Source organism: Streptomyces sp. NPDC046887 (assembly GCF_040644755.1).
Classification (GTDB): Bacteria; Actinomycetota; Actinomycetes; order Streptomycetales; family Streptomycetaceae; genus Streptomyces; species Streptomyces lichenis.
This window is the reverse complement of the sequence record NZ_JBEYXH010000003.1, coordinates 115,344-172,507: the sequence shown is the minus strand read 5'-3', so window position 1 is coordinate 172,507 and position 57,164 is coordinate 115,344. Positions and strand designations below refer to the sequence as shown.

48 protein-coding genes and 1 tRNA gene (2 of these 49 cut by a window edge) are annotated in these 57,164 nt (G+C 73.4%); 27 read left to right on the top strand and 22 right to left on the bottom strand.

Annotated elements, in window-relative coordinates; all coding sequences use genetic code 11:
* Positions 1–1,070: the 5' portion of an MFS transporter gene (locus tag ABZ945_RS05480; protein WP_361264256.1), read on the bottom strand. Its footprint begins 232 nt before the window's first position; the window shows 1,070 of its 1,302 coding nt (coding positions 1–1,070); its start codon is at positions 1,068–1,070; its stop codon lies beyond the left edge, outside the window.
* Complete coding sequence (locus ABZ945_RS05475; RefSeq protein WP_361264252.1) at positions 1,067–1,759, bottom strand: GntR family transcriptional regulator; 693 nt, start codon at positions 1,757–1,759, stop codon at positions 1,067–1,069. Before ABZ945_RS05475 ends, ABZ945_RS05480 begins: the two co-directional genes overlap by 4 nt.
* A gap of 394 nt (positions 1,760–2,153) precedes the next feature.
* Between ABZ945_RS05475 and ABZ945_RS05470 the strand changes: the two genes are divergently transcribed.
* Both ABZ945_RS05470 and ABZ945_RS05465 read left to right on the top strand, forming a co-directional pair.
* Positions 2,154–3,071: a serine hydrolase gene (locus ABZ945_RS05470; protein WP_361264661.1), complete on the top strand. Its 918-nt coding sequence runs from the start codon at positions 2,154–2,156 to the stop codon at positions 3,069–3,071.
* A gap of 308 nt (positions 3,072–3,379) precedes the next feature.
* Positions 3,380–4,312 carry a serine hydrolase gene (locus ABZ945_RS05465; RefSeq protein WP_361264658.1) on the top strand — a complete coding sequence of 311 codons (933 nt, stop codon included), beginning with the start codon at positions 3,380–3,382 and terminating at the stop codon, positions 4,310–4,312.
* A 93-nt stretch (positions 4,313–4,405) separates the two neighbouring features.
* On the opposite strand, the gene ABZ945_RS05460 is transcribed toward ABZ945_RS05465, so the two are convergent.
* From ABZ945_RS05460 to pdhA (ABZ945_RS05450), 3 genes are read right to left on the bottom strand one after another with little or no spacing between them, the layout of a single operon-like run.
* On the bottom strand, positions 4,406–5,851 hold the full coding sequence (locus tag ABZ945_RS05460; protein ID WP_361264249.1) for a dihydrolipoamide acetyltransferase family protein: 1,446 nt from the start codon (positions 5,849–5,851) through the stop codon (positions 4,406–4,408).
* A 15-nt stretch (positions 5,852–5,866) separates the two neighbouring features.
* On the bottom strand, positions 5,867–6,847 hold the full coding sequence (locus ABZ945_RS05455) for an alpha-ketoacid dehydrogenase subunit beta (protein WP_361264246.1): 981 nt from the start codon (positions 6,845–6,847) through the stop codon (positions 5,867–5,869).
* Between the two features lies 1 nt (position 6,848).
* Positions 6,849–8,021 carry a pyruvate dehydrogenase (acetyl-transferring) E1 component subunit alpha gene (gene pdhA, locus ABZ945_RS05450; RefSeq protein ID WP_248631404.1) on the bottom strand — a complete coding sequence of 391 codons (1,173 nt, stop codon included), beginning with the start codon at positions 8,019–8,021 and terminating at the stop codon, positions 6,849–6,851.
* A 341-nt stretch (positions 8,022–8,362) separates the two neighbouring features.
* On the opposite strand from pdhA (ABZ945_RS05450), the gene ABZ945_RS05445 reads away from it, so the two are divergent.
* From ABZ945_RS05445 to ABZ945_RS05435, 3 genes are all read left to right on the top strand, one after another.
* A complete protein-coding gene (locus ABZ945_RS05445) occupies positions 8,363–9,040 on the top strand; it encodes a response regulator transcription factor (protein WP_361264242.1) in 678 nt (225 codons plus the stop codon).
* A 63-nt stretch (positions 9,041–9,103) separates the two neighbouring features.
* Complete coding sequence (locus ABZ945_RS05440; protein WP_361264239.1) at positions 9,104–9,547, top strand: pyridoxamine 5'-phosphate oxidase family protein; 444 nt, start codon at positions 9,104–9,106, stop codon at positions 9,545–9,547.
* A 142-nt stretch (positions 9,548–9,689) separates the two neighbouring features.
* Complete coding sequence (locus ABZ945_RS05435) at positions 9,690–11,003, top strand: phosphotransferase (RefSeq protein WP_361264236.1); 1,314 nt, start codon at positions 9,690–9,692, stop codon at positions 11,001–11,003.
* 17 nt (positions 11,004–11,020) lie between these two features.
* Here the strand turns inward: ABZ945_RS05435 and ABZ945_RS05430 are convergent, their stop codons facing one another.
* Positions 11,021–12,718, bottom strand: coding sequence for a protein kinase (locus ABZ945_RS05430; RefSeq protein ID WP_361264233.1), 1,698 nt, complete (start codon positions 12,716–12,718; stop codon positions 11,021–11,023).
* A 500-nt stretch (positions 12,719–13,218) separates the two neighbouring features.
* Between ABZ945_RS05430 and ABZ945_RS05425 the strand changes: the two genes are divergently transcribed.
* The 6 genes from ABZ945_RS05425 (at position 13,219) to ABZ945_RS05400 (ending at position 21,945) form a co-directional block, all read left to right on the top strand.
* Positions 13,219–14,886 (top strand): protein kinase, encoded by a 1,668-nt coding sequence (locus tag ABZ945_RS05425; protein ID WP_361264229.1) that lies wholly within the window; start codon positions 13,219–13,221, stop codon positions 14,884–14,886.
* Between the two features lie 902 nt (positions 14,887–15,788).
* Positions 15,789–16,703, top strand: coding sequence for a hypothetical protein (locus tag ABZ945_RS05420; RefSeq protein WP_361264226.1), 915 nt, complete (start codon positions 15,789–15,791; stop codon positions 16,701–16,703).
* 108 nt (positions 16,704–16,811) lie between these two features.
* A complete protein-coding gene (locus ABZ945_RS05415) occupies positions 16,812–17,456 on the top strand; it encodes a PadR family transcriptional regulator (protein ID WP_361264223.1) in 645 nt (214 codons plus the stop codon).
* Positions 17,457–17,635: 179 nt separating this feature from the next.
* Positions 17,636–18,397, top strand: a complete 762-nt coding sequence (locus tag ABZ945_RS05410) for an ABC transporter ATP-binding protein (RefSeq protein WP_361264220.1) — start codon at positions 17,636–17,638, stop codon at positions 18,395–18,397.
* Positions 18,394–21,261: an FtsX-like permease family protein gene (locus ABZ945_RS05405; RefSeq protein WP_361264217.1), complete on the top strand. Its 2,868-nt coding sequence runs from the start codon at positions 18,394–18,396 to the stop codon at positions 21,259–21,261. The genes ABZ945_RS05410 and ABZ945_RS05405 overlap by 4 nt, the downstream gene beginning before the upstream one ends.
* A 135-nt stretch (positions 21,262–21,396) precedes the next feature.
* A complete protein-coding gene (locus ABZ945_RS05400; protein ID WP_361264214.1) occupies positions 21,397–21,945 on the top strand; it encodes a bacterial proteasome activator family protein in 549 nt (182 codons plus the stop codon).
* A gap of 159 nt (positions 21,946–22,104) precedes the next feature.
* On the opposite strand, the gene ABZ945_RS05395 is transcribed toward ABZ945_RS05400, so the two are convergent.
* Genes ABZ945_RS05395 through ABZ945_RS05380 form a run of 4 tightly spaced genes read right to left on the bottom strand, consistent with a single transcriptional unit; the run spans position 22,105 to position 26,538 of the window.
* Positions 22,105–23,100, bottom strand: coding sequence for an NAD(P)H-quinone oxidoreductase (locus ABZ945_RS05395; RefSeq protein WP_361264211.1), 996 nt, complete (start codon positions 23,098–23,100; stop codon positions 22,105–22,107).
* A 53-nt stretch (positions 23,101–23,153) separates the two neighbouring features.
* Positions 23,154–24,248: a potassium channel family protein gene (locus tag ABZ945_RS05390; RefSeq protein WP_361264208.1), complete on the bottom strand. Its 1,095-nt coding sequence runs from the start codon at positions 24,246–24,248 to the stop codon at positions 23,154–23,156.
* Positions 24,236–25,582, bottom strand: coding sequence for a molybdopterin molybdotransferase MoeA (locus ABZ945_RS05385; protein ID WP_361264205.1), 1,347 nt, complete (start codon positions 25,580–25,582; stop codon positions 24,236–24,238). Before ABZ945_RS05385 ends, ABZ945_RS05390 begins: the two co-directional genes overlap by 13 nt.
* Positions 25,579–26,538 (bottom strand): NTP transferase domain-containing protein, encoded by a 960-nt coding sequence (locus tag ABZ945_RS05380; RefSeq protein WP_361264202.1) that lies wholly within the window; start codon positions 26,536–26,538, stop codon positions 25,579–25,581. Before ABZ945_RS05380 ends, ABZ945_RS05385 begins: the two co-directional genes overlap by 4 nt.
* A gap of 275 nt (positions 26,539–26,813) precedes the next feature.
* On the opposite strand from ABZ945_RS05380, the gene ABZ945_RS05375 reads away from it, so the two are divergent.
* Positions 26,814–27,227, top strand: a complete 414-nt coding sequence (locus ABZ945_RS05375) for an SMR family transporter (RefSeq protein ID WP_361264199.1) — start codon at positions 26,814–26,816, stop codon at positions 27,225–27,227.
* Positions 27,224–27,550 carry an SMR family transporter gene (locus tag ABZ945_RS05370; protein ID WP_361264196.1) on the top strand — a complete coding sequence of 109 codons (327 nt, stop codon included), beginning with the start codon at positions 27,224–27,226 and terminating at the stop codon, positions 27,548–27,550. Before ABZ945_RS05375 ends, ABZ945_RS05370 begins: the two co-directional genes overlap by 4 nt.
* 352 nt (positions 27,551–27,902) lie before the next feature.
* Here ABZ945_RS05370 and ABZ945_RS05365 read toward each other — a convergent pair whose 3' ends face one another.
* The 3 genes from ABZ945_RS05365 to pdhA (ABZ945_RS05355) all read right to left on the bottom strand — a co-directional run bounded on the left by ABZ945_RS05365 (position 27,903) and on the right by pdhA (ABZ945_RS05355) (position 31,551).
* Positions 27,903–29,363, bottom strand: coding sequence for a dihydrolipoamide acetyltransferase family protein (locus tag ABZ945_RS05365; protein ID WP_361264193.1), 1,461 nt, complete (start codon positions 29,361–29,363; stop codon positions 27,903–27,905).
* Entirely contained in the window at positions 29,363–30,337 is a 975-nt protein-coding gene (locus tag ABZ945_RS05360) for an alpha-ketoacid dehydrogenase subunit beta (protein ID WP_361264655.1), read from the bottom strand. Before ABZ945_RS05360 ends, ABZ945_RS05365 begins: the two co-directional genes overlap by 1 nt.
* 77 nt (positions 30,338–30,414) lie before the next feature.
* Positions 30,415–31,551, bottom strand: a complete 1,137-nt coding sequence (pdhA, locus tag ABZ945_RS05355) for a pyruvate dehydrogenase (acetyl-transferring) E1 component subunit alpha (protein WP_361264190.1) — start codon at positions 31,549–31,551, stop codon at positions 30,415–30,417.
* A gap of 439 nt (positions 31,552–31,990) precedes the next feature.
* Between pdhA (ABZ945_RS05355) and ABZ945_RS05350 the strand changes: the two genes are divergently transcribed.
* Positions 31,991–32,443, top strand: coding sequence for an Lrp/AsnC family transcriptional regulator (locus ABZ945_RS05350; protein ID WP_361264650.1), 453 nt, complete (start codon positions 31,991–31,993; stop codon positions 32,441–32,443).
* A 65-nt stretch (positions 32,444–32,508) separates the two neighbouring features.
* Positions 32,509–33,330: a hypothetical protein gene (locus ABZ945_RS05345; RefSeq protein ID WP_361264187.1), complete on the top strand. Its 822-nt coding sequence runs from the start codon at positions 32,509–32,511 to the stop codon at positions 33,328–33,330.
* Positions 33,331–33,410: 80 nt separating this feature from the next.
* On the opposite strand, the gene ABZ945_RS05340 is transcribed toward ABZ945_RS05345, so the two are convergent.
* Together ABZ945_RS05340 and ABZ945_RS05335 are read right to left on the bottom strand one after the other, a co-directional pair.
* The gene (locus tag ABZ945_RS05340; protein WP_361264184.1) at positions 33,411–34,004 is read right to left on the bottom strand and encodes a TetR/AcrR family transcriptional regulator; all 594 of its coding nucleotides are present in this window, start codon (positions 34,002–34,004) and stop codon (positions 33,411–33,413) included.
* Positions 34,001–35,716: a 3-hydroxyacyl-CoA dehydrogenase gene (locus ABZ945_RS05335; protein ID WP_361264181.1), complete on the bottom strand. Its 1,716-nt coding sequence runs from the start codon at positions 35,714–35,716 to the stop codon at positions 34,001–34,003. The genes ABZ945_RS05340 and ABZ945_RS05335 overlap by 4 nt, the downstream gene beginning before the upstream one ends.
* A 123-nt stretch (positions 35,717–35,839) precedes the next feature.
* Between ABZ945_RS05335 and paaN the strand changes: the two genes are divergently transcribed.
* Positions 35,840–37,534, top strand: a complete 1,695-nt coding sequence (gene paaN, locus ABZ945_RS05330; RefSeq protein ID WP_361264178.1) for a phenylacetic acid degradation protein PaaN — start codon at positions 35,840–35,842, stop codon at positions 37,532–37,534.
* A 248-nt stretch (positions 37,535–37,782) separates the two neighbouring features.
* Here paaN and ABZ945_RS05325 read toward each other — a convergent pair whose 3' ends face one another.
* Genes ABZ945_RS05325 through ABZ945_RS05315 form a run of 3 tightly spaced genes read right to left on the bottom strand, consistent with a single transcriptional unit; the run spans position 37,783 to position 40,468 of the window.
* Complete coding sequence (locus ABZ945_RS05325) at positions 37,783–38,469, bottom strand: TrmH family RNA methyltransferase (RefSeq protein WP_361264647.1); 687 nt, start codon at positions 38,467–38,469, stop codon at positions 37,783–37,785.
* An 11-nt stretch (positions 38,470–38,480) separates the two neighbouring features.
* A complete protein-coding gene (locus ABZ945_RS05320; protein WP_361264175.1) occupies positions 38,481–39,755 on the bottom strand; it encodes an HTTM domain-containing protein in 1,275 nt (424 codons plus the stop codon).
* Entirely contained in the window at positions 39,752–40,468 is a 717-nt protein-coding gene (locus tag ABZ945_RS05315) for a DUF5819 family protein (protein WP_361264172.1), read from the bottom strand. The genes ABZ945_RS05320 and ABZ945_RS05315 overlap by 4 nt, the downstream gene beginning before the upstream one ends.
* A 200-nt stretch (positions 40,469–40,668) precedes the next feature.
* Here ABZ945_RS05315 and paaA point away from each other — a divergent pair, with 200 nt between their 5' ends.
* Genes paaA through ABZ945_RS05290 form a run of 5 tightly spaced genes read left to right on the top strand, consistent with a single transcriptional unit; the run spans position 40,669 to position 44,253 of the window.
* Positions 40,669–41,631, top strand: coding sequence for a 1,2-phenylacetyl-CoA epoxidase subunit PaaA (gene paaA / locus ABZ945_RS05310; protein ID WP_361264169.1), 963 nt, complete (start codon positions 40,669–40,671; stop codon positions 41,629–41,631).
* Positions 41,628–41,915 (top strand): 1,2-phenylacetyl-CoA epoxidase subunit PaaB, encoded by a 288-nt coding sequence (paaB, locus tag ABZ945_RS05305; RefSeq protein WP_105868183.1) that lies wholly within the window; start codon positions 41,628–41,630, stop codon positions 41,913–41,915. The genes paaA and paaB overlap by 4 nt, the downstream gene beginning before the upstream one ends.
* Positions 41,912–42,688 (top strand): 1,2-phenylacetyl-CoA epoxidase subunit PaaC, encoded by a 777-nt coding sequence (gene paaC / locus ABZ945_RS05300; protein WP_361264164.1) that lies wholly within the window; start codon positions 41,912–41,914, stop codon positions 42,686–42,688. The genes paaB and paaC overlap by 4 nt, the downstream gene beginning before the upstream one ends.
* A complete protein-coding gene (gene paaD / locus ABZ945_RS05295; RefSeq protein ID WP_361264161.1) occupies positions 42,682–43,185 on the top strand; it encodes a 1,2-phenylacetyl-CoA epoxidase subunit PaaD in 504 nt (167 codons plus the stop codon). The genes paaC and paaD overlap by 7 nt, the downstream gene beginning before the upstream one ends.
* Positions 43,186–44,253 (top strand): 2Fe-2S iron-sulfur cluster-binding protein, encoded by a 1,068-nt coding sequence (locus ABZ945_RS05290; RefSeq protein ID WP_361264158.1) that lies wholly within the window; start codon positions 43,186–43,188, stop codon positions 44,251–44,253.
* Between the two features lie 1,051 nt (positions 44,254–45,304).
* Here ABZ945_RS05290 and ABZ945_RS05285 read toward each other — a convergent pair.
* The 4 genes from ABZ945_RS05285 to ABZ945_RS05270 all read right to left on the bottom strand — a co-directional run bounded on the left by ABZ945_RS05285 (position 45,305) and on the right by ABZ945_RS05270 (position 48,701).
* The gene (locus ABZ945_RS05285) at positions 45,305–45,649 is read right to left on the bottom strand and encodes a rhodanese-like domain-containing protein (RefSeq protein ID WP_361264155.1); all 345 of its coding nucleotides are present in this window, start codon (positions 45,647–45,649) and stop codon (positions 45,305–45,307) included.
* Positions 45,650–45,739: 90 nt separating this feature from the next.
* Positions 45,740–46,555 carry a hypothetical protein gene (locus ABZ945_RS05280; protein ID WP_361264644.1) on the bottom strand — a complete coding sequence of 272 codons (816 nt, stop codon included), beginning with the start codon at positions 46,553–46,555 and terminating at the stop codon, positions 45,740–45,742.
* A 269-nt stretch (positions 46,556–46,824) separates the two neighbouring features.
* On the bottom strand, positions 46,825–48,366 hold the full coding sequence (locus tag ABZ945_RS05275; RefSeq protein ID WP_361264152.1) for a DUF2252 domain-containing protein: 1,542 nt from the start codon (positions 48,364–48,366) through the stop codon (positions 46,825–46,827).
* Between the two features lie 251 nt (positions 48,367–48,617).
* Positions 48,618–48,701: transfer RNA gene (locus ABZ945_RS05270), tRNA-Leu, on the bottom strand.
* Positions 48,702–49,316: 615 nt separating this feature from the next.
* On the opposite strand from ABZ945_RS05270, the gene ABZ945_RS05265 reads away from it, so the two are divergent.
* From ABZ945_RS05265 to pknB, 6 genes are all read left to right on the top strand, one after another.
* Entirely contained in the window at positions 49,317–50,156 is an 840-nt protein-coding gene (locus ABZ945_RS05265) for a DUF3662 and FHA domain-containing protein (protein ID WP_361264149.1), read from the top strand.
* A gap of 10 nt (positions 50,157–50,166) precedes the next feature.
* Positions 50,167–50,691: an FHA domain-containing protein gene (locus ABZ945_RS05260; protein WP_361264145.1), complete on the top strand. Its 525-nt coding sequence runs from the start codon at positions 50,167–50,169 to the stop codon at positions 50,689–50,691.
* Positions 50,692–50,855: 164 nt separating this feature from the next.
* Positions 50,856–52,376, top strand: a complete 1,521-nt coding sequence (locus ABZ945_RS05255; RefSeq protein WP_361264142.1) for a Stp1/IreP family PP2C-type Ser/Thr phosphatase — start codon at positions 50,856–50,858, stop codon at positions 52,374–52,376.
* A 28-nt stretch (positions 52,377–52,404) separates the two neighbouring features.
* Entirely contained in the window at positions 52,405–53,829 is a 1,425-nt protein-coding gene (locus ABZ945_RS05250) for an FtsW/RodA/SpoVE family cell cycle protein (protein ID WP_361264139.1), read from the top strand.
* A complete protein-coding gene (locus ABZ945_RS05245; RefSeq protein ID WP_361264136.1) occupies positions 53,826–55,289 on the top strand; it encodes a penicillin-binding transpeptidase domain-containing protein in 1,464 nt (487 codons plus the stop codon). The genes ABZ945_RS05250 and ABZ945_RS05245 overlap by 4 nt, the downstream gene beginning before the upstream one ends.
* A 206-nt stretch (positions 55,290–55,495) precedes the next feature.
* On the top strand, positions 55,496–57,164 hold the 5' portion of the coding sequence (gene pknB / locus ABZ945_RS05240) for a Stk1 family PASTA domain-containing Ser/Thr kinase (RefSeq protein WP_361264133.1). Its footprint extends 398 nt past the window's final position; the window shows 1,669 of its 2,067 coding nt (coding positions 1–1,669); the start codon lies at positions 55,496–55,498; the stop codon falls past the right edge of the window.

The window sequence follows — 57,164 nt, the reverse complement described above, 5'->3', positions numbered from 1 at the left end:
GTGCCCTGCCGCTCCTGGGGGTTGGCCGGGCGGGCGAAGTCAAAGCCGATCATGGAGGCCGGGCCGCAGGCGCCCAGCACCAGGCAGAGCGCCACCAGCAGCCCCATCGGGGCATGGTCGCCGGGCCAGAGCAGCACCGCCGCCCAGAGCGCCGCCGTCGCCGCGACCGTGCCCAGCGCCAGTGGGGCCCGCGCCGCGTGGTGGCGGGCGATGATCTGCCCGTACGCCAGGCCCACCGCCATATTGGAGACCACCACCAGGGTCAGCAGCCCACCGGCCGCGCCCCGCTCCAGCCCCTGCGCCTCCACCAGGAACGGCATCCCCCACAGGAGGAGGAACACCATGGCGGGGAACTGGGTGGTGAAGTGCACCCACATCCCCAGCCGGGTGCCGGGCTCGGCCCAGGAGGCGCTGATCTGCCGCCGTACGAAAAGGGGTCCGGTGCCGGCGGGCGGCGGGGGCTCGAAGCCCTCGGGGTGGTCCTTGAGGAACAGCAGCAGGAGGACGAGGACCAGCACCCCCGCCAGCGCGCTCCCGGCGAACGCGTTCGTCCAGCCCACCCCGTCCAGCAGCCGGGACAGCACGAGGGTGGAGACCAGGTTGCCCGCCATCCCGAACAGCGCGGCGATCTGCGCGATCAGCGGCCCCCGCCGGGCCGGGAACCAGCGGGTGCCCAGCCGCAGCACCGAGATGAAGGTCATCGCGTCCCCGCAGCCGAGCAGCGCCCGCGCGGCCAGCGCCGTCCCGTACGAGGGGGAGAGCGCGAAGCCCAGCTGGCCGACGGTGAACAGCACCACCCCGTAGGTGAGCACCCGCTTGGTGCCGAGCCGGTCCACCATCAGGCCGACGGGTATCTGCATCCCCGCGTAGACCAGCAGTTGGAGGATGGAGAAGGTGGAGAGCGCCGAGGCGCCCACGTCGAAGCGCTCGGCCGCGTCCAGCCCGGCCACCCCGAGCGAGGTGCGGAAGATGACCGCCACGAAGTAGACGGCCACCCCGACGCCCCAGACCAGGGCGGCGCGCCGACCGCCGGGTGGGTCGCCGGCCACCGTCCCGGAGAGCTCGCTCATCGGTCCTCACCCCGCACCAGCACCCGCACCCGGCTGACATGGCGGTTGACCGAGCGCGCCGCGCCGTCGGCGTCCCCTCCGCGCAGGGCGGCCAGGATCTCGGCGTGCTCGGCGATGTTCTTGGCGACCCGGTCCGGATGGGCCTCCATCACGGCCACGCCCATCCGCAGTTGGCGGTCGCGTAGCTGGTCGTAGAGCCGGGAGAGGATCTCGTTCCCGGCGTGCCGCACGATCTCGGCATGGAACGCCCGGTCGGCGACCGCCACCGCCGCCAGGTCGCCGCCCTCGGCCTGCCGGCGCTGCTCGGCCAGCAGCTCCTCCAGCCGCTCCAGCAGCCGGGCGGGCGCGGGGACGGCCTTGCGGACGGCGAACTCCTCGACCAGCAGCCGGGTCTCGACCACGTCGGCGATCTCCTGCGCGGAGACCGCCAGCACCAGGGCGCCCTTCTTCGGGTAGAGCTTCAGCAGCCCTTCCATCTCCAGCTTCAGCAGCGCCTCGCGCACCGGCGTACGGGACACCCCGACGGCCTCGGCCAGCTCGCCCTCGGTGAGCAGGGTGCCGCCCTGGTAGCGCCGGTCCAGGACGGCCTGTTTGACATGCGAGTAGACCCGGGCGGCGGCGGGAGCGGGAGAGGCGGGAGAGCGGGGTGAAGAGGAAGAAGGGGGAGAGACGGGGGACGCTGAGGGCATGCACACAGCATAGATACAAGTAGGATGCACGCGCTTCGGCCGTCCACGATGCAGGACGGGCGCCACGGGGAGGGCGGGCGGAGCCCAGAGGCTGCCGGAGGCGCCGGGACGGAAAGGGGTGCCGGGGCGGGAAAGGGGCCGGGACGGGAAGGGGTGCCGGGACGGCGGGAAGGGGTGCCGGGGCGGGAAGGGGTGCCGGGGCGAAGCCGGGGAAGAAGGGGCCGGGGGTGGGGAAGGGGCCGGGGGGCTCAGCGAGGCGACTGCGATCATCTGCTGTCCCGTGCATCCATTCGCGCCTCCCGGGTGTCTTCTCCAAGACACCCGTGATCGACCCACGGGCCCCACGACCACACGGAGAATCTCCTTGACCACGACGACAGTCACCAAGAAGTCCGTGCGCCGCACCGCGGCCGCCGCTCTCACCGGTGGGCTGCTGCTGACCGTCTCCCCGATCGCCGCACCCGCCCAGGCCGCCGCCCCGCCCATACCGTCGATATCCGCCAAGGGCGGCTTCCTCGTCGACCAGGCCACCGGCGCCGCGGTGTACGGCAAGGCCAACACCACCCGGCGCCAGATGGCCAGCACCACCAAGGTGGCCACCGCCATCACGGTCCTCACCACGCCCGGCGTCGACCTGAACCGCAAGGTGACGATCAAGCAGGAGTACCGCGACTACGTGGTGCGCGAGGGTGCCAGCACCGCGGACCTGCGCACCGGCGACAAGCTGACCGTCCGCCAGCTGCTGTCCGCCCTGATGCTGCCCTCCGGCTGCGACGCGGCCTACGCGCTCGCCGACACCTTCGGTACCGGCACCACCACCGCCGCCCGCACCGCCTCGTTCATCGGGAAGATGAACGCCAAGGCCAAGCAGCTGTCCATGGTGAACTCCAGCTTCGACTCCTTCGACGGCATCTCGGCCGCCGGGAACAACTTCACCACCCCGCAGGACCTGGCCAAGCTGGCCCGGCACGCGTTCAGCAGCCCGGTCCTGCGCGAGGTGGTCGGCGCCACCACGTACCTGGCCCCCGCGACCACCTCCACCGGCGGCACCCGCACCTACACCTGGTACAACACCAACAAGCTGCTCGGCTCCTACCAGGGCGCCGTCGGCATCAAGACCGGCACCGGCACCGCCGCCGGACCCTGCCTGGTGTTCGCCGCCACCCGCGGCTCCAAGACCTACACCGGCGTCGTGCTCAACGGCACCGACCGCTACAACGACGCCGCCAAGCTGCTCGACTTCGGCTTCGGCTCCAGCACCGCGAAGACCATGAAGCTGCGCTCCCTGCCCAAGGGCGCCCAGCGCGACTGACGGCGCCGGCCGTCCCCTACGGAGCACACGGCGGCCCGGACGGCCCGGACACCACGTCAGGTGTCCGGGCCTGCTCGCCGCCGGCCCGCCGGGGCGGCCCGCTCCCGCGCCTCCGCACCCCGCGCGTGCGTTCCCGCGGCCGTTCACCCGTCCGGGCGAACGATGTCGGCCCGCGCATCCCATCGGGCCCCAGAGGCGTCTACTTCCCATGGCATCCCGTGACTGACCACGGATCACCCCCACTCCTCGGAGCACCACCCGTGACATCAAGGACCTCGAAGACCACGACGATAGTGACCACGAAGGCCGTGCGCCGCGCGGCCACCGTGGCACTCGCCGGCGGACTGCTGCTGACCGCCTCGCCGTTGGCCGCGCCCGCCTCGGCCGCGCCGAAGCCGGCGCCCAGGCCCGCGCCGGCCGTCTCGGCCAAGGGCGCCTACCTGGCCGACCAGGCCACCGGCACGGCCCTCTACGGCAAGGCCGCGACGACCCCGCGGCAGATGGCGAGCACCACCAAGATCGCCACCGCCATCGTGGTCCTCACCACGCCCAAGGTCGACCTCAACCGCAAGGTGACCGTCAAGCAGGCGTACCGCGACTACGTCACCCGCGAGGGCGCCAGCACCGCGGACCTGCGCACCGGCGACAAGCTGACGGTCCGCCAGCTGCTCTCCGGGCTGATGCTGCCCTCCGGTTGCGACGCCGCGTACGCGCTCGCCGACACCTTCGGCAAGGGCAAGACCAGCGCCGAGCGCACCAAGCAGTTCATCGGCCAGATGAACGCCAAGGCCAAGTCGCTGAAGATGGCGAAGACGAAGTTCGACTCCTTCGACGGCATCTCCGGTGGCGGCAACAACGTCACCACCCCCGAGGACCTGGCGAAGCTGGCCCGGCACTCCTTCGACAACAAGACCTTCCGCGACGTCGTGAAGGCCACCTCGTACAAGGCCGCGGCGACCGCCTCCACCGGCAAGACCCGCACCTACACCTGGTACAACACCAACAAGCTGCTCGGCTCCTACCCGGGCGCCGTCGGCATGAAGACCGGCACCGGAACCGCCGCCGGGCCGTGCCTGGTGTTCGCCGCCACCCGCGGCTCCAAGACCTATGTCGGCGTGGTGCTCAACGGCTCGGACCGCTACAACGACGCGGCCAAGCTGCTCGACTACGGCTTCGGGGCCAAGCCCACCGCCAAGAAGATCAAGCTGCGCCCGCTGCCGGCCGGCGCCCAGCGCGACTGATCCACCCGGCAGGACCGCCCCGCCGGCAGGCGGTGGTACGCCGAGGGCCCGGACACCAGCGGGTGTCCGGGCCCTCGGCCGTTCCGGCAGTCGCTACGACCAGGTGAACAGCCGCTTGGGCTGCTCCAGCACGGCCGCGGTGTCCGCCAGCACCTTGGAGCCCAGCTCGCCGTCGACCAGCCGGTGGTCGAAGGAGAGCGCCAGGGTGGTGACCTGACGGGGCTTCACCTTGCCCTTGTGCACCCAGGGCTGGAGCTTGATCGCGCCGACCGCCAGGATCGCGGACTCGCCCGGGTTGAGGATCGGCGTACCGGTGTCCACGCCGAAGACGCCGACGTTGGTGATGGTCACCGTGCCGCCCTGCATCGCCGCCGGGGTGGTCTTGCCCTCCCGGGCGGTGGCGACCAGCTCGGCCAGCGAACCGGCCAGCTCCGGCAGCGTCTGGGCGTGCGCGTCCTTGATGTTCGGCACGATCAGCCCGCGCGGGGTGGCGGCGGCGATGCCCAGGTTGACGTAGTGCTTGACCACGATCTCCTGCGCGGCCTCGTCCCAGGAGGCGTTGACCTCCGGGTTGCGGCGGATCGCGACCAGCAGCGCCTTGGCGATGAGCAGCAGCGGGTTGACCCGCAGCCCGGCCATCGCCTTGTCGCCCTTGAGCTCCTCCACCAGCCGCATGGTGCGGGTGACGTCCACCGTGACGAACTCGGTGACATGCGGGGCGGTGAAGGCCGAGCCGACCATGGCGGCGGCGGTGGCCTTCCGTACGCCCTTGATCGGCACCCGGGTCTCCCGGGCACCGGCCACGACCGGAACGGCCACCGGGGTCGGTGCGGACACCGGAGCCGGTACGGCGGACGGTACGGCGACGGGCTCGGGTGCGGCCACCGGCGCCGCCGCCGCGGCGTGCACGTCCTCGCGGGTGACGATGCCGTCGGGTCCGGTCGGGACCACGGTGGCCAGGTCGATGCCCAGGTCCTTGGCGAGCTTGCGCACCGGCGGCTTGGCCAGCGGCCGGGAACCGGTCGCCGGAGTCGCCGGGGCCGCCACCGCGCCCCCGTGGCCGTTCAGTTCGCGCTGCACGGCGGCCGCGGCGGGCGATCCACCGGCGGGACCACCACCGGCACCGCCCGGGGTCTTGCGGGGGCGCCGCTTGGTGGAGGACTCGGCGACGCCGTAGCCGACCAGCACGGGCTGGCGGCCCTTGGGCGCGGCCTCCTCCTCGACCGGCGCGGAGGGCTCCGCGGCGGCCGGCTGGGCGGTCTGCGGCTGCTCCTCGGCGGTGCCGGGGGCGACGTCCACGGTGATGATCACCTGGCCGACGTCCACCGTGGTCCCCTCGGCGAAGCGCAGCTCGTGCACCACCCCGTCGTAGGGGATGGGGAGTTCGACCGCGGCCTTGGCGGTCTCCACCTCGCACACGGTCTGGCCGTCGGTGACGGTGTCACCGGGCTTCACGTGCCAGCTGAGGATCTCGGCCTCGGTGAGCCCCTCGCCCACGTCGGGCATCTTGAACTCGCGGTAGCGGGTCGGGTCGGTCATGTCGGCAAACCCTTCTCAGTACGCGAGCGCGCGGTCGACGGCGTCGAGCACCCGGTCCAGCCCCGGCAGGTACTCCTCCTCCAGCCGCGCCGGCGGATAGGGGGCGTGGTAGCCGCCGACCCTCAGCACCGGGGCCTCCAGGTGGTAGAAGCACCGCTCGGTGATCCGGGCGGCGATCTCCGCGCCGGAGCCGAAGAACACCGGGGCCTCGTGCACCACGACCAGCCGCCGGGTGCGCTCCACCGAGGCCTGGATGGTGTCGAAGTCGATCGGGGAGACCGAGCGCAGGTCCACCACCTCGATCGAGCGGCCCTCCTCCTCGGCCGCGGCCGCCGCCTCCAGGCAGACCTTCACCATCGGGCCGTACGCGGCCAGGGTGAGGTCGGTGCCGCTACGGGCCACCCGGGCCTTGTGCAGCTCCCCGGGGATGGCCTCGGTGTCGACCTCGCCCTTGTCCCAGTAGCGCCGCTTGGGCTCGAAGAAGATCACCGGGTCGTCGGACTGGATGGCCTGCTGGAGCATCCAGTAGCCGTCCGAGGAGTTCGACGGGGAGACCACCTTCAGCCCGGCGACATGCGCGAACAGCGCCTCCGGGGACTCCGAGTGGTGCTCCACCGCGCCGATGCCGCCGCCGTAGGGGATGCGGACCACGACCGGCATCTTCACGGTGCCGAGCGCGCGGGCGTGCATCTTGGCCAGCTGGGTGACGATCTGGTCGTACGCCGGGAAGACGAAGCCGTCGAACTGGATCTCCACCACCGGGCGGTAGCCGCGCAGGGCCAGCCCGATCGCGGTGCCGACGATCCCGGACTCGGCGAGCGGGGTGTCGATCACCCGGTCCTCGCCGAAGTCCTTCTGCAGCCCGTCGGTGATCCGGAAGACACCGCCGAGCTTGCCGACGTCCTCGCCCATGATCAGGACCTTGGGATCGGTCTCCAGGGCGGTGCGCAACGACTCGTTGAGCGCCTTGGCGAGCGGCATTTTCGTCACGGCCATGTCAGTTCCCCTCGGAGTCGGCGAAGGACGCCTGGTACGCGGCGAACTGCGCGCGCTCCTCGTCGACGAGCGCGTGCCCGTCCGCGTACGTGTGGTCGAACATCGCCATGTCGTCCGGGTCGGGCATGGTGCGCACCGCCTCGCGCACCCGCTTGCCCAGCGTCTCCGACTCGGCCTCCAGCTCCTCGAAGAAGGCCGCGTCCGCGTGGCCCTCCTTCTCCAGCAGGGCGCGCAGCCGCAGGATCGGGTCCTTGGCCTCCCAGGCCGCCCGCTCGTCGTCCAGCCGGTAGCGGGTCGGGTCGTCGGAGGTGGTGTGGGCGCCCATCCGGTAGGTGAACGCCTCGACCAGGGTGGGGCCCTCGCCGCGCCGGGCGCGCTCCAGCGCCCAGCGGGTGACGGCCAGGCAGGCCAGCACGTCGTTGCCGTCGACCCGGACGCCGGGGAAGCCGTAGCCCTGGGCGCGCTGGTAGAGCGGCACCCGGGTCTGGCGCTCGGTCGGCTCGGAGATCGCCCACTGGTTGTTCTGGCAGAAGAAGACCACCGGGGCGTTGTAGACCGCGGAGAAGGTGAACGCCTCGGCCACGTCGCCCTGGCTGGAGGCCCCGTCGCCGAAGTACGCGATCACGGCCGAGTCCGCGCCGTCCTTGGCCACGCCCATCGCGTAGCCGGTGGCGTGCAGGGTCTGCGAGCCGATGACGATCGTATACAGGTGGAAATTGTTGCTGTTGGGGTCCCAGCCGCCGTGGTTCACGCCACGGAACATTCCGAGCAGATTGGCCGGGTCGACCCCGCGGCACCAGGCCACACCGTGCTCGCGGTAGGTCGGGAAGACGTAGTCGTCGTCGCGCAGCGCCCGGCCGGAGCCGATCTGGGCGGCCTCCTGGCCGAGCAGCGAGGCCCACAGGCCCAGCTCGCCCTGGCGCTGCAGGGCGGTGGCCTCGGCGTCGAAGCGGCGGGTCAGCACCATGTCCCGGTACAGCCCGCGCAGCTCCTCGGGCCCGAGGTCGATGGCGTACTCGGGGTGCGTCACCCGCTCACCCTCGGGGGTCAGCAGCTGTACCAGCTGGGGCTCGGTCGCCGGCGCCTGGGCGCCCGCGCGGCCTTTCGTCGCGCTCGCGCTGGTGCGCTTGACGCTGCGTCGCGGCTTGCGCGCGGCAGTGCCTTCCACGGTCACGTGCGTGCTCCTCCGTCGGTCCGGCCCCCGGGGTCCGCCGGGAAGGCCAGTGCGGCTCGCCCGCTTCCGTCCGCGGCACACGGGGTGGGTGGCCCTCGGAGACGGGAAGCAGGCGTGACAGGTGCCCCGGCGAGTCCTGTCACAGGCAACTTACCCAGTACGGCGCATTCCTGCGAAACCCCCTTTGACCTGCAATTTTGCTTGGATTTCCAAGTAAAACGAGCAAGTGGGACGAGCTGGGGGGACAAACGACTGGTCAGGGCCTTGCGGGCAGCCGGAACACGGGCACGGTAGCCCGCCCACCCCGGGCATGGGAAGAGTGAGTATGTGAGACTGATTCCGTGCGCGAAGACGGAAATATCAGGGTTTTCCTCCTTGACGACCATGAGGTCGTCCGGCGCGGCGTCCATGAAATGCTCACCGTCGAGCCCGGTATCGAGGTGGTCGGCGAGGCCGGCACGGCGGCGGACGCGCTGGTCAGGATCCCGGCGACCCGTCCGGACGTGGCGGTGCTGGACGTCCGGCTGCCGGACGGCAGCGGGGTGGAGGTCTGCCGCGAGATCCGTTCCCGGGACGACTCCGTCAAGTGCCTGATGCTCACCTCCTTCGCGGACGACGAGGCCCTTTTCGACGCGATCATGGCGGGTGCGTCCGGTTATGTCCTGAAGGCGATCCGCGGCCATGAACTGCTCGCCGCGGTACGCGATGTGGCGGCCGGCAAGTCGCTGCTGGACCCGGTGGCCACCGCCCGGGTGCTGGAGCGGCTGCGGGACGGCGGCCGCCCCCGCGGCGACGACCGGCTGGATGCCCTCACCGAGCAGGAGCGGCGCATCCTGGAGCTGATCGGCGAGGGGCTGACCAACCGGGCCATCGGCGAACGGCTGCACCTGGCGGAGAAGACCATCAAGAACTACGTCTCCAGCCTGCTGGCCAAGCTCGGCATGGAGCGCCGCAGCCAGGCCGCCGCCTTCGTCGCCCGCCGCCAGGTCGAGCGCGCCTCCGGCACCCACGGGACCTAAGTCCCGGCCCCGGGGGTCGGCGTACCCCTGTGCCGTCCGACCCCGCGCGCCGACAGTGGAACCATGCACTCCGCCGCCCCGCACCCCGAGGGACCGCCGACGACGCCGGACGGGCTGGCCGACGCGCTCGCGCTGCTGCGCCGGACGGGCTGGGGGCGGCTGGCGATGACCCGGCAGGCGATGCCCTTCATGGCGCCCGCCGGCCATCTGGTCACCACCGACGGCGCCGTACTGCTGCGGCTGCACCGCGCACTCGGACGACTGGGCGCCTGCGACGGCGGGGTGGTCGCCTACGGCGCCGACAACCTCGGCTCCGACAACCTCGGCTCCGGGGCCCGGGCGCTCTGGTCGGCCCAGATCACCGGCACCGCGCGGCTGGTCGAGCCGGCGGCCGCCGAGGGCGCCCCGTTCGGGCCGCCGCCACGTCGGGCGGACGGAATGCCGTACGAACCGGTGTACCTGCGGATCGACCCCCAGTTCGGCACCGTGCACACCTTCGACGGCTGACCACGCACACCGACCCGCACCGGGACTCACCAGCGGATATCCCCCCTTCACGGGATACGCCACCACACGCCACCCCTGGCGAATTCGGCCCGCATGCGCACAGCGACCATTCCGACACTCAGTGTCACCTAACATATGGCGAGTGCCGCGCTCATCTGTCACCCCCCTCGCTCCCCCGGTGAACGCGCTGCTGCGCCGCTACGCCGACGCCGGTGAACCGCTCTCCTGCGTGCCCGTCGCCCAGGGCCTGCTCAACCGGGGCTACCGGCTGGCCACCAGCCGGGGCTCCTACTTCCTCAAGCAGCATCTGGACGCCCGTACGGCCGACCGCGCCACCATCATCCGCCAGCACCGGGCCACCGAACGGCTGGGCGCCCTCGGCGTCCCGGTCGCCCCGCCGCTGCCGGACAGTGAGGGCCGTACGGTCGCCCTGGTCGACGGCCACTGCTACGCGCTGCACCCCTGGGTGGAGGGCAGCCACCGGGGCGGCGCCCAGCTCACCGCGGCCGGCTCCCGCCGCCTCGGCGCGCTCCTCGGGCTGGTCCACACCGCCCTGGAGCAGGTCATGGCGGTCACCGAGGGGCCGGGGGCCGACCCCGACGGCGGCGGCGAGCGGACGGCGGCGGGCGGCGCGGCCGCGGACCGGGCGGCCGCACACCGGGAGGCTGCGGGCCGGGGAGCTGCGGGGCGGGGGTCTGCGGACCGGGAGGCCGCGGACCGGACGACCGCCATCCGGACGGCTCCGGGCCGGGCGGCTCCGGGCCGGGCGGCGGCGGATCGGACGGCCACGGGCCGCACGGCTGCCGACCGGGACACCGCGTACCGACCGGCTGCGGTCCGTACGGCCGCCGACCGGGGCACCGCGTACCGACCGGCGGTGGACCGTACGGCCGCCGCCGACCCGGAGCAGAGCCTCCGCCTCATCGACGAACTGCTCGCCCTGGCCCGCGGCCGGCGGCGCCGGGACGCCTTCGACGAGCTGGCCGAGTACCGGCTGCTGGAGCGCCGGCGGCTGCTCGCCGAGCACGCCCACCGGCGCCCGCCGCCCGCCTGCGCCGGGGGCTGGGTGCACGGCGACTTCCATCCGCTGAACCTGCTCTACCGGGGCGCCGAGCCGGCCGCGATCATCGACTGGGACCGCCTGGGCGTGCAGCCCCGCGCGGAGGAGGCGGTCCGGGCGGCCGCCATCTTCTTCGTACGGCCCGGAGGCACCCTGGACCTGCCGAAGGTACGGGCCTACGCCCGGGCCTACCGGCGCTCGGCGGGTGCCGGACCGGCCGAGCTGGCCGCGGCGGTGCACCGGGTCTGGTGGGAGCGGCTGAACGACTTCTGGATACTGCGCTGGCACTACCAGCGGGACGACACCAGGGCCGACCCGCAGTTCCCCGCGGCGTCGGCCCTGGCGGTGTGGTGGACGGGCGAGTACGAAGCGGTACGCGACGCCTTCACGTCCTGACACCCGTCAACCGGGCGTCAGGGGGTGGCCCCCTCCGTGGCGGCACCCTGATTGGCGGTGCCGTCCACCGTGGCGCCCTGGTTGGCCGTCCCGTCCGTGGTCTGGCCCTGGTTGGCCGTCCCGTCGGTGGTCTGGCCCTGGTCCGTCTGACCGTCGGTGGTCTGGCCCTGGTCCGTCTGACCGTCGGTGGTCTGACCCTGGTCCGTCTGACCGTCCGTGGTCTGACCCTGGTCCGTCTGACCGTCCGTGGTCTGGCCCTGGTCCGTCCCGCCGTCGGTCGTCGTCCCCGGGTCGGACGGGGTGCCGCCGGACGGCTCCGGGTCCTTGGTGCCCGGGTCGGAGGGGCGGCCCCAGTTGGAGTTGCCGTTGTCGTTCCAGCCGCCGCTGCCGCTGCCGTCACCGGTGCCGCCGCCGGTGGTGCCGGTCTGCGGGTCCTCGGACTTCTCCGACTTGTCCGGCGACGGGGAGGGCGTCTTCTTGTCGCTCGGCTTCGGCGCCTCGGTGACCGTGGAGGGCTTGTTCTCCTTGGGGGTGTCCGGCTTGTCGTTGGGGTTGAGCGCATAGGCCACCCCGGCGACGATCGCCACCAGCGCCAGCGCCAGGAAGAGCAGCACCCTGCCGCGGCCGCCGCCCCGCTTGGCCGGCCGGCGGTCGTAGCCGTACCCGCCGTCGTCCGGGTTGCGCGGCGGCAGGACCTGCTGCTGGGCGGTGCCCTCATGGGCCGGGTACATGTCCGCGCCGCCGATGACCCGGGTGCGGTCGCCCTCGTGCAGGGTGACCGCGCCGGTGTTCCAGGTGCCGGTGTGGCTGCCCTGCTGCTGGAGCATCGACAGCCCGTACTGGACCAGCCCGCGCATCTCCTCGGCGCTCTGGAACCGGTCGTCCGGGTCCTTCGCCAGGGCGCGCATCGCCAGCCCGTCCAGCTCCGGCGGCGCCACGTCGGAGACCTCGGACGGCGGCACGGGGGTGTCCTGGACGTGCTGGTAGACCACCGACAGCGGGGTCTCCCCGGTGAACGGCGGCCGCAGCGCCAGCAGCTCGTACAGCAGGCAGCCGGTGGCGTACAGGTCGGAGCGGTGGTCCACGGCCTTGCCGAGCGCCTGCTCGGGCGAGAGGTACTGCGGGGTGCCCATGACCATGCCGGTCTGGGTCATCGTGGACTGCGCCCCGTGCAGCGCCCGGGCGATACCGAAGTCCATCACCTTGACCGCGCCGCCGTGCGTGATGATCACGTTGGCCGGCTTGATGTCGCGGTGCACGATGCCGTGCTGGTGGGAGTAGGCGAGCGCCTCCAGCACCCCGGAGACGATGATCAGCGCCTGCTCCGGCGGCGGGGCCTCCGCGTCGATCAGCAGGTCGCGGATGGTGCGGCCCTCGACCAGCTCCATCACGATGTACGGCACGGACTGGCCGCCGACCACGTCCTCGCCGGAGTCGTAGACCGCGACGATGGCGTGGTGATTCAGCCCGGCGACGGACTGCGCCTCACGGGTGAAGCGCGCCTTGGACACCGGGTCCTCGGCGAGGTCCGCGCGGAGCAGCTTCACGGCCACGGTGCGGCCGAGCCGTACGTCCTCCGCGGCGAAGACCTCCGCCATGCCGCCGCGACCCAGCCGGTGCGTCAGCCGGTAACGGCCGTCCCCGACGAGTCCGCCGACGCCCCAGTCCGAAGAGTCCGACATCCCGCCGCCACGTGCCTCGGAATCGGATGCCATCAGTCCTCGCCGTCGTTTCTGTCCGCTTGCTTCGCGCGTGCGGGGTGCCGCCGTGTCTTCAATGGGGTGGTGCGGGTCTTCACGGAGTGGCCGGCGCGGTGCGGGTGCGCTTACCGGGTATGCCGTCCTGGTGCGGCGCGTACCGGGTGGAGCGCCGGGTACTCCGACACGCCACGCTACAGCCTCCACGCGCCGCGCCGGTCCGGGATTGACCGGCCATCCAAGCGCTTCCGCGTACGCCTGTGCAAATTGTCCGCCGCTTCCATGGCGGTGCGGTCCGGGTCCGGTAACCGTTCCGCGACGCTCCTGGCGCGTACGGTCACGGAACGGGCACCGCCGCTTGACGTGCCCGCGCCCTGGGGCAGACTGACCCCCGTAAGAGAAGGCACCGGAGCACCACGGACATCGGCGTCACCGGTCTCACCGGCATCACCGGAGTAACCGACGTCACCAGGCAACGCGCCGCGGCCAGGCCCGCGCGACGGGGGAGTCACGAAGAGATGAGCCAGGACGGCGCACACGGCCGCGACGGCGCACAGGGGCGGTACGCGGGCGGCTCGGTGGCCGGCGGCCGCTACCAGCTGCGGGACCTGCTGGGCGAGGGCGGCATGGCCTCCGTCTACCTGGCCTACGACACCGCGCTGGACCGCCAGGTCGCGATCAAGACCCTCCACACCGAGCTGGGCCGGGAGGCCTCCTTCCGTGAGCGCTTCCGCCGGGAGGCGCAGGCGGTCGCCAAGCTCCAGCACACCAACATCGTCTCGGTCTTCGACACCGGCGAGGACACCGTCCGCTTCGGCGGCTCCGTCCCCGACGGCTCCGTCATGCCGTACATCGTCATGGAGTACGTGGAGGGGCGGCCGCTCGGCTCGGTGCTCGCCGAGGACGTCCGGCAGTACGGGGCGATGCCCGCCGACAAGGCGCTGAAGGTCACCGCGGACGTGCTGGCCGCGCTGGAGACCAGCCACGAGATGGGCCTGGTCCACCGGGACATCAAGCCGGGCAACGTGATGATGACCAAGCGCGGCGTCATCAAGGTGATGGACTTCGGCATCGCCCGCGCCATGCAGTCCGGGGTCACCTCGATGACCCAGACCGGCATGGTGGTCGGCACCCCGCAGTACCTCTCCCCCGAGCAGGCGCTCGGCCGGGGCGTGGACGCCCGCTCCGACCTGTACTCGGTCGGCATCATGCTCTTCCAGCTGCTGACCGGGCGGCTGCCGTTCGAGGCGGACTCGCCGCTGGCCATCGCCTACGCCCATGTGCAGGAGGAGCCGGCCGCGCCGTCCTCCATCAACCGCGCGGTCACCCCGGCCGTGGACGCGCTGGTGGCCCGCGCGCTGAAGAAGAACCCGAACGAGCGCTTCCCCAGCGCCGCCGCCATGCGCGACGAGTGCCTGCGGCTGCTGTCCGCGCTGTCGGCCGGGCACACCGCGGCGCCCTCCATCGTGCCGAACGCCCCGCAGGCCGCCAGCGGCTCGGGCGTCGGCTCGGCGGTCTTCCCGCCGGTGGACCAGGGCACCCCGGCGCCCGCCCCGCACAGCGTCCAGACGCCGTACCAGCCGGGCCCCGCCCCGCACAGCTACGGCGTCCCCACCCCCGCGCCCGCCTACGGCTACCCCCAGCACCAGCCCCCGGCCTACCCCACCCCCGGCCCGGCCCCCGCCTCCTACCACCCGGCCCCCGCCCCCACTCCCCTTCCCACTCCCCCCAAGAGGCGGAACACCCCCCTCCTCATCGGCGCGGCCGCGGTGGTCCTGATCGCGGTGATCGGCACGGTGACGGCGCTGAGCATGCACAAGGGCGACGACCCGGGCACCCCGGGAGCCGGCGGCACCACCCCGTCCGCGGACACCTCCTCCCAGTCCGCCGAGCACCGGCCCCCCGAGCGCCACCGCACCATGAAGGCCACCGTCTGCTCCGACGCCCGCGAGGACTACAACGACCCGGAGAAGGTCCAGGCCCCCGACTTCCGCTACAAGGACATCCTGTCCGTGAAGGAATGCCTCCAGGCCGCCGGCTGGAGGATCGACGAGAAGGAGACCGACGACCCCCGCTACGCGGAGGGCCAGGTCATCTCCCAGTTCCCCCTCTCCGGCACCGCCGTCGACCCCAGCGACCAGACCTTCCAGATCACCATCGCGACAGGCGACAACCCGGAGGAGTAGGCCCCAGCCACCGGCCCTCTCGTGAAAACCGGCCCCTCCTCCGGCCCCGCGCGCCCGACGACCGGGTCCGGCTTCCCGGGAACCCGGTCTTCGGTCGGGCCCAGGCGCCGGTGACCTCCGTGCCCACCGGCCGGGCCCAGTGACCTCGGTACCTGCCGGCCGGGCCCGAGGGCCGGTGACCTCGATGCCCGCCGGCCGGGCCCCGGGGGCCCGTGACCTCGGTGCCCGCCGACTGGGCCCAGTGACCTCGGTACCTGCCGGTCGGGCCCGGGGGCCGGTGACCTCGGTGCCCGCCGGCCGGGCCCCGGGGGCCGGTGACCTCCGTGCCCGCCTCGTCGACCGCCTCCGCCGCGGGGGTTCAGGGCGCCTGTGGCTGACCGGGACGACCGGTTTCCCTGGGCGCCACTGCGCCTGAGGGCGGCGCCCCTCACGACCGGGCCCCCTCGCCCCCGGGCCCGGCCTTCCCGCCGGCGCGCCCCCGGGTCCCGTCCCCCTCGGGGCGGTCTCCCGAGCTCCGAACCACCGGCTCCAAGGCACCCGGCCCCGCAGGGCCCGGCCACCGAACGCGAGCCCGCGAGGCCGACATCCGCGGCCCGTGGGGGGCCGCAGGCCATGGGCCCCGCCGGGTCCGGCTCCCTTCCCGCGGGGGCGGCTCGGGCCTGGCATGTGCCCGGTGCGCTGGCCCGGGACGGCTCCCGGCCCGCAGAGGCGGCTCCCTCGCGACCGGGCCCCCTCGCCCCCGGGCCCGGCCTCCCCGCCGGCGCGCCGCCGGGTCCCGTTCCCCCTGCCGGGGGGCGTACGGCGTCTCCGGGATGCCGTGCGGCGGGGGGCGTGTGACGCTGAGTCCGTTCTCAGTCCGTCGTACGGCTCCTCGGCAGCCCGGCACGGGAGGGGGTCACCCGGTGGCTCCAAGACGCGGCTCACGGTGCGCGGTGGTCATCGCGGCCCTGGCGCTGACCACCTGCGGCGCGGGCACCGAGCGGCCCGCCCAGGCACGCGAGTCCGCCGGCCCCTCGGCCGCCCGGTCCTCGGGACCGACGACCGGACCGGCTCCCGGGCGCGCCCCCGAGGGCATACGGCCCGGGGACGGGCCCGGCGGCGACGCGGACGACGCGGACGAGAGCGGCCCCGACCGTACCTCCGGCTCCGGACCCGACCGTACCTCCGGCTCGGCCCAGCACGGCGGCGGGACGGCCCCCTGGCGGCGCTGGGGCCCGGAGGACGGCGCCCCCTGGGCCGGCGGCGCCGAACCGTGGCGCGGCTGGGGCCCGGCCGCCGGCCACGGCAGGCGGCCGACCGGCGGCCCCGGCGCCGACCGCCCCGCCCCCGCCGACGGCACCCCCGGCCCCTCGGTCACCCCCGGACGCCGCCCCCCGGCGGCCCCCGCACCCGTCACCGGCTCGCCGTCCACCTCCCCCTCCACCGCCGGCCAGGGCGGCGGGGGCGGGGCCGCGCGCCCCAGCCCGTCACTGGCCGGGCGGCACGCCGGCGAGGGGCGGCCCCGCCCCGGGCGCCCCGACCCGCCGCGGGACGACCAGGACCCGGAGGAGAGCCGCGAGGAGTCCGTTCGTACCGAAACGGAAACAGCGCCCGAGCCCGTACGGCGCCCCCGGACGCACGGAGAGGCGGTACCCGAGACGGAGTCCGCCGCCACGTCCGAACCGCGCCGCACCCCGCCGGCCGCCGCCTGGGAATCCCCGGTCCGGACCGCGGACACCACTCCTGACCAGCAGATTCCCGTACTGACACTGGGGGTCGGGCTGGCCATGATGGGGCTCGGACTGGGCTTCCTGGGGCTGCGCATCCGGCGCCGCTGACCCGGCCGCCCCGGCCTCCCGTACCGCCCGGGTCCCCCTCAGGACGGACGCCCGGGATCCCTCTGAGGTCGCTTGTCGGCTCCAGCATACCCGGTATACATACTGAGTATGTCGATCCGCCACGGGCTGCTGGCCCTGCTCGAACTCGGGCCCCGGTACGGCTCTCAGCTCCGCTCGGAGTTCGAGTCCCGCACCGGTGCCACCTGGCCGCTCAACGTCGGCCAGGTCTACACGACCCTCAGCCGGCTGGAGCGCGACGGACTGGTCGCGCAGGGCGGCGAGGACGACGCCGGCCACGCCCTCTACGCCATCACCGACACCGGCAGGGACGAGCTGCGCAGCTGGTACGCCCAGCCGGTGGACCGCACCAGCCCGGCCCGCGACGAACTGGCGATCAAGCTGGCCATGGCGGTCGGCGCACCGGGCGTGGACATCCGGGAGGTGATCCAGTCCCAGCGTCGCCACACCGTGCGGGCGATGCAGGACTACACCCGGCTCAAGGCCCGCGCCCTCGACGCCCTGGAGAGCGGCCGGTCGCAGGAGCGGGACGACGTGGCCTGGCTGCTGGTCCTGGAGCAGCTGATCTTCCAGACCGAGGCGGAGGCTCGCTGGCTGGACCACTGCGAGGCCCGGCTCATCCGGATCGCCGCCGCCTCGGCCGCCGCGCCGCCGCCCCGTAGCGCGGACGCCATACCACCCCCGGACCCGGTCGCCGGGACGGCCCGCCCCCGCGCAGGCCGCCGCCGCACCTGACCGGCACCACCGCCACCCACCCGTACCTCCGCCACACCGGCCGCCCGGGCCCGCCCCGCGGCCCCGCCGCCCGTACCGGCGCAGCACCCCACACCTCCATCCGCACATCCATCCGTACGTACGCGCACGCCCCGGCCCACACCCGGCGGCGGCCGTACCCCCGAGGGGGACCGATTCCCATGCCTTCACCGCAGCCCGTGCTGCAACTCCAGCAGCTCGCCCGTGTCCACGGCACCGGCGCCACCGAGGTGCACGCCCTGCGCGGCATCGACCTCGACGTCTACCCCGGCGAACTGGTCGCCGTGATGGGCCCCTCCGGCTCCGGCAAGTCCACCCTGCTCACCATCGCCGGCGGACTGGACACCCCCACCTCCGGGCGGGTGCTGGTGGAGGGCACCGACATCACCACCGCCGGCCGCAAGGCGCTGGCCGCGCTGCGCCGCCGCAGCATCGGCTACGTCTTCCAGGACTACAACCTCATCCCGGCCCTGACCGCCGCCGAGAACGTCGCCCTCCCCCGCGAGCTGGACGGCACCTCCGCGCGCAAGGCCCGCACCGAGGCCCTGGCGGCGCTGGAGGAGATGGGGCTCGGCCACCTCGCCGACCGCTTCCCCGACGAGATGTCCGGCGGCCAGCAGCAGCGGGTGGCGATCGCCCGCGCCCTGGTCGGCGACCGCCGGCTGGTGCTCGCCGACGAGCCGACCGGCGCCCTGGACTCCGAGACCGGCGAGTCCGTCCTCGGTCTGCTGCGCACCCGCTGCGACGCCGGCGCGGCCGGGGTGCTGGTGACCCATGAGCCCCGGTTCGCCGCCTGGGCGGACCGGGTGGTCTTCCTCCGGGACGGCGCGGTGGTCGACCAGACCGTCCGCTCCGGCGCCGACTCGCTGCTGGCCGGCCAGGGCTCCGGCCGGGGCGGTCGCGGTCAGGCGGTCGAGCGGTGAACGGCTGGTTCCACGGCTGGCGTGCGGCGGTGCGGATAGCCCGCCGCGACGCCTGGCGCTCCAAGGGGCGCTCCTTCCTCGTCCTCGCCATGATCGCGCTGCCGATCATCGGCGTCAGCGCCGCCAATGTGACCCTGCGGACCTCGGAGCTGTCCGTCGCCGAGAAGGCGGACCGCGCGATGGGCGCCGCCGACGCCCTGCTCTCCGACGCCGGCTACGGCGGGGTGCCGATCTACCAGGCGCCGAACGGGCAGGACACCATGCCCGTCAAGTCCTACGAGGATGAGCCGTTCCCCGACGGGGACGCCGACACCGCCAAGGCCGTCCCGGCCGGGGCCCGGGTCCTCAAGGACACCAGCGGCGCCGCCAAGGTCCGCACCGAGCACGGCTCGCTCCATGTGAACGTCCGGGAGCTGAAGGCCACCGACCCGATGGCCCACGGCATGGTGACGCTGCTCGACGGCCGCTTCCCGCAGAAGGACGACGAGGTCGCGGTCACCGGGCAGTTCCTCAAGGAGAGCGGGCTGTCCGCCGGCTCCCGGCTCACCGTGCGCAACCTGGACCGGACCTATCTGATCACCGGCGCCTACGAGCTGCCGGGCGATCTGGCCGCCAACGAGGTCAACGCCCTCCCGGGAGCCCTGCTGACGCCGCTGGACAAGGCGCTGGAGGCCCAGGGCATGTCCGGCACCGGCCAGAGCACCACCTATCTGGTCGATGTCCCCGATGCTCCCGGTGTTCGCGGTGGTTTCACGTGGAACATGGTCGAGCAGGCCAACACCAAGGGCGTCAAGGTGGAGTCGCGGGAGGCGCTGCTGAACCCGCCGCCGCGCTCCGAGGTGAAGCTGTACCAGCACCCCGAGTGGGTCGACTACGACAGCAGCGGTGAGGCCAACACCGCGATGCTCGCCTCCCTGGCCACCATCGTGGGCCTGGCGATGCTGGAGATCTGCCTGCTGGCCGGCCCCGCCTTCGCCGTCGGCGCCCGCCGCTCGCGGCGCCAGCTCGGCCTGGTCGGTGCCAACGGCGGCGACCGCCGCCATATCCGCTCCATCGTGCTGGCCGGCGGCCTGGTGATCGGCGCCGCCGCGGCCGTGGTCGGCACGGTGCTCGGCGTCGCCCTCACCGTGGCGCTGCGCCCGCTGCTGGAGGACTGGCTCGGCAAGCGCTTCGGCGGCATCGACCTGCGCCCGCTGGAACTGGCCGGCATCGCGCTGCTCGCCGTCCTCACCGGGCTGCTCGCCGCGATCGTGCCCGCGGTGACCGCCTCCCGCCAGACCGTACTGGCCTCCCTCACCGGCCGCCGAGGGGTGCGCCGCAGCAACCGGGTCCTGCCGGTCATCGGCCTGGTCGCCGTGCTGCTCGGCGCCGCCATCGCGCTGTACGGCTCGGTGGTCACCGACCAGTTCATCCTGGTCGCCGGCGGCAGCGCCCTGGCCGAACTGGGCGTGGTCGCCCTCACCCCCGCGCTGGTCGGGCTGTTCGGCCGGGTCAGCCGCTGGCTGCCGCTCTCGCCGCGGCTCGCGCTGCGCGACGCGGTACGCAACCGGGGCCGCACGGCACCGGCGGTGGCCGCGGTGCTCGCCGCCGTCGCCGGCACGGTCGCCGTCGCCACGTACCAGGTCAGCAGCGAGGCCGAGTACCGGGCCGGCTACGAGGCCCGGCTGCCGAACGGAGCCGTCTCCGCGCTGCTCACCCAGGGCGACGGACGCGACGCGCCCGCGCTGCGCGACGCCGTACGCCGGGACCTGCCGGTCGACCTCACCGCGGACCTCGGCCGGCTCACCGTCGGCCGGGCGGGCTGCGAGATGTACTCGGACGCCAAGGGCTGCGGCTATGCCGAGGTGGTCACCCCCAAGGCCAACGAGTGCCCGCTGTGGACGACCGACGCCGAAGGCAACTCGGCCTCCGACAGCATGACCCCGGCCGAGCGGCGCAAGTTGGGCAAGGACTGGCGCTGCGCCTCCGAGGGCGGCGGCGTCACCGAGAGCGGACTGGTGGTCGGCGACGCCTCGCTGCTGAAGGTGCTGAAGATCGACGACCCGAAGGCCGAGCAGGCCCTCAAGGACGGCAAGGTCGTCTCCTTCCACCGGCCCATGGTGGACGAGAAGACCGGCAAGCTCTCGGTGCGGCTGGTCGCCGACCGCGGAGAGGCCAACGACGCCGCCGCGGCCGGCAAGGAGACCCCCGGCAAGGTCGTCGCGCTGCCCGCCTACCAGGCCCCCGACAGCACCGAGTCCTACGACGTGGGCGGCATCGTGCCGGCCTCCGCCGTCAAGCAGGCCGGGATGACCATGGCGCCGCTCGGCGCGTTCCACTCCACCGACGCCCTGCCCAGCAGCCAGCAGCGGCAGAAGCTCGACCAGGACCTCGACCAGCTCGGGGCCGATGTGGACCTCTACGTCGAGGAGGGCTTCACCGGCGAGAAGAGCATCGTGCTGCTGGCGCTGACCGTCTTCGCCGGGCTGATCACCATCGGCGCGGCCGGGATCGCCACCGGACTGGCCCAGGCCGACGCCGAGGCCGACCTCAAGACGCTGGCCGCCGTCGGCGCCCCGCCGCGGGTGCGCCGCAGCCTCAGCGGCTTCCAGTGCGGGGTGGTCGCCCTGATGGGCGTGGTGCTCGGATCACTGGCGGGACTGCTGCCCGGCATCGGCCTTCGGCTCACCGAACGGCGCCAGTCGGAGAAGTGGTACAACCAGATGCTCGACCAGGGCGGCCTGGCGGACGCCCCGTACACCCCGGTCGTCATCCCCTGGCAGACGCTCGTCGCGCTGCTGGTGCTCGTACCGCTGGGCGCCGCGCTGCTGGCCGCCGTGGTCACCCGCTCCCGAGGAGCCCTGGCCCGCCGCGAGGCCGGCTGACCGGCTCGGCCACCGGCCACCGGCCTCCGCCCTTCGGGCAGGCCGCCGCAGGGGCATGTGCCCCCGTACGAGGGTGGATCACCCTCGTACGGGGGCACACCCAGTGATGACGCACCTGTGCGAGAGAATGGCGGCATGGAGATGCCGAGGAATGAACGGCCGCAGGAGAACAACCCCCAGGTCCTCGTCGTGGGACAGGACCTGATGGCGCTCGGCGGCGGTGACGGTGACGACGAGTCGCGCGAGGTCCCGGTGACGGAGATGGTCGAACAGCCTGCCAAGGTCATGCGTATCGGCAGCATGATCAAGCAGCTTCTGGAAGAGGTACGCGCCGCGCCCCTGGACGAGGCCAGCAGGGTCCGGCTCAAGGACATCCACGCCAGCTCGGTGAAGGAGCTGGAAGACGGCCTCGCGCCCGAACTGGTGGAGGAGCTGGAACGCCTCTCCCTGCCGTTCACGGACGAGGCGATCCCCTCCGAGGCCGAACTGCGCATCGCGCAGGCCCAGCTGGTGGGCTGGCTGGAGGGGCTGTTCCACGGTATCCAGACCGCGCTGTTCGCCCAGCAGATGGCGGCCCGCGCCCAGTTGGAGCAGATGCGCCGGGCCCTCCCGCCGGGCGCCCCGCACGACGAGGACGACGAGGACCACCGCCCCGGCGCGGTCCGCTCGGGCCCCTATCTGTAGTCACCTTCGGGCCTGTGGACATCCCCAGGCCGCCCGCCGTCCGGCATCACCGAGGCCCGGCACCCCGCGTGCGTACCGTACGCACCAGGGGTGCCGGGCCTCGGCACGTCTTCGGGAGCGGTCTCAGACGCACCCGGTCAGGCACCGTCGGGCGCCGTCTCAGACCCCCGCCGCGTCCGGGTTCACCAGCGCGATCTTGCCGATGTGCGAACTGGCCTCCATGGTCCGGTGCGCCTCGGGCGCCTCGGGCATCGGGAAGGCGCGATCGACCACCGGGCGGACCGTGCCGTCCGCGATCAGCGGCCACACATGCTCGGCCACCGCGGCGATGATCGCCGCCTTCTCGGCCGGAGGACGGGCTCGCAGCGAGGTCGCGGTGATCGCGGCCCGCTTGGCCAGCAGCGCCCCGAGGTTCAGCTCCCCCTTGTTGCCGCCCTGGAGCCCGATCACCGCCAGCCGCCCGTTCACCGCGAGGGCCTTGACGTTCCGCTCCAGGTACTTGGCGCCGATGATGTCCAGGATGACGTCCGCGCCCGCCCCGTCCGTCGCCTTGCGGACCTCCTCCACGAAGTCCTGCTCGCGGTAGTCGATCAGCACATCCGCGCCCAGCTCCGCGCAGCGGGCCAGCTTCTCCGGGCCGCCCGCGGTCACCGCGACCCGCGCGCCGACCGCCTTGGCCAGCTGGATGGCCATGGTGCCGATCCCGCTGCCGCCGCCGTGCACCAGCAGGGTCTCGCCGGGACGGAGCCCGGCGATCATGAACACGTTGGACCAGACCGTCGCTGCCACCTCGGGCAGCGTCGCCGCGGTGACCAGGTCCACGCCGTCCGGCACCGGCAGCAGCTGCCCGGCCGGGACGGCCACCTGCTGGGCGTAGCCGCCGCCCGCGAGCAGCGCGCACACCTGGTCGCCGACGGACCAGTCGGTCACCCCGGGGCCCAGCGCGGCGATCCGGCCGGAGCACTCCAGGCCGGGGTACGGGGAGGAGCCGGGCGGCGGGTCGTAGAACCCCTGGCGCTGGAGGACGTCGGCCCGGTTGACGGCCCCGGCCGCCACCTCGACCAGCACCTCTCCCTCGCCGGGCACGGGATCGGGCACCTCGGCCCAGACCAGCGCGTCAGGACCACCGGGCTCCGGAATCGTGATCGCATACATGGCCGCGAGGCTACTCCGGCCACCCCGGCCCCGGCGGTATGGACGTTGGCGGGCTACTCCGGCGGCGTGGTCAGCGTCGGCGGCACGCTCGTCGCGCGGACGATGGTGATCACCCGGTCGGTGAGCTGGAGCGGGCTGGCCACCGGATCGTCGTAGCTGAGCAGCCGGTGGCCCCGCAGCACGCTGATGACCAGGTCGTCGGTCTCCCGGACGTTCTTGCCGACCTCCGCCTTTATGACCGGCCGTTCGACCAGGTCGAGGCCGCTGCCCTGCTGGATCAGGTCCTCCATCACGGTGCCCGCGCTCGGGCTGAGCACGGACATCCCGAGCAGCCGGCCCGCGGCACTGGCACTGGTGATCACGGCATCCGCGCCGGACTGGCGCAGCAACGGCGCGTTCTCCTCCTCCCGCACCGCGGCGACGATCTTCGCCCCCCGGTTGAGCTGCCGGGCCGTCAGAGTCACCAGTACCGCCGTGTCGTCTCGCTGAGTGGCGATCACGATCTGCCGCGCGCGCTGGAGTTCGGCGCGCAGCAGCACATCGCTGCGGGTGGCGTCGCCGATCACTCCGGTGAAACCGTCCGCGTTCGCCGCCTCGATCACCTTGCTGCTGGGATCGACGATGACGATCTGTTCCTTCTTCAGGCCGGTGGCGCACAGCGTCTGGATGGCCGACCTGCCCTTCGTACCGAATCCGACGACGACGGTGTGGTCGCGCAAGGTGGACCTCCAGCGGTTCAGCCGCCACTCCTCCCGGGTCCGCTGGGTGAGGACTTCGAGAGTGGTGCCGACCAGGATGATGAGGAAGAGCACGCGCAGCGGCGTGACCAGCAGGATGTTGACGAGTCGGGCGCTGTCACTGCGCGGGACGATGTCGCCGTAGCCGGTGGTCGACAGGGTGACGGTCGCGTAGTACGAGGCGTCGAGCAGATCGACCCGCTCGTCGGCGTTGTCGAAGTACCCGTCCCGGTCCACGTAGACGATCAGGACCGTCAGCACCAGTACGGCCAGGGCCATCAGCAGCCGCCGGGCGACCTGGAGCAGGGGCCGGGTGACCACCTCGGTGGGCAGCTTGATCTGGCCGCCCACCAGGTGCTCGTCGGCGCGGCGGGCCATCGCGTCATGGCCGGGAAGTTTCACGTGAAACATCCTTCGGTGGTCGGCGCCCAGGGCAGCGTCAGAATTTCCAGAGTGTCGCCCGCGCGGGCCCCGGTGGGCGGGACGACCGCGAGCCCGTCCGCCACCGCGATCCCGCGCAGCATCGCGGGCCCATGGAACCGCACCGGCACGGCCACCCCGTCACCGGCCTGCCCTTCGGCCCCCCGGCGCACCACCGGCACCAGCCGGGTGTCGTACGGATGCCCGGCCACCGGCTCCCCTACCGCGGCCGTTCGCGAGGCGGCGGCGGTACGGCCGGCCAGCCCGCGCAGCAGCGGCGCGGCAAGGGTGAGCAGGGCGGCGACCGCGGCGAGCGGGTTGCCCGGCAGCCCGACCAGATGGCGGCCCGGGTCCAGCCGGGCGAGCAGCATCGGATGCCCCGGGCGCACCTTGACCCCGTCCACCAGCAGCTCCGCCCCGGCCTCGGCGAGCACCCGGTGCAGATGGTCCACTGGGCCCGCGGCGGTGCCCCCGGTGGTCAGGACCAGATCGGCCGTGGAACCCCGTACCGCCTCGGCCAGCGCCCCGGCCTCGTCCCCGAGCCGCCGCACGGCGACCACCTCGGCCCCCAGCGACTCCAACCAGGGAGTGAGCATCGGCCCAAGGGCGTCCCGGATCAGCCCATCCTTCGGGAGCCCGGCGGTCAGCAGCTCATCACCCAGCACCAGGATCTCCACGGCCGGGCGCTCCACCGTCACCAGCCCGTCATACCCGGCCGCCGCCGCGAGCCCCAGCACGACCGGGGTGACCACGGTCCCGGCGGGCAGCAGCTGATCCCCCGAGCGGCACTCCTGCCCACGCGGCCGGATGTCCTGGCCATGGCCCACCGCCCGCAGCGCATGCAACTGCCCCGCCGCATCGATCCGCGCATGCTCCGCCCGGATCACCGCGGTCGCCCCCGACGGCAGCCGCGCCCCCGTGGCGATCCGCACCGCCGCCCCGTCCTGCAACGGCTCGACGGGCACCCGGCCCGCCAGCACGGCGTCACCGCCACCGCTCGCCGCCCAAGGCCCCGGCCCGGCGACGGCCCACCCGTCCATGGCCGAGGTGTCAAAGGGCGGCAGATCGGTGAGCGCGGTCAGCGGATCCGCGAGCACCCGGCCCAGCGCCTGCCCGAGACCGGTGTGCCCGAAGCCCACCGGCCGACCCGCCCCCAACCGCCCCGCCAACGCCCGGGCCTCACCCCAAGCCACCGCCCGATGCCGCTCCGCCCCAGCCCTCTCCCCGCCCCTGGCCCCGGCCGTCTCACGACCACCGCGATCCCCCGGCAATGGAACAAGCAGCGCCAGCGCCTCCTCGACCCCCTCCACCTCCGACCCGGTCACGACGACCCGTCCCCCTCGGAGGGACTGGTGGGGCCAGTGGGACCGGTGGGGTCAACGGGGCCGGTGGGCCCAGCGGGCTCGGCGGGACCGGAACCCTCGTCCGCCCAGCGCGCCGCGAGGGCCGCCGCCTTCCGCGCCGCCTCGGCCACGGCCCGCGCCCCCTCCGCCGACCCACCGCTCCCGGCGGCCTGAGCGGCCGCGTACCCGACCAGGAACGTGGTCAGCGGCGCAGCCGGGCGGGCAACCCCATGCGCGGCGTCCCGTGCCAGATCCAGCAGCACGTCGGTGTCCACATCCAGTTCGATACCGAGCTCGGCCTTGACCGCGGTGATCCATTCATCCAGCACGTGTCCATGCTCCCTGATCCGCGAGCGGGCGGCGGCGATGTCCTCCCAGGTGTCGCAGTCGAACGAAGCACCCTCCAACGACGTCCCCGGCCCGCTCCCGATCCGGCGCAACACCAGCTCGTCCATGAGCAGCCGCAGCGGCAACCCCGGCAGGGTGCCGTGCTCGGCAGCCAGCAGCGCGATCTCCCGCCGCAACGGCTCCGTCCGGTACGCGGCGGTCAGCGGCTGATCCCGCCCACCCCCGTCCACCGCCAGCACCCCTTCCGCGCCCTCCTCGGCCCCCAGCTCACCCACCAAGGCAGCCACGGCCGCTTCCCCAAGAAACGGCAGGTCACCGCCGAGCACCACTACCGTGTCCGCCTCGACCAGCCGCAGCCCGGCCGACAGCGCCGCCAGCGGACCACCGCCGGGCGGCTCCTCCCGCACCCACCGGACCGGCCGCACGGTGGGCCGGCGCCCGCCCACGACCACCGTCCGCCCCGCCCCCCGGCAGGCGTCGAGCACCCGGTCCAGCAACGGGCGGGCCCCCACGGTCACGCCGGGCTTGTCCACGCCCCCCAGTCGTCTGGCCGCGCCCCCGGCGAGCACCACCGCATCAAATCGGCTCACCCACCCAGTATCCCGAGCGACCCCCCACCCCCGAACCCCGGGTCCGCCCCCCCACCCCACACCCCACCCGACACGCCCCCGGCCCCCTCCCCTCCCCAGGTGGCAGGCCCGCCGGAAATGGCCCTGCCAAAGATGGCAGGCGATCGCCCCGCCAAAGGTGGTAGGCAAGATCCCGCACTGCTGTCCGCGGATACCCCCCGAGTACCCCCCGAGCTGTCCCCAGGTATCCCCCGCTCGACATCACAAGGACTCCCCACCACAAGGAGGTGCCCGCCATGCGGAAGTGGTTGTTGCTGGCTGCGGCGATCGGCCTGGAGGTGACCGCCACGCTCTCCCTGCGCGCGGCCCTCGACCAGCCCGCCTGGTACGCGCTGGTCGCGGCCGGCTATGTCGGCGCCTTCGTCATGCTCGGCATGGTGCTGCGGGCCGGGCTGGGCCTCGGCGTCGCCTACGGCATCTGGGGCGCCTCCGGGGTCGCCCTCACCGCGCTGCTGGCGACCGCCCTCTACGGTGACCCGCTGACCGGCACCATGGGCGTGGGCATCGTCCTGGTCATCGGCGGCGTGCTCTGCGTGGAACTCGGCTCCCAGGCCGCCCAGCGCCGCCCGGACTCACCCCACGGCCGACGCGACAGCGCCCGACGAGGCGGCGCCCGACGCGGCAGTGCCGGGCGAGGGGGTGCCGCATGACCTGGGTCTTCCTCGCCGGCGCCATCCTCAGCGAAGTGGGCGCCACCCTGTCGCTGCGGATGGCCTCCCAGCCGGGCGGCGCCCGGACGTGGTTCCTCGCCGTCGGCACGGGCTATCTGCTCGCCTTCGCCCTGCTCACCCTGGCCTTGGCCGAGGGGCTCGCCATCGGGGTCGCCTACGGGATCTGGGCCGCCGTCGGGGTGGCGCTCACCGCGCTCGCCTCCCGGCTGCTGTTCGGCGAACCCCTGACCAAGGTGATGGGCCTCGGCATGGTGCTGATCGTCGCGGGCGTCCTGTTCATCGAGCTCGGCGCCACGCACTGAGCCGCCCGCCACGCTGACCACCACTTGATCGCTTGATCGCTTGATCGCTTGACCAGACGACGCCGACCGCCGCTATCGACCAGTGGGGGCTTCCGTGCTCCACCTCTCGGTCCTGCCTGCGTGCTCCCGCCCCTTGCGCCCCCTTCCATATTTGGGCAACGAAGAACGGATCGCGATCGTGCCGTGATGGCGAGAGTTCGCCAAGCCCGTCGGCCAGGGCCAGGGGCAGGCGGGGGCGGCAGCGGGAGCGGCAACGGGACGGGAGGGGAGCGGAGACGGGACGGGTCGGGAGCGGCGTCGGGCGCCCACTGCCTCGTGGGGCCGCCGGGCGACTGCCGCTCCCGGGGCACGGTCACAGGGTGCGGAGGAGCACCGCCGGCTGCTCGACGCAGTCGGCCACGTATCGCAGGAAGCCGCCCGCCGTACCGCCGTCACACACCCGGTGGTCGAAGGTCAGCGACAGCTGCACGACCTGGCGGACCGCCAGCTCGCCCTGATGCACCCAGGGCTTGGGGATGATCCGTCCCACGCCCAGCATGGCGGCCTCGGGGTGGTTGATGATCGGGGTGGAGCCGTCCACGCCGAAGACGCCGTAGTTGTTGAGGGTGAAGGTGCCACCGGTCAGGTCCGCCGGGGTCAGCGCCCCTTCGCGGGCCACCTCGGTGAGCCGGGCGAACTCGGCGGTCAGGGACTCCGCGGTGCGCCCGTGCGCGTCGCGGACGACCGGTACGACCAGCCCCCGGTCGGTCTGGGCGGCGAAGCCGAGGTGCACCCCGGGAAGCCGGACGATCTCCCGGGCAGCGGTGTCCACGGTGGAGTTCAGCTCGGGGAACCTGGCCAGCGCGGCGGTGCAGATCCGGGCGAGCAGGGCCAGCAGCGACACCTTCGGTCCGCCCGCCGCGTTCATCGCGGCCCGCGCGGCCATCAGTTCGGTCGCGTCGGCGTCCACCCAGCAGGTGGCGTCGGGGATCTCCGAGCGGCTGCGTGACAGCTTGGCCGCCACCGCGCCGCGTACGCCACGCAGAGGGACGCGTTCGCCGGCGGGGGAGGACGCGGCCGCCGGGGCGGGGGACGGTTCGGCGGGGGACGGTTCGGCGACGGGCGTCGCCGCGGCCGTGATCGCGCGCTCCACGTCGGCGCGGAGGATCAGCCCGTCCCGTCCGGAGCCGGCCACCCGGCGCAGGTCGACGCCCTTGTCCCGGGCCAGCTTCCGCACCAGGGGGGAGATCACCGCGACCGGGCCGTCGGGGACCGGGAGGGATGGTGATGTCAAAGCCGGGGCCGCCACAGCCGGATCCAGGGCCCGGGGAGCCGACGGAGTCGAGAAAGCCGGAGAGGCCGACGGGGCTGTAGGGGCTGAGGGAGCAGGCGGGGACGGGGGCGCGCTGCCGTTGACGGGGGCGGGGACGGCGGCGGGGGCCGGGAGCGCGGGGTCGTCGCGGCGTATCCGGCGGCGGCGGGCGGCGGGGGCGGTGGTGCCGTAGCCGACCAGGACGTTGCCCGAGCCCTCGGCCTCGCCGCCCTCGGGGGCGGGCGCGGGGGTCTGCGGCGCCGGGCCGGGCTCCGTCGCGCCGACGGCGACGGTGATCAGCGGGGCGCCGACCGGCAGTTCCTCGCCCTCGGCGCCGTACCGCGCGGTGACCACGCCCCCGTACGGGCAGGGCACCTCCACCATGGCCTTGGCCGTCTCGACCTCCACCACGGGCTGGTCGATGGCGACCACGTCGCCGACCTCCACCAGCCAGCGGACGATCTCCGCCTCGGTCAGCCCCTCACCGAGGTCCGGCAGCTTGAACTCCAGCACCCGCGCCATCAGCTTCCCGCCTCCCACTGCAGTCGGGCGACCGCGTCCAGCACCCGGTCCACACCGGGCAGATGGTGCCGTTCCAGCATCGGCGGCGGGTAGGGGATGTCGAAGCCCGCGACCCGCAGCACCGGGGCCTCCAGATGGTGGAAGCACCGCTCGGTGATCCGGGCGGCGATCTCCCCGCCGGGCCCGCCGAAGCCGGACGACTCATGGACCACGACCGCGCGACCGGTGCGCCGTACCGAGGCGCAGACCGTCTCGTCGTCGAAGGGGACCAGCGAGCGCAGGTCCACCACCTCCAGGTCCCAGCCCTCCGCCTCGGCGGCCTCCGCGGCCTCCAGGCAGACCGGCAGGGACGGTCCGTAGGTGATCAGGGTGGCGCTGCGGCCGGTGCGCCGGACCACCGCGCGGCCGATCGGCGCCACGGCGGCCGGGGCCTCGGGCGACCAGTCGGACTTGGACCAGTAGAGCCGCTTGGGCTCCAGGAAGACCACCGGGTCGTCGGAGGCGATGGCGGCGCGCAGCAGCCCGTAGGCGTCCTCGACCGTCGCGGGCGTGACCACCTGGAGCCCCGGAGTCGCCATGTAGTAGGCCTCGGAGGAGTCGCTGTGGTGCTCGACGCCGCCGATCCCGCCGCCGTAGGGCACCCGCACCACGAGGGGCAGCGGCATGGTGCCGCGGGTGCGGTTGCGCATCTTGGCGACATGGCTGAGCAGCTGCTCGAAGGCCGGGTAGGCGAAGGCGTCGAACTGCATCTCGACCACCGGGCGCAGCCCGTACATCGCCATGCCGACGGCGGTGCCGAGGATGCCGGCCTCGGCGAGCGGGGTGTCGGTGCAGCGGTCCTCGCCGAACTCCTTGGCCAGCCCGTCGGTCACCCGGAACACTCCGCCGAGGGTGCCGACGTCCTCGCCGAGCACATGGACCGCCGGGTCCTCGGCCATGGCGTCGCGCATCGCCCGCTGGAGCGCCTGCGCCATGGTGGCGGGCTTCGCGGGACGCCGCGGCGCGGCCGTGTCCGCCTCGGTGGAGGCGGTCGGCGCGGTGGACGCGGGGCTCATCGGGGGTCCTCCTCGGCGTCCAGCTCGGCGCGCAGCTGCGCGGCCTGCTCCAGCAGCTGGGGGGTGGGCTCGGTGTAGACGTGCCGGAACAGCTCCATCGGGTCCAGCACCGGGTCGGCGTTCATCCGGTCGCGCAGTCGGGCCGCCATCGCCTCGGCCTGCTCGGCGGTCTCGCGGACCCCGTCCTCGTCCAGCAGTCCGCAGCCGGTCAGCTCGCGCTCCAGCAGCTTCACCGGGTCGTGCTCGCGCCAGGCCGCGACCTCGCCGTCGCCCCGGTAGCGGGTGGCGTCGTCGGCGTTGGTGTGCGCCTCGATGCGGTAGGTCACGGCCTCCACCAGGGTGGGGCCGCCGCCGCGCCGGGCGCGGGCCACCGCCTCGGAGAGCACCTGGTGCACGGCGGGCGCGTCGTTGCCGTCGACCAGGCGGCCCGGTATGCCGTAGCCGACGGCCTTGTGCGCCAGTGAGGGCGCGGCGGTCTGCTTGGCGAGCGGTACGGAGATGGCGAAGCCGTTGTTCTGTACGAGGAAGACGACCGGGGCCTGCCAGACGGCGGCGAAGTTCAGCGCCTCGTGGAAGTCGCCCTCGCTGGTGCCGCCGTCGCCGACCATGGCGAGCGCCACCACGTCGTCGCCCTTGAGCCGGGCGGCGTGGGCGAGGCCGACCGCGTGCGGCAGCTGGGTGGCGAGCGGGGTGGACAGCGGTGCGATACGGCGTTCCCGCGGGTCGTAGCCGGTGTGCCAGTCGCCGCGCAGCAGGGTCAGCGCCTCGGCCGGGTCGAGGCCGCGGGCCACGCAGGCGAGGGTGTCGCGGTACGAGGGGAAGAGCCAGTCCCGCTCTTCGAGGACCAGGGCGGCGGCGACCTCGCAGGCCTCCTGGCCGGTGCTGGAGGGGTAGACCGCCAGCCGGCCCTGCTTGGTCAGGGCGGTGGCCTGCGCGTTGTACCGGCGGCCGCGGACCAGCTCGGCGTAAAGCTTGCGCAGCAGCTCGGGGGCGAAGCCGTCGGCCGTGTCCGTGCCGAGCACCCGGTACGGCTCGGCGTCCGGGAGCAGCGGTGCGGGGTCGGTGCGCGGCTTCCACTCCGGCGGCGGGGCGGGCCGGTACGCGGCGGCACCGGGAAGCTCCTGGACCGTCATGACTGCGACCTCCTCGTGGGAGCGGGCAAAGGACCCGGCGGGCATAAGACCCGAAGGGGGGCACGGCTGTGACGTGCCTCACCTACCGATTGTTCGGTCGTGGCGGCATTTTGGCTACAGGCACCGCCACCCTGTGGACAAACGGTTCTCCACAGCCTGGGATGGGGCCAGGTCGTCCACAACGGAGAGGCGGGGGCGCATGGGAGCTGAACAAATGGCCGACGGCCGCGAAACGAACGCGACAGGCAGCGTGAACGCGACTGGTAGTCCGTACGCGACCGGCGCTGTGAACGCGGCCGGTGGCGCGAGCACGGTAGGCGGCGCGAACGCGACCGGAAGCCCGAACTCGGCCGGTGGCACGAACGCGACCGGAAGCGCGAACACGGCCGGTGGCACGAACGCGACCGGTGGTGAGCCGCAGCAGCCGGCCGCGCGTCCGCTGGACCCGATCGACCGCGACATCCTCCGCATACTCCAGACGGACGGCCGCGCCTCGATCCGCTCGGTGGCCGACCGCGTCCATGTCTCCCGCGCCAACGCCTACGCCCGGATCAACCGGCTCATCGACGACGGGGTGATCCGGGGCTTCAGCGCCCGGGTCAACCATGAGCGCGCCGGGCAGGGTGCCTCCGCCTACATCACCCTGAAGATCGTCCAGAACTCCTGGCGCACGGTCCGCGAGCAGCTCCGCGCACTGCCGGGCGCCGCGCACATCGCGCTGGTCAGCGGCGATTTCGACGTACTGCTGCTGGTGCACACCCCGGACAACCGCACCCTGCGCGAGCTGGTGCTCACCCGCCTCCAGGCCATCCCGGAGGTGCTCTCCACCCGCACTCTGCTGGTCTTCGAGGAGACCGACCTCAGCCGCCGGATCTCCCCCGACGAAGCGTGAGCCGCCCCGGCCCCACCCCTCTATGATCCGATGATCATCGTCATGACTGCCAGGGGGAGCAGCCAGTGCACCGCAATGCCCGCCGACGGCGGGACCGCCGCGGGGACGACCGGGACCGCGTCGGCTGCCTGGGCCTGCTGATCACGCCGCCCGTCTTCCTCGTGGGCCTCGCCGTCGGTATCCACGCGTCCCGCCACCACGAACGCCCCGACGCCGCCACCGACCCGGCGATCACCTGGATGCAGCTGGCCAGGACCGTGCTCGGCCTCGCCGCCACCGGTTGGCTGCTGTACACGTACCCGCTCCAGGAGGGTGCCGGCGACGTGCTGGAGGACCAACTCGTCGAGGCCCTGATCAGCGCCCTGATCCTGGTGGGGGTCACCCCGCTCGCGCTGACCGCGTTCGTGCTGGCGGCCCGGCCCCCTCTGCGCCCCGTCTACCGGCGGCGGCTGGGCGGCCCGCTGACCTCGCTGGGCGCACTCTTCGCCGGGGCACTGCTGTACGGCCTGGGCCCCATCCTGATGGAACAGCACCAGGACGGTGGTGGCGGTCTCCTGCTCGGCCTCGCGGCCTCCGTGCTGTTCCTGTCCGGCGGGCTGTTCAGCCTCGCCTCCGCCGTCCTCGCGGTGCACCACGCCTTCCGCACGGCCGAGGTGCACGAGGTGCTGCCGCCCCTGCTCTCACCCGTACTGGTGTGGGCGATGTTCGTCGTACAGCTCCTGGACAACCCGCCGGTCACGGCGCCGCTGTGGGTGCGGATCACCTTCCTGTTCGGTCCGCCGCTGTCGGTGACCGCACTGTCCGCCTGGGAGCTGCGCCGGCTGCGGGTGCACCACGGACGCACCCTGCGCGGTGCGCTGGGCCGCGAACCCGCCATGGCCGCCTAGAGGCGCGCCGTCGGCTCGTCGGCCGTCGGCTTCAGCCGGGGTGTGTTTCACGTGAAACACACCCCTTGCCACGTGCGCGGTCAGCCGTTCTCACGCAACCCGTCGAAGGCGAGATGCACCACGGTGTCCACCACCTGCTCCCGCTCGCCGTCGGCGCCGGGGTGCGGGCGGTACCACTCGACCAGCGAGTTGACCATCCCGAACAGCAACCGGGTGGCCAGCCGTATGTCCACGTCACGGCGGAGGTCGCCCTCGGCGGCTGCGGCCTTCATCAGGTCCGCCACCCGGTGGTCGAACTCGCGCCGCCGCTCCAGCGCCCACCGCTCGGTACGGGTGTTTCCGCGCACCCGCAGCAGCAGGGTTACGTAGGGCAGCTCGTCCATCAGCACCTCGACGGTGCGCCGGGTCACGTACTCCACCCGCTCGACCGCCCGGCCCCGCACCGCGCCGGGCTCGTCGAGGACGGCGAACAGCCCGTCCAGCGCCCGGCTGACGGCCCGCCGCAGCAGTTCCTCCTTGCCCGCCACATGGTGGTAGATGGACGACTTGGAGATACCGGCGGCCTTGGAGAGGTGTTCCATCGAGGTGCCGTCGTAGCCGCGCTCGTTGAACACCCCCACCGCGACCGACAACAGGGTCTCGGGGGTGTACGTGTCCCGCCTCGCGGTGGTCATGAGCGCTCGCCCTTCCCGATGGCGGACTTCCCGGTGGCGGCCCGGAGTCCGGCGACCCGGCGGCGCAGTTCCTGCGAGGGGGCGTAGCGGCCGCCGGGGTACTCGTCGTGCAGCAGGAACAGGGTCTCCAGCACCCGGTCGAGCCCCAGTTCCCCGCCCCAGGCGAGCGGCCCGCGCGGGTAGTTGACGCCCAGCCGCATCGCGGTGTCGATGTCCTCGGCGCTCGCCACCCCGCGGCGTACCGCGTCCAGGGCGAGGTCGACCAGCATGGCCACGGTCCGGGTCACGATCAGCCCGGGCACATCGGCGATCACACTGACCTGTTTGCCGAGCGCCTGGAACAGCCCGATGGCGGCTTCCAGGCAGGCCGCGGGGACGCCGGCGGCCGGTCCCAGGGCGACCCGGGTGGCGGTGCGGTAGTCCAGGGCCAGGTCGAGGTGGATCTCCGGCGCCGCGCCGAGGTCGGCCGGTCCGCCGTCGGCGAGGAGGATCCGGGTGCCGCCGGGCAGCTCGATCCAGCCCGGGCGGTCGTCGCCGGGGTCCTCGCCTCGGTGGACGGTGACCCCGGCCGTCTCCATCAGCTCCAGCAGTACGGCGGCCGGGCCGAGGTCGCCGTGCACGGTGACGGCCTCGGGCGCCGGGGCCGGGGCGGCGGTGTGCGGGGCGGGGCGAGTCTCCCCTTCCCCGTACGGATACCAGCCCTGCCCGCTCTTGCGGCCGAGCCGCCCGGACTCCACCAGCCGGCGCTGGGCCAGCGAGGGCGTGAACCTGGGGTCCTGGAAGAAGGCCTCCCAGACCGAGCGGGTGACGGCCTCGTTGACGTCCTGGCCGATCAGGTCGGTGAGCTCGAAGGGGCCCATCGCGAAGCCGCCGCTCTCGCGCAGCACCGCGTCGATGGTGGCCGGGTCGGCGGCCCGCTCCTCGTACAGCCGCAGCGCCTCGGCGTAGAAGGGGCGGGCGAGGCGGTTGACGATGAAGCCGGGGGTGTCGGCGCAGCGCACCGGAGTCTTGCCCCAGGCGGCGGCGGTGGCGTACGCGCGGTCCGCGGCCGCCTCGTCGGTGGCGAAGCCGCTGACCACCTCCACCAGCGGCAGCAGCGGGGCCGGGTTGAAGAAGTGCAGCCCGACGAACCGGCCGGGCAGCCGCAGCGCCCCGGCGATGGCGGTGACGGAGAGCGAGGAGGTGTTGGTGGCGAGCAGGCAGTCGTCGGAGACGGTCTTCTCCAGCCCGGCGAACAGCTCTCGCTTGATGTCCAGCCGCTCGGCGATCGCCTCCACCACGAGCGCGGCGTCGGCCAGGTCGGAAAGGTCGGCGGCCTCGTGCAGCCGCCCGAGCGCGGCGTCCCGCTCGTCCTCGGCCAGTCGGCCCTTGGCGACCAGCCGGTCCAGCCGCCCGCCGATGGTCCTGGCGGCCTCCCGGGCCATGCCGGGGGCGGCGTCGTAGAGCCGCACCGGGTGACCGGCGAGCAGGGCGACCTGGGCGATGCCCTGGCCCATGGTGCCGGTGCCGATCACGGCGACGGTCCGCTCGCGCTCCACCGGGCCGTGCGGCGCGCTGTCCGCCGCCTGCACCGGCCCAGGCGACGGGCGAGCAGACGCCGCGGTTCGCTCGTTCGGGGTGTGGACTGCGCTGCCGCCGGCCCCCGCAGCACTCCGGGACTGGCCGCCGGCCCCGGTGGCGGCGGCCTCGGCCGTGGTCTCGGTGTCGGTCATGGCAGTGATCCTCCCCGATGGGTTTTCCACAGGCTCGGGAGACCCCCTTGTCCCGACCGATCGTTCGGTTACTCTAGCCGTGTCCGCCCGTCCCTGCCCAGCTCGACGAGGAGTTGGTCCGCCATGGCCGCCGCTCAGCTGACCACCGACCACCTGACCGAGAAGCACCGGCCCACCCTGGACCAGGCCCTCGAAGCCATCCGCACCCGCGCCTACTGGTCGCCGCACCCGGAGCACCCCAAGGCGTACGGGGAGGACGGCTCGCTGAGCGCCGCCGACGGTCTGGCCGCGCACCAGGCGGTGCTGGGCCGCCGCTTCGAGCTGGACCAGCCGGGCACGGACGACTGGACCGGCGGCGAGGTCTCGCCGTACGGCCCGGAGCTGGGCGTGGAGTACCCGCACGCGGACGTGGAGGTGCTGCTGCCCGCGATGCGCGCGGCGATGGGCGGCTGGCGGGACGCGGGCCCCGAGGTGCGCGCCCTGGTCTGCCTGGAGATCCTGGCCCGGATCAGCGCCCGCACCCATGAGTTCGCGCACGCGGTCATGCACACCAGCGGCCAGGCGTTCATGATGGCGTTCCAGGCGGGCGGACCGCACGCCCAGGACCGCGGCCTGGAGGCGGTGGCCTACGCGTACGCGGAGCAGGTCCGCGTCCCGCTGGTGGCGGACTGGTCCAAGCCCCAGGGCAAGAAGGACCCGCTGGAGCTGCGCAAGTCCTTCACCCCGGTGGGCCGCGGCGTCGCCCTGATGATCGGCTGCAACACCTTCCCCACGTGGAACGGCTACCCGGGCCTCTTCGCCTCCCTCGCCACCGGGAACGCGGTGCTGGTCAAGCCGCACCCGCGCGCGGTGCTCCCGCTGGCGCTGACCGTCAAGGCGGCCCGGGAGGTGCTGGCCGAGGCCGGTTTCGACCCGAACCTGGTCGCCCTCGCCGTGGAGCGGCCGGGCGAGGGCATCGCCAAGGAGCTGGCGCTCCGCCCCGAGGTGCGGATCATCGACTACACCGGCTCCACCTCGTTCGGTGACTGGCTGGAGGCCAACGCCCGCCAGGCGCAGGTCTACACGGAGAAGGCCGGGGTCAACACGGTGGTGGTGGACTCCACCGACGACTACCGCGGCATGCTCGCCAACCTGGCCTTCTCGCTCTCCCTCTACAGCGGCCAGATGTGCACCACCCCGCAGAACGTGCTGATCCCCCAGGGCGGCATCGCCACCGACGCGGGCCCCAAGTCCTACGACGAGGTGGTGGCCGACCTGGCCGGAGCGGTCGGCGGGCTGCTCGGCGACGACGCCCGGGCCAACGCCCTGCTGGGCGCCCTGGTGAACCCGGACGTACGGGCCCGGCTGGAGGCCGCGCCCGAGCTGGGCGAGGTGGCGCTGCCCTCCCGCGAGGTCGCCCACCCGGACTTCCCGGACGCGGTGGTCCGCACCCCGGTGATCGTCTCGCTGGACGGCACCAAGCCCGACGCCGAGGCCGCCTATATGTCGGAGTGCTTCGGTCCGGTCGCCTTCGCCGTCCGGGTCGGCTCCACCGCCGAGGGGCTGGAGCTGCTGCGGCGCACCGTCCGCGAGAAGGGCGCGATGACGGTCGGCGCCTACACCACCTCGCCGGATGTGGAGCGGGCGGTGGAGGAGGTCTGCCTGGAGGAGTCGGCGCAGCTCTCGCTGAACCTCACCGGCGGGGTGTACGTGAACCAGACCTCGGCCTTCTCCGACTTCCACGGCTCCGGGGGCAACCCGGCCGCCAACGCGGCCCTGTGCGACGCGGCCTTCGTCGCCAACCGCTTCCGCGTGGTCGAAGTCCGCCGCCCCGCCTGACCCCCGGCCCGCCCGACGCGGCGGTGCGGGAGCCCGCACCGGCACCCGCCCCGCCCCGGGCGCCCCACCGACACCGGACCCGTTCCGCGGGCGCTCCGGTGTCCCACAGACCCGGCCGCCGGGCCACCACACCCCCAGGCCCGGCGGCCGGCCAGCAGGGGCGACCCTGCCCGAGTCGGCAGTGGAGGCGGCGGCCCTCGGCTCGGGCGCCGCGAAGCAGCGGGCGCGTTACCGGGTGATCGGGCGCGCTACCGGGTGATCTCCGCGTACCGCTGCACCCAGGCGTGCATGGCGATCGCGGCGGCGGCGCCCGCGTTGATGGAGCGGGTGGAGCCGAACTGGGCGATCGAGCAGACCATGGCGGCGTGCTCGCGGGCCTCCTCGGTGAGCCCCGGGCCCTCCTGCCCGAACAGCAGCACACAGCGGCGCGGCAGTTCGGTGCGCTCCAGCGGGACGGCGCCCGGGAGGTTGTCGATGCCGATGACGGCCAGCCCCTCGGCGGCCGCCCAGGAGGTCAGCGAGGCCGTGTCCGGGTGGTGGCGCAGATGCTGGTAGCGGTCGGTGACCATGGCGCCGCGCCGGTTCCAGCGGCGCCGGCCCACGATGTGCACCTGCCGGGCCAGGAAGGCGTTGGCGGTGCGCACCACCGAGCCGATGTTGAAGTCATGGCCCCAGTTCTCCACGGCCACATGGAAGTCGTGCCGCCGGGTGTCCAGGTCGGCGACGATCGCCTCCCGCGTCCAGTACCGGTAGCGGTCCACCACATTGCGCCGGTCGCCGGCGGCGAGCAGCTCGGGGTCGTACCGCTCGCCCCGGGGCCAGGGCAGGGGGTGCGGCCCGACGCCCACCTCGGGGGCGAAGCCCTCGTCGTACTGCGCCGGCTCGGCGTCGTCGTGCTGGTGCGGCCCGGTGTCCGCAAGGGTGCCGTCCGGCAGGGTCTCGCTGCTCACCCCACGAGGGTACGGGGAGCCGCGTCCCCGGCGGTTCCGCTCTCCTCACCGGGCCCCGGGGCGGAACCGCCCGGGCCACCCGAGCGGCCGGAGCCATCTGCCCGGCCACGCCGCAGCAGGCGGTCGCGGCCCCGCGCCACCCGGGCGCCCGCCCACACCAGGAACACCGTCGGCAGGAACACCGCGTCGGCGGCGATCATCGCCAGCGAGAAGAACGGCAGTCCGAGCAGGACCGCGATGCCCGCGTGCTCCATCATCATCACGGCCAGCAGCACGTTCTTGACCTTGCGGTTGAAGAGCGTGAAGGGGAAGGCGACCTGGACGATCACGGTGCCGTAGGTCACCACCATGACCATGATCGCGCTGGCGGCCAGCACATCGGAGAGGAACGGCCAGGGCGTGAAGTAGTCCAGCTTCAGCGGGTAGTACAGGGCGGTGCCGTCCTGCCAGCGCGAGCCCTGCACCTTGTACCAGCCGGCCGTGGCGTAGATCAGGCACACCTCCGCCATGATCACCACCAGTACGGCGTTGTGCAGCAGGTTGGCGAGGACGTCGAGCAGGGCCAGGGGCTGGCCGGGCGCGCGGCGTTCGACCAGCCACCAGGCACCCTGGGCGGCCCACAGCAGCCACAGCAGCACCAGCAGCCACGGCTCCCCACTGCGGTCCCGCAGCAGTGTGGCGGCGACCAGCCCGGGCACCGCCAGCCCCCACAGCAGCGGCCCGACCAGGTCGCGCGGCCGTTCGCCGGCGGCCCGCGCCTCGGCCGCGCGGGCGGCGCGCCGGGCGTCCAGCGACCAGACCCGGGCGCACCGGGTGAAGACCAGGTAGAGCGCCATCAGATGGATGACGTTGTCGCCGCCGTCGCCCATGAAGACGGAGCGGTTCTGCAGCGAGAGCACGCCCACCAGGAACAGCGCGGAGGCGGCCCGGGTGCGCCAGCCGACGAGCAGCGCGGCGGCGGACAGCACGGCCAGGGCGTAGACGCACTCGAACCACAGGCCCGAGTCCGACCACATCAGCACGGTGAAGGCGCGGTTGTTCGCGATCAGCTCCTGGGCCATGTCCCAGGCCCAGGGGCTGTCCGGCCCGTACAGCTCGTGCCGGTGCGGGATCTCGCGCAGCAGGAAGAACAGCCAGGCCGCGGCGAACCCGATGCGCACCACGGCGCTCTGGTACGGGCCCAGGGCGGTGGCGGTCACCCGCTGGAAGGCCCGGGCGAGCCGGCGGTCGAACGGCTCCCGGTCGGCGGCGATGGTGGGGCGCTCGCTCATCGGCGGGCCTCCGTCCGGCCTCCGGTGGCGCCGCCGGGCAGGTCGGCTGCGGTGACCGTCCACCAGGGCAGCACCCGGTAGTACGTACGGGTGTCGTGCCGCTCCTTGCTCCAGACCGGGGCCCCCACGCCCTGGGTGGCGGAGCGCAGCTGGATGCGCTCGATCCGGCCGCCGAGGGGCTGGTTCTCCAGCTTCAGCAGGGCGATGCGCCGGACGTAGCGCTCGGAGAGCCGTCCGCGCAACCCGTTCGCGCGGTTGTCCTCGGTGTGCGAGTTCACGTAGAAGTCCCAGGCGCGGCGGAGCTCGTTCTGGTTGGTGTGGCTGGGCAGCGGGTTGCCGCGGATCGCCGCGCCGTCCTCGGCGGAGAGGCTGACCCAGCCGGTGGTGCGGCGCCCGCCGTCGGTGTCTGTGATCTCGGCGCGGGCGTGGACGGCGATGTTCTGCTGGAGCGGGTTGGGGGCGAAGAGCTTCCAGTTCTGCTCGAACTCGGGGAGCACCCAGTCGTCCATCGCCTGGCCGTGCTGCTTGCTCAGCGTGTTCGACGGGGCGACGTGCAGGAAGATCATCCCCACATGGAGCCCGCCGGCGACCAGGACGACGGCGAGCGTGACGGCCGCGGCGATCTGGTACGGCAGGGTCAGCCCCTGGATCCCGGCCCCGACTCCGCCACCGGGGCTCCCGGGCTCCGTCGGCTCCGCTCCCGTCGGCTTCAATCCCGCCGGCTCCGATTCCGCGGGCCGGTCCGCCGTCGCGGCCGGCTCCCCGGCCTCCCCGTCCCTCGCGTCCATCCCGCCCGCCCCGTTCCGTCGCCACGCCAATGGCCCATCGGAGTTATCCACAGGGTTGACACCTTACGGGCCGCCGACCGACCATTGAAGTCATTCAACCGAACGATCGGTCGGTAGGGGGTCCGATGACGGCAGTGACAGCGGATGCGCACGAGGCGCCCCAGGCGTACGAGGCGGTGTTCGACGCCGCCGTGGCGGCGGACGAGCGGATCGAGCCGCGCGACTGGATGCCCGAGGCCTACCGGGCGACGCTCGTCCGGCAGATCGCCCAGCACGCGCACAGCGAGATCATCGGCATGCAGCCCGAGGCGAACTGGATCACCCGGGCCCCCTCGCTGCGCCGCAAGGCGATCCTGATCGCGAAGGTGCAGGACGAGGCCGGCCACGGGCTGTACCTCTACAGCGCCGCCGAGACCCTCGGCGCCAGCCGCGACGAGCTGCTGGACAAGCTGCACAGCGGCCGCCAGAAGTACTCCTCGATCTTTAACTACCCCACCCTGACCTGGGCCGACGTCGGCGCGATCGGCTGGCTGGTGGACGGCGCCGCGATCACCAACCAGGTGCCGCTGTGCCGCTGCTCCTACGGGCCGTACGCCCGGGCGATGATCCGGGTCTGCAAGGAGGAGTCCTTCCACCAGCGCCAGGGGTACGAGTCGCTGCTCGCCCTCTCCCGCGGCACCCCCGAGCAGCACGCGATGGCCCAGGACGCGGTGGACCGCTGGTGGTGGCCCTCGCTGATGATGTTCGGCCCGCCGGACGACGAGTCCGCGCACTCGGCGCAGTCGATGGCCTGGAAGATCAAGCGGCACTCCAACGACGAGCTGCGCCAGCGCTTCGTCGACATCTGCGTGCCGCAGGCGAAGGCGCTCGGCCTGACCCTGCCCGACCCGGACCTGAGGTGGAACGAGGAGCGCGGGCAGCACGACTTCGGCGCCATCGACTGGGCCGAGTTCCGTGAGGTCCTCAAGGGCAACGGCCCGTGCAACGAACAGCGGATCACCCAGCGCCGCCGCGCCCATGAGGACGGCGCCTGGGTCAGGCAGGCAGCGGCGGCGTACGCGGCCAAGCACCGGGAGGCGACGGTATGACCACCAGCGACTGGCCGCTGTGGGAGGTGTTCGTGCGCTCGCGCCGCGGGCTGTCCCACACCCACGCCGGCAGCTTGCACGCCCCGGACGCCGCGATGGCCCTGCGCAACGCCCGCGACCTCTACACCCGGCGCAGCGAGGGCGTCTCGCTCTGGGTGGTGCCCTCCTCGGCGATCACCGCCTCCTCCCCGGACGAGAAGGACCCCTTCTTCGAGCCGGCCGCCGACAAGCCCTACCGGCACCCGACGTTCTACGAGATCCCCGAGGGGGTGCAGCACCTGTGACGACCGACCCGGCGACCGCCGCCTCCACCGCGTCCCCGGAGGGGCTGGCCGCCACCGCGGCGCTGGCCCTCGGGGACGACGCCCTGGTGCTCTCGCACCGGCTGGCCGAGTGGGCCGGGCACGCCCCGGAGCTGGAGGAGGAGGTGGCCCTCGCCAACATCGCGCTGGACCTCCTCGGCCAGGCCCGGGTGCTGCTCTCCCTGGTCGGGGACGAGGACGAGCTCGCCTACCTCCGCGAGGAGCGCGCCTTCCGCAACGCCCAGCTGACCGAGCAGCCCAATGGCGACTTCGCCGCCACCATCGTCCGCCAGCTGTACTTCTCCACCTACCAGCGGCTGCTGTACGGGAGGATCGCGGCGGCCGCCGGCGAGGGCACCGGCGACGGCGGGCTGGGCGGGCTGGCGGCCAAGGCCGTCAAGGAGGTCGCCTACCACCAGGACCACGCCGAGCAGTGGACGCTGCGGCTCGGTGACGGCACCGAGGAGAGCCACCGCCGGACGCAGACCGCGGTGGACGCGCTCTGGCGCTTCACCGGCGAGCTGTTCCAGCCGCTGCCCGGTCTCGACGGGGTCGACTGGGCCGAGCTGGAGTCCGACTGGCTGACCTCGGTGACGGCGGTGCTCGACCGGGCCACCCTCACCGTCCCGGACGGCCCGCGCACCGGTGCCTGGCGGGCCGGGGCGGGGCGGCAGGGGCTGCACACCGAGTCCTTCGGCCGGATGCTCGCCGAGATGCAGCATCTGCACCGCAGCCACCCGGGGGCGACATGGTGACCGGCACCGCGCCCACCCCGCTGGAGGAGGAGCTGACCCGGCTGGCCGGGTCCGTCCCCGACCCCGAGCTGCCGGTGCTCAGCCTGCACGACCTCGGTGTGGTCCGCTCGGTGCGGGTGCTCGCCCCCGGCGAGGTCCGGGTGGAGCTCACCCCCACCTACACCGGCTGCCCGGCCATCGAGGCCATGTCCGCCGACATCGAGCAGCTGCTCCACCAGCACGGGGTGCCCGAGGTCTCGGTGGTCACGGTGCTCAGCCCGGCGTGGTCGACCGACGACATCACCGCCGAGGGCCGGCGCAAGCTCGCCGAGCACGGCATAGCCCCGCCCCGGCCGCAGGGCCCCGCCGGGCCGGTGCCGCTCTCCCTGGGCATCCGCTGCCCCCACTGCGGCTCCGCGCGCACCGAGTTGCTGAGCCGGTTCTCCTCCACCGCCTGCAAGGCGCTGCGCCGCTGCACGGACTGCCGTGAACCGTTCGACCACTTCAAGGAGTTGTAGATGTTCCACGCGCTCCGGGTCAGCGAGGTCGAGCGGCTCACCGACGACGCGGTCGCGGTGACCTTCGCCCTGCCGCCCGCGCTGCACACCGCGTTCCGCCACACCCCCGGCCAGCACATCACCCTGCGGCGGCCGTCGGGCGGCGGCGAGGTGGAGGCGCGCCGGACGTACTCGATCTGCTCACCGGCGGCCGCGGAGGGCGAGGCCCCGGTGCTGCGGGTGGGCATCCGGCTGGTGGACGGCGGGGCCTTCTCGACGTACGCGATCAAGGAGCTGATTGCCGGGGACACCGTCGAGGTCATGGAGCCGATGGGCCGCTTCACCCTGGCGCCGCGCCCCGGCCGGTTCGCCGCGATCGTCGGGGGCAGCGGGATCACCCCGGTGCTCTCCATCGCCGCCACCCTGCTGGCCCGCGAGCCGGAGGCCCGGTTCCATCTGGTCCGCAGCGACCGCACGGCCGCCTCGACCATGTTCCTGGACGAGGTCGCCGATCTGAAGGACCGCTTCCCCGGCCGATTCCAGCTGGTCACCGTGCTCTCCCGGGAGGAGCAGCAGTCCGGGCTGCCCTCGGGCCGGCTCGACGAGGAGCGGCTGACCGGGCTGCTCCCCGCGCTGCTGCCGCTCGGCGAGGTGGACGGCTGGTATCTCTGCGGGCCGCTCGGACTGGTCCAGGGCGCCGAGCAGGCCCTGCGCGCTCTCGGTGTGGACCGGACCGACATCCACCAGGAGATCTTCCATGTGGACGACGGCCAGGCCACCGCCCCCGCCGCGTCCGCCGCCACGCTCACCGCCCCCGCGAAGCTGACCGCCACCCTCGACGGCCGCTCGGGCAGCTGGCCGGTCCAGGAGGGCGAGTCCCTGCTGGAGACGGTGCTGCGCGCCCGCTCGGACGCCCCGTACGCCTGCAAGGGCGGCGTCTGCGGCACCTGCCGGGCCTTCCTGGTCACCGGCGAGGTCCGTATGGAGCGCAACTACGCCCTGGAGCCCGAGGAGACCGAGGCGGGATACGTCCTGGCCTGCCAGTCGCACGCCACCACCCCGGAGGTCGAGCTGGACTTCGACCGCTGACCTTCCGCATGCGCCGGGCCGCACCGGTCGAGGCGGCACCCCGCCGTTCGGGGCCCGCCCTTCGGGCCGGGCCCCGAACCCGCCCGCGCCGGGCGGCCTCCGCCCCTGGCGGCACCCGCCGGTAAGGGCCGGGGCCAGGACTGCCCGCGCCGAGGCACCCGGCCTGACGGCACCACCCGGCGGACAGGCCCGCGCCCGCATCCCGCGCCGAAGGCATCCGGTTCGTACGGCACCCGGTCGGCGAGCTCCCGGGGCCCGCGCACGCCCGCGCCGGGCAGCCGTCGGCCTGGCGGCACCCGCCCGATGGGGCCAGGGCCCGAACCGCCCGCGCCGGGCGGCCTCCGCCGTTGACGGCACCGCCAGGCGAGCCTGGGCTCGCGCCGCACGGCACCCGACGCGGGCGAGGGCCCGGGCCGAACGGCACATGGACCGTGTGCCGCCCGCCGACGAGGCCGCGCCCACTCGATATGGGCGGCACCGGGCCCATCAGGCCGGGCCCTGCCGCATGGCACCCGGCCGGCGAGGCCCGGCGGCCCGCATCCGCCCGCGCCAGGCGGCGCCTGCGTCCGGCGGCACCAGGCCGAGCGATACGGGGGCCAGACTGCTCGCACGAGACGGCACCCAGCCAGCGAGGCCGCGCCTGCATCGGCTGCGCTGGGCGGCACCGCCCGCAGCGGCCGGGGCCCGCAACCACTCGTGCCGAACGGCCTCCGGCCCGGGCAGCACCCGCGCGTGAGGCCGGGATCTGGCCTGCGCCCACCGGGCGGCACCCGCCCTGGCGGCACCCGCCCAACGGGCCCGGCCGCCGCCGCTCCGGTCGGCCGGAGACCGCTCCTGCCGCCCCAGCCCGGCCGCCGCCCTGAGCAGGCTGCCCTCTCAGGCCGCCGGCGCCCACCTCACGGCGGGTTGTCGCCCCGCCGCGGCCGCCGCCCTGGGCAGGCTGCCGCCCCAGCCCGGCCGCCACCCACCTCACGGCGCCCCGCAACCTCGGGCCCGGCCGCCCCGCCGCGGCCGCCGCCTCAGCCCCGTCAGGGCCTCGTCGCGGGCGTCCTCAGAGGACGAAGGCCTGGTTGCCGCTGTCGGTGACCATGGGGCGGCCGGCGCCGTCCCAGGCGAGCATGCCGCCGTCGACGTTCACCGCGTCGATGCCCTGCTGCACCAGGTACTGGGTCACCTGGGCCGACCGGCCGCCCACCCGGCACATCACATAGGCACGGCGCCCGTCCGCGACGGCCTCGGTCACCTCACCGAAGCGGGCCACGAAGTCGCTCATCGGCACATGCAGCGCGCCCTGGACATGGCCGGCCGCCCACTCGTCGGACTCCCGGACGTCCAGGACCAGCCCGTCGGCCGGCACGGAGACCGCGTCCACCGTGGGCAGGGTCGGAAAACTCATCTGCGGATACCTCTCTCGTCCACCGGTCGGCCCGCCCGCCGGTCCGCGCACGGCCCCGCCGGGTCACAGGGAGAACGTAGCCGACACCGGCTACTCCGCCAGACCCGCCAGCTCCGCCTCGCGCTCGGCGACCTGGGCGAGCAGCTGCTCGGCGATCTCCTCCAGCAGCCGGTCCGGGTCGTCCGGGGCCATCCGCAGCATCGCCCCGATGGCGCTCTCCTCCAGCTCGCGGGCCGCCCCGGTGAGCATCTCCTTGCGCCGGGCCAGCCACTCCAGCCGGGCGTAGAGCTCCTCCGCGGCGGTCAGCTCCGGGGCCGCCGGGGCCGGGCCGGCCGCCCACTCGGCGGCCAGCTCCCGCAGCAGGCCCTCGTCACCGCGCGCGTAGGCCGCGTTGACCCGGGTGATGAACTCCTCACGCCGCTGCCGCTCGGCCTCCTCACGCGCCAGGTCGGGGTGGGCGGCACGCGCCAGCTCCCGGTAGAGCTTGCGGACCTCCTCGCTCGGCCGGACCCGCTTGGGCGGCTGCACCGGCCGGCCGGTGAGCATGGCGTCCGCCTCGGCCGAGAGCCCGTCGGAGTCCATCCAGCCGTGGAACAGCTCGTCCACTCCGGGCATCGGCATCACCCGCTCCCGGGCCTCCCTGGCCTGGCGCAGGTCCTCGGGGTCACTGCTGCGGGCCGCCCGGGCCTCCGCGATCAGCGCGTCCAGCTCGTCCAGCCGCGAGTACATCGGGCCGAGCTTCTGGTGGTGCAGCCGGGAGAAGTTCTCCACCTCGACCCGGAAGGTCTCCACCGCGATCTCGAACTCGATCAGCGCCTGCTCGGCCGCCCGCACCGCCCGTTCCAGGCGCTCCTCGGGCCGCCCCGACTGCTCGGGAGCGCCGTCGGCACGGTGGTCGGTGGGCACGGTGGCGTCGTCGTTCGAGGTCGTCACCCGACCAGCGTACGGGCGAACCCGCCCCACCCGTCACCGTTCCCCGTCCGCCCACCCGGGCCGCACCCGACCCAGGCCTCCGGACCGGCCAGGCCACCGGACCAGCCGGGCCATCAGCCTGCCCCGGCGCCCCGTGCCTCAGCCCGTACCGCCGCCCCGTGGACCACGGGCCCGCACCGCCGCCGCACATCCCGCCCAGGGCCCCACACCCCCGCCGCACACCCCACCCGGCAGCCGACGCCTCACACCCCCGCCTCGGCGGCGACCCGGCCGTCCTTGACCGCGGCCACCAGGTCGGCGTGGTCCGCCTCGGTCCGGTCCGCGTAGGCCACCGCGAAGTCCGCCATCGCCTCGTCCAGCTCCTCGTTCTTCCCGCAGTACCCGGCCAGCAGCCGGGGGTCGGCGCTGTGGGCGTGGGCCCGGGCCAGCAGGGCGCCGGTCATCCGCCCGTAGTCGTCCAGCTCCTCCGCCGACAGCGCCGCCGGGTCCACGCTCCCCTTGCGGTTGCGGAACTGCCGCACCTGGTACGGCCGGCCCTCGACCGTCGTCCAGCCCAGCAGATTGTCGCTGACCACCTGCATCCGCTTCTGCCCGAGCACCACCCGCTGCCCCTCGTGCGCCACCTCCGCCACCTTGAACCCGGCACCGGGCAGATAGGGCAGCAGCGCCGACGGCCGCGCCTCCTTCACCTGGAGCACCAGCGGCTCGCCGCGGTGGTCCAGCAGCAGCACCACATACGACCGGGTGCCGACGCTGCCGGTGCCCACCACCCGGAAGGCGACATCGTGGATCGCGTACCGGGCGAGCAGCGGCAGCCGGTCCTCGGGCAGCGTGGTCCGGTACTCGCCCAGCGCGGCGGCGACCGCGGTGGCCTCCGCGTCCGGCACCCGGCGCAGCACCGGAGGGGCGTCGGTGAAGCGGCGGCCGCCGTCCTCGCACTCCTCCGTCGACTTGGCGGCGAACCGGGCGCTGGTGTTGTTGCGGGCCTTCTCGGAGACCCGCTCCAGGGTGCCCAGCAGGTGCCGTGCGTCGGTGTGGGACACCAACTCCTCGTCGGCGATGGCGTTCCACGCGTCCAGCACCGGCAGCTTGGCCAGCAGCCGCATGGTGCGCCGGTAGGCCCCGGCCGCGTCGAAGGCGGCGGACCGGCACACGTCCTCGTCCACCCCGCCGGCCCGCCCGGCCAGCACCAGTGAGGTGGTCAGCCGCTTGAGGTCCCACTCCCAGGGCCCGGCCACCGTCTCGTCGAAGTCGTTCAGGTCGACGACCAGCCGGCCGCGGGCGTCGCCGTACAGCCCGAAGTTGGCCGCATGGGCGTCGCCGCAGAGCTGAGCGGCCACCCCGGTGACCGGCGTCGCCGCCAGGTCGTATCCCATCAACCCGGCCGCCCCCCGCAGGAAGGCGAACGGGCTGGCGGTCATCCGGCCCACCCGTATCGGCGCCAGCTCGGGCACCCGGCCCCGGTTGGACTCCTCCACCGCCCGCACCGCGTCCGGCCGCCCCGGGCCCGCCTCGGGCAGCGTCCCGTGCGCGGACCGCGGCACCCGCTCCCGCAGCGCCTTGCCGCGCTTCTTGGGAGAGGGGGAGGAGGAGGGGGAGGGGTGTGCCTGGGCGCCCACCGGTCCGTAGGGGCGGAGCTTGGCGGTGGCGAAGCCGGGCACGGTGGGGATCCGGCCGCTGCCGCCGCCCCTTCCGCCGTCGGCACTGCCGCCGCTGCCGCTACCGCCCGTGACGCCCTCGCGCCCGGCGCGCTCCTCGCCGCCGTGCTCGCCGTCAAGCCCCATGGGGTCCCCCGTTCCACGTCCGCGGCGGCGACCGCCGCCCCGGCCGCACGCCGTACCGGTGTTCGTCCCGAAGGTACCGCCGGGGCCCGATCCGTCCCAGACCTGTGGACAACCGTTGCCCGGAGAACCCCGAGCCCGGGCCTTGAGGCCTACCTCACAGCCTCGCGACCGCACGTGCCCCCGGCCATCATCCGGACGCACAAACAGCTACGGCCGGCACCGTGTTGACGATGCCGGCCGTAGCCTTGCTGTGCGCGAGGGGGGAGTTGAACCCCCACGCCCTTTCGGGCACTGGAACCTGAATCCAGCGCGTCTGCCTATTCCGCCACCCGCGCATTGGGTGTTGCTTGCTTGGTTTCTCCGCTGTTTCCGGCGGCGTCCCCTGGCGACACCTGAACATTAGCACGGCCCGGAGGGTGGGTTCACATCCGTTTGTTTCGGCCACTGCCTGCCGGAACAGGGAGAAGGGGGGCGGGGAGGGCCGGGGGGCGGCCGCACCGCCGGACCTCGCCCACCCGCGCTCGTACCCCTCCACGGGAGAGACTCGTACCCCTCCACGGGACAGACTCATACCCCTCCGTGGGAGAGAGGGGGACAGGAGGGGGACAGGGAGAGATGGAGCGTCGCGAACACCGGTCGACACCGTTCAGCGCCGGGGAGCACTGTCGCGCGGAGCACGGCCGGCGCGGGCCCCGGCCGGGAGGGAGCGGGTGCGGTTCCGGCTCGTACCGGGCGGGTCCCGGAGGAGGTGGGCTGCGGGCGGGATCCGTCGCCGGTACCGTCCCCCCGGGCCCTTCCGCGGTGCGGGACACTGTCAGGAGGGCACCTCTACGATCCCTGTGAGAGGTGACACTTATCCACAGGCCAGAGAAGGGGAACCAGCCGATTTCCCGACGCGTGGATACGATCAGTAAGCAGTACAGGTGCGGCAACGACGGAGGAGGTGCCCCATGGGAGTCCTGAAGCGTTTCGAGCAGCGTCTCGAAGGTCTGGTCAACGGCACCTTCGCCAAGGTGTTCAAGTCCGAGGTCCAGCCCGTCGAGATCGCGGGAGCCCTCCAGCGCGAGTGCGACAACAACGCCTCGATCTGGAACCGCGACCGCACGGTGGTGCCCAACGACTTCATCGTGGAGCTCAGCACCCCCGACTACGAGCGGCTGAGCCCCTATTCCGGCCAGCTCGGCGACGAGCTGGCGGGCCTGGTCCGGGACTACGCCAAGCAGCAGCGGTACACCTTCATGGGGCCGATCAAGGTCCACCTGGAGAAGGCCGAGGACCTGGACACCGGGCTGTACCGGGTGCGCAGCCGCACCCTGGCGTCGAGTACGTCACAGTCCGGCGAGCCCCCGGCCGCCGGTGGCGGCCAGGGCCGCTCCGGGTACGGCTATCCACCGGCCTCCCCGCCCTCGGGCGGCCCCGGCGGGGCTCCGCCGCCCATGCCGTCCGCACCTCCCGGGGCGGGCCGCCCCGGAGCCGCCGGCCGCCCGCCGGCCGCGGCACCCGGCGCCCAGACGCGCCGCTGGATCGAGATCAACGGCACCCGCCACCAGATCTCCCGCCCGACGCTGGTGCTGGGCCGCAGCACCGACGCCGATGTGCGGATCGACGACCCCGGCGTCTCCCGCCGACACTGCGAGATCCGGACCGGAACGCCCTCGACGATCGCGGATCTCGGGTCCACCAACGGCATCGTGGTGGACGGGCAGCACACCACCCGCGCTACGCTCCGCGACGGCTCGCGGATCGTCGTGGGCAGCACCACCATCGTTTACCGGCAAGCCGAAGGGTGAAGCGGGGGCAATGTCAGAGCTGACCCTCACGGTCATGCGGTTGGGTTTCCTCGCCGTACTGTGGCTGTTCGTCATCGTGGCCGTCCAGGTCATCCGCAGCGACCTGTTCGGGACGCGGGTGACCCAGCGCGGTTCGCGCCGGGACACCGCGACCCGGCCGCAACAGCAGTCCGGCGCGGGACGGCAGGCCACCGCGCCGCCGCCGCAGCGCCAGCAGCAGTCCGGCCGCCAGCGCCGCGGGGCGCCGACCAAGCTGGTCGTCTCCGAGGGCACCCTCACGGGCACCACGGTGGCCCTCCAGGGCCAGACGATCACCCTGGGGCGCGCCCATGACTCCACGATCGTCCTGGACGACGACTACGCGTCCAGCAGGCATGCCAGGATCTACCCGGACCGTGACGGCCAGTGGATCGTCGAGGATCTCGGGTCCACCAACGGCACGTATCTCGACCGGACCCGGCTCACCACCCCGACGCCCGTTCCGCTGGGCGCGCCGATCCGCATCGGCAAGACCGTCATCGAGCTGCGGAAGTAGTGCTGCATCATGAGTAGGCGCGAGCGGAGCGAGCGAGCCGCAGCTGAGCCGGCCGGCGTGACCCGTCCCGCGGGCGGCGCCGGCACCGGCCACCGGCTCCCGACCGGAGGGTGGGCAGTGTGGCGCGAGACCGGCGGTACCCGGAGCCGACTGGCGAGGTGCGCATGAGTCTGTCACTGCGCTTCGCCGCCGGATCGCACAAGGGCATGATCCGCGAGGGCAACGAGGACTCCGGCTACGCCGGTCCCCGGCTGCTCGCGATCGCCGACGGCATGGGCGGCCAGGCCGCCGGCGAGGTCGCCTCCTCCGAGGTGATCTCCACCCTGGTCACGCTCGACGACGACGTGCCCGGCAGCGATCTGCTCACCTCGCTCGGCACGGCCGTGCAGCGGGCCAACGAGCAGCTGCGGCTGATGGTCGAGGAGGACCCCCAGCTGGAGGGCATGGGCACCACGCTCACCGCCCTGCTGTGGACCGGTCAGCGCCTGGGCCTGGTGCATGTCGGCGACTCCCGCGCCTATCTGCTGCGGGACGGCGTCCTCACCCAGATCACCCAGGACCACACCTGGGTGCAGCGGCTGGTGGACGAGGGCCGGATCACCGAGGAAGAGGCGACCACCCACCCGCAGCGCGCCCTGCTGATGCGCGCGCTGGGCAGCGCCGACCATGTCGAGGCGGACCTGTCCATCCGCGAGGTGCGGGCCGGCGACCGCTATCTGATCTGCTCCGACGGCCTGTCCGGCGTGGTCTCCCACCAGACGATGGAGGAGACCCTCGCCAGCTACCAGGGCCCGCAGGAGACCGTCCAGGACCTGATCCAGCTCGCGCTGCGCGGCGGCGGCCCGGACAACATCACCGTGATCATCGCGGATGTGCTGGACACCGACGGCGGGGACACCCTCGCCGGGCAGCTCAGCGACACCCCGGTGGTCGTCGGCGCGGTCGCCGAGACGCAGACCCAGCTCGGTGACGACGGCGCCATGCAGACCCCGGCCGGCCGCGCCTCCGGGCTGGGCCGCCAGGCGCCCCCGCCGGCCCCCCAGGGCAACTTCGGCCCGCCCGGCAGCGGTGAGGACCTCGGCTACGGCGGGATGCCGCCGCAGGACGGCTTCGAGTCGTACGACGAGGAGGACTTCCGCAAGAAGCGCGGCGGCCGCAGGTGGCTGAAGAGATCGTTCTACGCCGTCCTCGCGCTGGCCGTGGTCGGCGGCGCCCTGTACGGCGGCTGGCGCTGGACGCAGACCCAGTTCTACGTCGGCTCCAAGGACGAGCATGTCGCGCTCTACCGCGGCATCAGCCAGGACCTGGCGTGGTTCTCGCTCTCCGAGGTGGAGAAGGACCACCCCGAGATCGAACTCAAGTACCTCCCGGACTACCAGCGCAAGCAGGTCGAGGAGACCATCGCCGGCGGCAGCCTCGCCAAGGCGCAGGACAAGGTCGCCGCGCTCGGTCTCCAGGCGTCCGCCTGCCGCAAGCAGGAGGAGCGCCGGGAGGCCGGCGAGCGGGCCGCGAGCACCCCGCCGCCCGGCGAGGGCCAGGCGGGCGGCACCACCGGTCTGCCCCAGGCCCCGAGCCCGTCGCCTTCGCCGTCGCCCAAGCCCAGCACCAGCACGCCCCCTCCGAGCCCGGGCCCCACCCTCTCGGACGAGGAGCAGAAGCTGGCCCCGAACTGCGGTAAGAGCTAGAGCACCCGTAGGGGGGCCTTTCACCACCATGAGCGTTGTCACCAACACGACCACCATCGGCGCGATCGATCTGCCGAGCCGCCGCAACACCGAGCTGGCGCTGCTCGGCTTCGCCGTCGCCATCCCGGTGTTCGCGTACCTGAACGTGGGCCTCGCCCTGGACGGCAAGGTCCCCGCCGGGATGCTCGGCTACGGGATCGGCCTCGGCCTGCTGGCCGGGATCGCGCATCTGCTGGTGCGGCGGTTCGCCCGGTACGCCGACCCGCTGCTGCTGCCGCTGGCGACCCTGCTCAACGGCCTCGGCCTGGTGCTGATCTGGCGGCTGGACCAGTCCCCGCGGCTGATCTCCACCTCCAAGCGGGTCTACGGCAGCTTCAGCCCGGACGCGCCGACCCAGCTGCTGTACTCGGCGATGGGGGTGGCGCTCTTCCTCGGGGTGCTGATCCTGCTGAAGGACCACCGGGTGCTCCAGCGCTACACCTACATCTCGATGATGGCCGCCATCGTCCTGCTGCTGCTGCCGCTGGTGCCGGGGCTCGGCACCGACAGCTTCGGCGCCAAGATCTGGATCCGGGTGGCCGGCTTCTCCATCCAGCCCGGCGAGTTCGCCAAGATCATCATCGCGGTGTTCTTCTCCGGCTATCTGATGGTGAAGCGGGACGCGCTGGCGCTGGCCAGCCGCCGCTTCATGGGGCTGTACCTGCCGCGCGGCCGGGACCTCGGCCCGATCCTGATGATCTGGGCCGTCAGCCTGCTGATCCTGGTCTTCGAGAACGACCTCGGCACCTCGCTGCTGTTCTTCGGCATGTTCGTGGTCATGCTGTACGTGGCCACCGAGCGCACCAGCTGGATCGTGATGGGTCTGCTGATGGCCGTCGGCGGCGCGGTCGGCGTGGCCTCCTTCGCCGGCCACGTCCAGTCCCGGGTGGACGCCTGGGCGGACCCCTTCGGCTCCTGCTACGCGGACTCCAACGCCTGCCAGCAGATGGCCCAGGTGCTGCTGTCCTTCGGCTCCGGCGGGACGCTGGGCACCGGCCTCGGGCAGGGCGACTCCGACCTGATCGGCTTCGCCGCCAACTCCGACTTCATCTTCGCCACCGTCGGCGAGGAGCTGGGCCTCACCGGGGTGATGGCCTTCCTGCTGCTGTACGGGCTGATCGTGGAGCGCGGCATCCGCACCGCGCTGGCCGCCCGCGACCCGTTCGGCAAGCTGCTGGCGACCGGCCTGTCCGGCGCCTTCGCGCTCCAGGTCTTCGTCGTCGCCGGCGGTGTGATGGGGCTCATCCCGCTGACCGGTATGACCATGCCGTTCCTCGCCTACGGCGGCTCCTCGGTGATCGCCAACTGGGCGCTGATCGCCATCCTCATCCGTATCAGCGACACCGCGCGCCGCCCCGCCCCGGCGCCCGCCCCGTCACCCGACGCCGAGATGACCCAGGTGGTCCGCCCGTGAACAAGCCGCTGCGCCATATCGCGATCTTCTGCGGGCTGCTCGTCCTCGCCCTGCTCATCCGGGACAACTGGGTCCAGTACGTGCGCGCCGACGAGCTCAGCTCGCACAAGTACAACCAGCGGGTGGTCATCGAGCGGTACGCCAGCCCGCGCGGCAACATCGTGGTGGACGGCAAGCCGATCACCGGCTCGGAGAAGACGGACTCCAACTACTTCGTCTACAAGCGCACCTACAGCGACGGGGCGATGTGGTCCCCGGTCACCGGGTACGCCTCCCAGGCGTTCGGCGCCAACCAGATCGAGAAGCTGGAAGACGGCATCCTCACCGGCAACGACGACCAGCTGTTCTTCGACCGCACCCTGGCCATGTTCACGGGTGAGAAGAAGAAGGGCGGCGATGTCATCACCACCCTCAACGGGGCCGCGCAGAAGGCCGCGTTCAAGGGGCTCGGTGACAAGAAGGGCGCGGTCGCCGCGATCGAGCCGTCCACCGGCAAGATCCTCGCCCTGGCCTCCACCCCGTCCTACGACCCCTCGTCCTTCGCCGCCGGCTTCTCCGAGGAGGAGGCCGGCAACTTCCAGCGGCTGGACAAGGACAAGGACAAGCCCATGCTGAACCGGGCGCTGCGCGAGATCTACCCGCCCGGGTCCACGTTCAAGGTGCTGACCGCCGCCGCCGCGCTGGAGAACGGCGTGGTCAAGGACATCGACGCGCCGACCGACACCCCTGAGCCGTACATCCTGCCGGGCACCCGCACCCCGATGAAGAACCACGCCCCGGGCTGTGAGAACGCCTCGCTCAACCAGGCGCTGGAGGTGTCCTGCAACTCGGTGTTCGCCAACCTCGGCGACAAGGTCGGGCGGGACAAGATGGTGGAGATGGCCGAGAAGTTCGGCTTCAACAACCCGGAGATCGACACCCCGGTCCGGGCCGCCGCCTCCGTCTACGACAAGACCATGTCCCGGGACGGCAACGCCCAGTCGTCCATCGGCCAGTTCAACACCGCCACCACGCCCCTCCAGATGGCGATGGTGACGGCCGCGATCGCCAACGACGGCAAGCTGATGAAGCCGTACATGGTGGACGAGCTGCGCTCCCCCGACGTCGACCTGCTGGAGAAGCACGAGCCGGAGGAGATGGACCGGCCGATGTCCGCGGAGACCGCCCAGCTGGTGCAGAAGATGATGGAGAACGTCGTCGAGAACGGCACCGGCGAGAAGGCCGGCATCGAGGGCGTCAAGGTCGGCGGCAAGACCGGCACCGCGCAGCACGGCGAGCAGAACAAGGCCCGCCCGTACGCCTGGTTCATCTCCTACGCCAAGACCGACCAGGGCTCCCCGGTGGCGGTCGCCGTCATCGTCGAGGACTCCTCCGCCGTCGCCCGTGAGGACATCAGCGGCGGCGGCCTGGCCGGGCCCATCGCCAAGGACGTGATGAAGGCGGTGCTCGACGGCAAGTGACGGTGCCCGCGGGGGCGTGAGCCCCGGTGGACGGCACGGCGTACCGCCCCCGCGCCCGGTCCGCACCAGCGTGTACCGGTCCCGTATCAGGTGGCGGCCACGGACGGGCCGATCGGCCGCGGCCGGTAGCGTATGCCCGGACAGCACACCGCCGGACCACACACAGGGGTGCGCGGTCGGGACTGACGGAGAGGGCTGGATCAGTTATGGAAGAGCCGCGTCGCCTCGGCGGCCGGTACGAGCTGGGCTCGGTGCTCGGCCGCGGTGGCATGGCGGAGGTCTACCTCGCCCACGACACCCGGCTCGGCCGCACCGTCGCCGTGAAGACGCTCCGGGCCGACCTCGCCCGCGACCCGTCCTTCCAGGCCCGGTTCCGCCGTGAGGCCCAGTCGGCCGCCTCGCTCAACCACCCGGCGATCGTCGCGGTCTACGACACCGGCGAGGACTACGTCGACAACATCTCCATCCCGTACATCGTGATGGAGTACGTCGACGGCTCCACCCTCCGGGAGCTGCTGCACTCGGGCCGCAAGCTGCTGCCCGAGCGGTCGATGGAGATGACCGTCGGCATCCTGCAGGCGCTGGAGTACTCGCACCGGGCCGGCATCGTGCACCGCGACATCAAGCCGGCCAACGTGATGCTCACCCGCACCGGCCAGGTCAAGGTCATGGACTTCGGCATCGCCCGCGCCATGGGCGACGCCGGGATGACGATGACCCAGACCGCCGCGGTCATCGGCACCGCCCAGTACCTCTCCCCCGAGCAGGCCAAGGGCGAGCAGGTGGACGCCCGGTCCGACCTGTACTCCACCGGCTGCCTGCTGTACGAGCTGCTGACCGTGCGTCCGCCGTTCGTCGGCGACTCCCCGGTGGCCGTCGCCTACCAGCACGTACGCGAGGAGCCGCAGCCGCCGAGCAACTTCGACCCCGAGATCACGCCCGAGATGGACGCCATCGTCCTCAAGGCGCTGGTCAAGGACCCCGACTACCGCTACCAGTCGGCCGACGAGATGCGCGCCGACATCGAGGCCTGCCTCGACGGCCAGCCGGTGGCCGCGACCGCCGCGCTCGGCGTCCCGGCCGGCTACGGCGGCTACGGCCACGACGACGGGTCCGGCGACCCGGCGGGCCAGACCTCGATGCTGCCCCCGGTGAACCCGGACGACGGCGGCTTCGGCTACGACGAGCGGGGCCGGCGCCGGCAGAAGAAGTCCAACACCTCGACCATCCTGCTGGTGCTGGCCGGGATCATGGTGCTGGTCGGCGCGATCCTGATCGGCCGGGTCGTCTTCAACAGCGACGACGGCGGCGGTGGCGGCAGCGAGCAGGTCAGCGTGCCCCAGGTGGTCGGCAAGCCGCTGGCCCAGGCGCGCTCGCAGGCCGAGACCGCGGGCGTCAAGCTCCAGGAGAACGGCACCGACCGCTGCGACCAGCCCAAGGGCTCCATCTGCGCCCAGACGCCCGAGTCCGGGACGATGGCCAAGGGCGAGACCATCACGGTGGTGGTCTCCGAGGGCGCGCCGAAGGTCCAGGTGCCCAATGTGATGGAGCAGTCCCAGCAGACGGCCACCCAGAACCTCAAGGCGCAAGGCTTCGACGTCAGCGTGGAGCAGAAGGAGTCCGACGCGGACCCGGGCGAGGTCATCGAGCAGAGCCCGGAGGGCGGCACCGAGGCCGAGAAGGGCAGCGAGGTCGTCATCACCATCTCGCGGCAGGCCCGGGAGACGGTCCCGGCGGTCACCGGCTCGCAGTTCGACGCGGCCAAGAGCCAGCTGGAGACGCTGGGGTTCGAAGTGGCCCGCTCGGACGTGGACTCCGACAAGCCGGCCGGCGAGGTCACCGCCCAGGACCCGCAGGGCAACTCCCGCGCTCCGA

What these genes read in the sequence shown, in the direction of transcription:
- ABZ945_RS05335 (WP_361264181.1), bottom strand. Translation starts at nt 35,716, where the DNA reads ATGACCGACACCGAGACCACGGCCGAGGCCGCCGCCACCGGGGCCGGC.
- ABZ945_RS05260 (WP_361264145.1), top strand. Translation starts at nt 50,167, where the DNA reads ATGTCAGAGCTGACCCTCACGGTCATGCGGTTGGGTTTCCTCGCCGTA.
- pdhA (WP_361264190.1), bottom strand. Translation starts at nt 31,551, where the DNA reads ATGACGGTCCAGGAGCTTCCCGGTGCCGCCGCGTACCGGCCCGCCCCG.
- ABZ945_RS05360 (WP_361264655.1), bottom strand. Translation starts at nt 30,337, where the DNA reads ATGGCGCAGGCGCTCCAGCGGGCGATGCGCGACGCCATGGCCGAGGAC.
- ABZ945_RS05390 (WP_361264208.1), bottom strand. Translation starts at nt 24,248, where the DNA reads ATGTTTCACGTGAAACTTCCCGGCCATGACGCGATGGCCCGCCGCGCC.
- ABZ945_RS05460 (WP_361264249.1), bottom strand. Translation starts at nt 5,851, where the DNA reads ATGACCGACCCGACCCGCTACCGCGAGTTCAAGATGCCCGACGTGGGC.
- paaA (WP_361264169.1), top strand. Translation starts at nt 40,669, where the DNA reads ATGACGGCAGTGACAGCGGATGCGCACGAGGCGCCCCAGGCGTACGAG.
- ABZ945_RS05440 (WP_361264239.1), top strand. Translation starts at nt 9,104, where the DNA reads ATGCACTCCGCCGCCCCGCACCCCGAGGGACCGCCGACGACGCCGGAC.
- ABZ945_RS05425 (WP_361264229.1), top strand. Translation starts at nt 13,219, where the DNA reads ATGAGCCAGGACGGCGCACACGGCCGCGACGGCGCACAGGGGCGGTAC.
- paaB (WP_105868183.1), top strand. Translation starts at nt 41,628, where the DNA reads ATGACCACCAGCGACTGGCCGCTGTGGGAGGTGTTCGTGCGCTCGCGC.
- ABZ945_RS05365 (WP_361264193.1), bottom strand. Translation starts at nt 29,363, where the DNA reads ATGGCGCGGGTGCTGGAGTTCAAGCTGCCGGACCTCGGTGAGGGGCTG.
- ABZ945_RS05455 (WP_361264246.1), bottom strand. Translation starts at nt 6,847, where the DNA reads ATGGCCGTGACGAAAATGCCGCTCGCCAAGGCGCTCAACGAGTCGTTG.
- ABZ945_RS05395 (WP_361264211.1), bottom strand. Translation starts at nt 23,100, where the DNA reads ATGTATGCGATCACGATTCCGGAGCCCGGTGGTCCTGACGCGCTGGTC.
- ABZ945_RS05250 (WP_361264139.1), top strand. Translation starts at nt 52,405, where the DNA reads ATGAGCGTTGTCACCAACACGACCACCATCGGCGCGATCGATCTGCCG.
- ABZ945_RS05400 (WP_361264214.1), top strand. Translation starts at nt 21,397, where the DNA reads ATGGAGATGCCGAGGAATGAACGGCCGCAGGAGAACAACCCCCAGGTC.
- paaN (WP_361264178.1), top strand. Translation starts at nt 35,840, where the DNA reads ATGGCCGCCGCTCAGCTGACCACCGACCACCTGACCGAGAAGCACCGG.
- ABZ945_RS05290 (WP_361264158.1), top strand. Translation starts at nt 43,186, where the DNA reads ATGTTCCACGCGCTCCGGGTCAGCGAGGTCGAGCGGCTCACCGACGAC.
- ABZ945_RS05430 (WP_361264233.1), bottom strand. Translation starts at nt 12,718, where the DNA reads ATGGCATCCGATTCCGAGGCACGTGGCGGCGGGATGTCGGACTCTTCG.
- ABZ945_RS05475 (WP_361264252.1), bottom strand. Translation starts at nt 1,759, where the DNA reads ATGCCCTCAGCGTCCCCCGTCTCTCCCCCTTCTTCCTCTTCACCCCGC.
- ABZ945_RS05410 (WP_361264220.1), top strand. Translation starts at nt 17,636, where the DNA reads ATGCCTTCACCGCAGCCCGTGCTGCAACTCCAGCAGCTCGCCCGTGTC.
- paaD (WP_361264161.1), top strand. Translation starts at nt 42,682, where the DNA reads ATGGTGACCGGCACCGCGCCCACCCCGCTGGAGGAGGAGCTGACCCGG.
- ABZ945_RS05415 (WP_361264223.1), top strand. Translation starts at nt 16,812, where the DNA reads ATGTCGATCCGCCACGGGCTGCTGGCCCTGCTCGAACTCGGGCCCCGG.
- ABZ945_RS05320 (WP_361264175.1), bottom strand. Translation starts at nt 39,755, where the DNA reads ATGAGCGAGCGCCCCACCATCGCCGCCGACCGGGAGCCGTTCGACCGC.
- ABZ945_RS05265 (WP_361264149.1), top strand. Translation starts at nt 49,317, where the DNA reads ATGGGAGTCCTGAAGCGTTTCGAGCAGCGTCTCGAAGGTCTGGTCAAC.
- ABZ945_RS05375 (WP_361264199.1), top strand. Translation starts at nt 26,814, where the DNA reads ATGCGGAAGTGGTTGTTGCTGGCTGCGGCGATCGGCCTGGAGGTGACC.
- ABZ945_RS05255 (WP_361264142.1), top strand. Translation starts at nt 50,856, where the DNA reads ATGAGTCTGTCACTGCGCTTCGCCGCCGGATCGCACAAGGGCATGATC.
- ABZ945_RS05370 (WP_361264196.1), top strand. Translation starts at nt 27,224, where the DNA reads ATGACCTGGGTCTTCCTCGCCGGCGCCATCCTCAGCGAAGTGGGCGCC.
- ABZ945_RS05275 (WP_361264152.1), bottom strand. Translation starts at nt 48,366, where the DNA reads ATGGGGCTTGACGGCGAGCACGGCGGCGAGGAGCGCGCCGGGCGCGAG.
- ABZ945_RS05285 (WP_361264155.1), bottom strand. Translation starts at nt 45,649, where the DNA reads ATGAGTTTTCCGACCCTGCCCACGGTGGACGCGGTCTCCGTGCCGGCC.
- ABZ945_RS05340 (WP_361264184.1), bottom strand. Translation starts at nt 34,004, where the DNA reads ATGACCACCGCGAGGCGGGACACGTACACCCCCGAGACCCTGTTGTCG.